The organism is Pantoea osteomyelitidis (assembly GCF_044342975.1).
In the GTDB taxonomy this organism is placed as follows: domain Bacteria; phylum Pseudomonadota; class Gammaproteobacteria; order Enterobacterales; family Enterobacteriaceae; genus Pantoea; species Pantoea osteomyelitidis.
Window position 1 is genome coordinate 56,560 of the sequence record NZ_JBGFSN010000011.1, and the last position, 57,671, is coordinate 114,230.

Here is a 57,671-nt window from a genome sequence, read left to right on the forward strand (position 1 = left end):
TTTGGTCGGCTCCTGCGGTTTCGGCTCAATCAGCAAAGTACCCTGAAAGCCGATGCGGTGCTTATGCTCCACCACCATCTGCATAAAACGGCCAATCTGCTCGCGTTCCTGACGCAGATCGGTGTTAAGCAGCGTTTCATAGCCTTCGCGTCCGCCCCAGAGCACATAGTTCTCGCCGCCCAGCTTGCGCGTCGCCTCCATCGCTGTGGTGACCTGAGTCGCAGCCCAGGCGAAAACCTCAGGATCGGGGCTGGTGGCGGCGCCAGCGCCGTAGCGCGGATGGGTAAAGCAGTTAGCGGTACCCCACAGCAGCTTCACGCCGCTCTCCTGCTGTTTGGCCAGCAGCACATCGCTCATGATGGCAAAGTTTTCCCGGTACGCCTGTAATGTCGCGCCCTCCGGCGAGACATCGATATCGTGAAAACAGTAGTAGGGCACGTTCAGCTTATGAAAAAACTCAAACGCCACGTCAGCCTTGAGTCTGGCTCGCTCCAGCGCCTCGCCAGGCTGCTGCCAGGGACGCTTGAACGCCCCCACGCCAAACATATCGGAGCCGTTCCAGCAGAAGCTATGCCAGTAGCAGGCGGCGAAACGCAGGTGCTGCGCCATGGTTTTCCCCAGCAGAACCTCGTCCGGGTTGTAGTGGCGAAAGGCCAACGGATTGCGGCTTTGCGGCCCTTCGTAACGAACGCGTTCCAGCTCGGTGAAATAAGCGTGCATGTCTGACTCCTTAAGAAAGCAATGTTTTTGCAAATGGTGCTGGCATTCTGGAAGCAGGAAAAGCGCGGCTCAATTACGATATTTCACAGCACGGTTAACAGAATTATTAAATGTGGCGGCGATCGCAAAATAGCCGTGAAAAATTTACGCACTTTCTCGTAACCTTTTGAAAAGCGGCCAGGCGATTTCGAAAAAATATCGATCGCCATCATAGTTTCGACAATAAACAAAAAATCGTAATCGCAAGAACAAAATCGATAATTGATGTTTGCCCTGGCTGAGGACAACAATTCATCGGCCTGACATCGTGCTTAAAGCAATTACCTCAACCTACAGGGCATCAATATGAAAAAGAGCTTCACACTTCTGGCCGCCTGCGCGGCGGTCGCGATGGCGCTGTTCAGTCACGGCGCAGCGGCCAAAGAGGTCAAAATCGGCATGGCGATTGACGATCTGCGCCTGGAGCGCTGGCAGAAAGACCGCGACATTTTTGTGAAAAAAGCGGAATCCATGGGGGCATCCGTATTTGTTCAGTCGGCGAACGGAAATGAAGAGACCCAGATGTCGCAGATTGAAAATATGATCAACCGCGGCGTTGATGTGCTGGTGATTATTCCCTACAACGGCCAGGTATTAAGTAACGTTATTAAAGAGGCGAAGCAGGAAGGAATAAAAGTGCTGGCCTATGACCGCATGATAAATAACGCCGATATTGATTTTTACGTCTCCTTCGATAATGAAAAAGTGGGCGAGTTGCAGGCCGCCAGCCTGGTTAAGCAGGTGCCTCAGGGTAATTACTTTTTAATGGGCGGATCGCCGGTAGACAATAATGCCCGTCTGTTCCGCGCCGGGCAGATGAAGGTGCTGAAGCCTTACATCGACGACGGTAAGATCAAGGTGGTAGGCGACCAATGGGTCGATGCCTGGCTGCCGGAAAATGCGCTGAAAATCATGGAAAATGCGCTAACGGCCAATAAAAACAACATCAATGCGGTGGTCGCCTCCAACGATGCTACGGCTGGCGGCGCGATTCAGGCGCTTTCGGCGCAGGGACTGGCGGGCAAAGTGGCGATTTCCGGCCAGGATGCCGATCTCGCCGCCATCAAGCGCCTGATGAACGGCACGCAAACCATGACGGTCTATAAACCGATCAGCAAGCTGGCCGATGAAGCCGCGAAAATTGCCGTCGAGCTGGGAAATGACCAACAGCCTGCCTCCAACGCCAAATTGAACAATGGCCTGAAAGAGGTGCCCGCCTGGCTGTTAAATCCCATCGCGGTAGATAAGTCCAACATTGACAGCACCATTATCGCCGACGGCTTCCACAAGAAAAGCGAACTCTGATGATGACGCCGCCCTGCCAGCAGGCAAGGCGGTTAATGTGATTCACCGTGGAGGTCAGGATGGCGGCACTGTTGGAAATGCACCAGATCACCAAACACTTCGGCGCGGTAAAAGCGCTGGATGGCGTCAGCCTGCAGCTTGAGGCGGGCGAAGTCATGTCGCTGTGCGGCGAGAACGGCTCGGGAAAGTCGACGCTGATGAAAATTCTGTGCGGGCTTTATCCCACAGGCGACTATCAGGGCGAAATTCGTTTCGCGGGCGAACCGCTGCGCCCGGTTACGCTGCGTGATACCGAGCGCAAGGGCATTGTGATTATCCATCAGGAACTGGCGCTGGTGCGCCAGCTGACGGTCATGCAGAACATTTTTCTCGGCGGCGAAATCACCCGCTACGGCGCGGTGGATGATGAAGCGATGGCGCTTCGCTGCCAGACGCTGCTGGCGCAGGTGAAGTTGAACATCTCGCCGGATACGCGCGTCAGCGAGCTGGGCCTGGGCCAGCAGCAGCTGGTGGAGATCGCACGCGCGCTGAACAAGCAGGTACGACTGTTGATTCTGGATGAACCCACCTCGTCCCTTACCGGGCAGGAGACCGAGACCCTGCTGGGGATTATTCGCAATCTGCGCGAGCACGGCATCGCCTGCATCTACATCTCACATAAGCTGAACGAGGTAAAGGCGATTTCCGACAGCGTCTGCGTTATCCGCGACGGCAGGCACATCGCCACGCGTTCTGCCGCTCAGCTGCGGGAAGAGGAGATCATCACCCTGATGGTGGGCCGCGAGCTGGCGGCGCTCTATCCGCGGGAACCGCACCCGATCGGTGATGAGGTGCTGCGCGTGGAACACCTGACGGCATGGCATCCGGTGAAGCGCGACCTGCAACGGGTAAAAGATGTCTCCTTCTCGCTGCGTCGGGGAGAAATATTGGGTATCGCTGGCCTGGTCGGCGCCGGACGCACAGAAATGGTGGAGTGCCTGGCGGGCGTCTGGCAAGGACGCTGGCAGGGCAGCATTTTTATCAGCGGTCAGCCGGTGCGACTGCGCGACTGCCGGGAAGCGATCGCGCACGGCATCGCCATGGTGCCGGAGGATCGCAAAAAAGATGGCATCGTGCCGCTAATGGGCGTGGGTAAAAATATCACGCTCGCCGCGCTGGCGGATTTCAGCGGCCGCGCCTCGGTGCTGGATGAAGCGGCGGAGCAAAAAGCAATTCTCGACGCGATTGTCCGCTTACGGGTAAAAACCGCTTCGCCCGAGTTGGCCATTGGTCGCCTGAGCGGAGGCAATCAGCAAAAAGCCATTCTGGCGAAATGCCTGCTGCTTAATCCGCAAATTCTTATCCTCGACGAACCGACGCGCGGCATTGATATCGGCGCGCGCTTTGAAATTTATAAGCTTATCAACCAGCTGGTGCGGCAGGGTATCGCGGTGATCGTTATCTCCTCTGAACTGCCGGAAGTGCTGGGGTTGAGCGATCGCGTACTGGTGATGCATGAAGGACGCATTAAAGCCAACTTGCCTAATAACCAACTGACTCAGGAACAGGTTATGGAAGCCGCCCTGCGGAGCGAACATTATGCTTGAATCTCAATCCACTGAACCCACGCCATTACGCGCCAGCGGCGGCGGCGCGCCCGGCAAGCTGCGCCTGATGAACCTTCAGGTACTGGTGATGCTGGCGGCGATCGCCCTGATTCTGCTGTTTTTTACCTGGATGACCGACGGCGCCTATCTCAGCGCCCGTAACGTCTCTAACCTGCTGCGCCAGACCGCCATTACCGGCATTCTCGCTGTCGGCATGGTGTTTGTGATTATCTCCGCCGAGATCGATCTCTCCGTTGGCTCCATGATGGGGCTGCTGGGAGGCGCGGCGGCGATCTTTGATGTCTGGCTCGGCTGGCCGCTGCCGCTCACCATCGTGGTAACGCTGCTGCTGGGTTTGCTGCTGGGCGCGTGGAACGGCTGGTGGGTGGCCTATCGCAAGGTACCCTCGTTTATCGTGACGCTCGCCGGAATGCTCGCCTTTCGCGGCATTCTGATTGGCATCACTGATGGCACCACGGTCGCGCCGACCAGCGCGGCGATGTCGCAAATTGGTCAGAGCTATCTGCCCGACGGCATCGGTTTCGGCTTTGGTTTTGTCGGACTCTGTCTGTTTGTGGCCTGGCAGTGGCGCATCCGGCTGCGTCGCCAGCGCCTCGGCCTGCCCCAGACGGCGGCGAGCGGCGCCGCAGGACGTCAGGCACTCACTGCCGTGCTGGTGCTGGGCGCCATCTGGCTGTTGAATGATTATCGCGGCGTGCCGACGCCGGTTCTGCTGCTGGCTCTGCTGCTGCTGGCGGGCATATTTATGGCGACGCGCACGGCGTTTGGCCGCCGCATCTACGCCATCGGCGGAAACCTGGACGCCGCACGCCTTTCCGGCATCAATGTGGCGCGCACCAAACTGGCGGTTTTCGCCATTAATGGCCTGATGGTGGCAGTGGCCGGGCTGATCCTGAGTTCACGTCTCGGCGCGGGTTCCCCTTCAGCAGGCAACATCGCCGAGCTGGACGCTATTGCCGCCTGCGTCATTGGCGGCACCAGCCTGGCAGGCGGCGTGGGCAGCGTGGCGGGGGCGGTAATGGGCGCCTTTATTATGGCCTCGCTGGACAACGGGATGAGCATGATGGATGTGCCCACTTTCTGGCAGTACATCGTAAAAGGCGCCATTTTGCTGCTCGCCGTCTGGATGGATTCCGCAACGCGTCGGCGAGCGTAACGTCGACGTGATCACAAGGCGTAGCAATGGATTTTTGTCCACTGAATCATTGTGCTATCAGTGGACATCTTGCCTTTCAGGATAAGCGATCATGTTGCAGAAACGGTTTCGTATCACGTTATTGTTTAATGCCAACAAGGTGTATGACCGCCAGGTAGTTGAAGGCGTGGGCGAGTATTTGCAGGCCTCGCAAACGGACTGGGATATTTTTATCGAAGAGGATTTTCGTTGCCGTATCGATAATATTCGCGAGTGGCTCGGGGATGGCGTTATCGCTGACTATGACGATTTGGCGATTGAGGATTTACTGAACAAAGTCAATGTGCCGATCGTCGGCGTCGGCGGTTCTTATCACCACGAAGCGGATTATCCCGGCGTGCATTACATCGCCACCGATAACTTTGCGCTGGTAGAGAGCGCTTTTCTTCATCTGAAAGAGAAAGGACTACAGCGCTTCGCCTTCTACGGCTTGCCGGTATCCAGTGGTAAACGCTGGGCGCAGGAGCGTGAACATGCCTTTCGTCAACTGGTTGCGCAGGAGCGTTATCAGGGCGTGGTGTATCAGGGAGTGGAAACCGCGCCGGAAAACTGGCAGCACGCGCAAAACCGTCTGGCCGACTGGCTGCAAACCCTGCCGCAGAACACCGGTATTATCGCCGTTACCGATGCGCGTGCGCGTCACCTGCTACAGGTGTGTGAGCATCTGAAAATTCCGGTGCCGGAGAAGCTATGCGTTATTGGTATTGATAATGAAGAGCTGACGCGTTATCTGTCACGTACCGCGCTCTCTTCCGTTGCTCAGGGTACGCGCCAGATGGGGTATCAGGCGGCGAAGCTGCTGCATCGTCTGCTGGGTAATGAACCCATGGCATTGCAGCGCATTCTGGTGCCGCCGGTAAAGGTGATCGCGCGCCGCTCCACCGATTACCGTTCTCTGCGTGACCCGGCGGTGATTCAGGCGATGCATTTTATCCGTTTTCACGCCTGCAAGGGCATCAAAGTAGAACAGGTGCTGGATGCGGTCGGCATGTCACGCTCCAATCTGGAAAAACGCTTCAAGGATGAGACGGGCGAAACCATTCACGCCATGATTCACAGCGAAAAGCTGGAACGGGCGCGCGGCCTGCTGGTTTCTACTTCGCTTGCCATCAACGAAATCTCCCAAATGTGCGGCTATCCGTCGCTACAGTATTTCTATTCGGTGTTTCGACGTAGCTACGGCAGCACGCCAAAAAGCTATCGTGATCGATTCGGCGAAGTAATGGTTTAAGGCCGTGGCGGCAGGGATAAAGGTCGCTTCTGAAAGCAATTGCGACCTTTTAGTCCAGCCCAATATGAAAATAAATTTTCATATTTTATTGATGACTGATATCCATGGTCTTTCCTTCGTAATCTTCGCACCAAACAACCTTCCGACATCAAGCTGATATTTCTGGAAATTACCCTCACATCGTTTTCCCTTCTGCCTCCGCAGCGCGAAATCTTTTTTTTAACCCGCTCACGTTTTTGAAAGAAATAATCCAATTAATCCTGTTTAGAAAATATATTTCAATTCATGCACACATCTGTCATCAGAAGAAAAGGTTAACTGTCGACCATCACAACTTCTCTTTCTGCGCGGGGCTCCACGCAGGCAGTAGAGATAAGAGGCCAGAAAAATGAAAAACGGGCAAAAGCGCTATAACATGTTGTATGTCATGCTTTGTTGCACGGTCGCCGCGTTTGGCGGCCTGCTAATGGGCTACGACTCTTCCATTATTTCCGGCGCTATTGAGCCGCTCAGCGAATACTTCCAGCTCTCTCCTGCCGAAACGGGTTGGGCAGTATCCAATATCCTGCTGGGCAGCCTGGTCGGCTGCTTTATCGCGCCGAAGCTCAGCGACAAGCTGGGACGCAAAAAATCTCTCGCCATTACCGCCCTGCTGTTTACCGCCTCGGTAATCGGCACCGCGATTGCGCACAATTTCACGGTTTTCGTGCTGTTTCGTATCCTCGGCGGACTGGCGATCGGCCTGGCTTCGGTCATTTCACCCATTTATCTGGCGGAGCTGTCACCCTCCAAATATCGCGGGCGCACCAGCGCGCTGTACGCGGTCTGCTGCGTTGGGGGCCAGTCGGTGGTGCTGCTCACCAACTACTTCATCAATAAATCGATGCTGCCGGAAGCGATGATCGATATGGGCTGGCGCTATATTCTCGCCACCGCCTTGATACCTTGCGCCCTGTTTATCTTTTGTATCGCTTTTATTCCGGAGTCGCCGCGCTGGAATTTGCTGAAAGGCAGGGATAAAGAAGCGCTGGATACGCTGAGTAAAATTTCGAATCGCACTCACGCCGAAACCGTTTATCAGGAAATCAAAAGCTCTTTTACCCGCGAGGCAGCGTTGCAGCACAAGGCAAAGCTTTCACTTAATAAAACCACGGTGCCGCTGCTGGTGATTGGCATCGGCCTGGCGGTGGGCAACCAGATCAGCGGCATTAACGTGATTCAATATTTCGGCCCGTCGCTGTTGAAAAACGTCTCGTCAAGCGTGGATTCCGCTCTGCTGCAAACCTTCTGGCTATCGGTCTGCCAGTTTATCGGGGTACTGATTGGTATGTCGGTAAGCGACAAATTTGGCCGTCGTAAACTGCTGCTGATGGGCGCCATTACCTCCAGCCTGTTTCTCGCCTACTCCTTTATCGCCTTTTATTACCATCTGCCAGGCGTACTGTCGGTGGTAGGTCTGTTCGCCTATATGATTTTCTTTGGTATCAGCTGGGGTCAGATTGTCTGGACGGTACTGGGCGAGCTTTTCCCGACCGAGATCCGTTCGGTCTGCATGGGTATCTCTATCTGCGCGATGTCGATGGCCAACTTTATTATCAGCACCACTTTCCCCATTCTGAACAGCAATGCGTTTCTGGTGGAGATGTTCCACGGCGGTTTCCCGCTGCTGCTGTTCGCGATTTTCTCATTGGGCATGTATTTCTTTACCTTCCGCTACCTGCCGGAAACCGCTGGCGTACCGCTGGAAAAAATTCATGCGCTGGTGCTGGAGAAATTTAATGTTGCGGCTGAACCTGACGCGTATCCGGTTGAACAAAGGGAACAGCTGAAAAGCTAACGCGTGGAAGCCCACTATCACATCAAGCAGGGCCTCGGCCCTGCTTTTTTATGTGATGCGCTGTTCATATTGCTCAATCACCGCCAGCGCCAGGCCGTTCGCCGGATCGATGCGCTCCTGCAAAAAGTAAATGCCGGTACGCTCTGAAATAAAGCTCAGCATGTCCGCCTCCGCCGTATCGCGTGTGGCTGCGCAAAAGGTCGGATGCAGATTCCACGGACAATCAATGATGATGCTCGCCGGGTTAAGCAGCAGCATAATCTGGCTGATCGCCTTACCAAGAAATGCGCCCGCCTGCGCCATCACTTCCTCAACGATATCCGGCTCGCTGTCGCGCTGTTGCCAGTTCAGGCCCGCTTTGCGCTGCGCCAGCTGTTGCTCCAGCGCCGGCTGGCTGATCAATGCTTCCAGACAGCCTTGACGTCTGCAACCGCAGTGTGGTCCGTACGGCTGTACGGTAAGATGCCCCACTTCGCCTGCCATCCAGCTGTTGCCGGTAAAGACCTCTCCGTGCTGAACCAGCGCGCCGCCGACCCCTTCCGCAACACGCAGATAAAAATGGCTTTTTTCCGTCGGCAAATTCAGATGCTGCACCGAAAGCAGCGCCGCGGCCTTCACGTTATTCATCACGCGCAGCGGCAGAGCAAGATTGTGGCGCAGCGGCGTTAACAGATCGACATCCTGCCAGCCAAGGTGGAAAGAGAGGTGCATCCAGCCGCGCAGCGGATCGACAATACCGGGAAAACCCAGCGCGATGCCGATCAGTTCGGGATGTTTTTCCACCATTTCGCCGCAGCAGCGGCCAATCTCTTCTAAAACCACTGTCGCTTGCGTCGCCTCGGTATGCCAGGCGCTTTCTGTTATGACGCGGGAAAAATAGTCGCAGACGCACCAGTGGATGACCTGAGGTTCAACCATAATACCGGCGCTTTTGAGTCTGTCGGGCCGCAGGCTGATCTCGATTTTAGGCCGTCCGGCAGCGCTGACGCTGACCGGTCCCAGCTCATCGATCAGCCCGTGCTCCAGCATCTCGTCAATAATGAGGGAAACCGTGTTTTTACTGAGCAACAGCGCCTGCGCAATATCCTGACGCGATGTGACGCGTAATTTGCGCAGCAGCGTAAGAACCCGCTTCTGGTTGTTCAGTCGTAATAACTTTGGTCCTTTGCCCGTCGCTTTCATACACACCTGGCTGGCAGAGTGGAAGATTTACCGCCCCGAAAGGCGGCGCCGTTCAGTCACATCCGCTTGTGTGTATTCATCTTAACGCCGCAATCGATACGATGCGGAAAGCCCTGCGAGCAGGCTGCTATTAATATTCGTCGCCGCGTACGCGGCTGCGGTAGCTTTCCCAGTCAAAGCGTATCCACATGCTGTTGCCCAGCCGCATGCGGTCCATTACGCGTTCGCCCAACAGGGCATTCATCCCGGTGGGATCAAGATTGGAGAGCATCCCGGTCGGACGCTTGGAGGAGGAACGGCGATCGACAATCTGATTAATAATCACTTTTTCGTAGCGTGATTCGCTCTGCATGCCGATTTCATCGATCACCAACAGGTCAACGCTGCTGAGGTCATGCAGCAGTCGCTCTTCCGTGATGTCGCTGGTGCCGCTGAAGGTGCCTTTCATGTTGGACATTAAATCAGCCACGGTGACGATCAGCACGCTTTTGCCGCGCAGGATCAAGTCGTTACCGATAGCCGCCGCCAGATGATTTTTGCCGGTGCCGGGGCGGCCGGAAAAGACGAAGCTGGCAATGCTGCCTTCAAAATCTTCCGCATATTTGCGCGCCGCCGCCAACGCTTTACGCTGTCCTTCGTTCTCAACGCGATAGTTATCAAACGAGCAGTTCATGTGCAGTTCGCGAATGCCGGAACGCCCCATAATACGCTGCATTTTCATCGCCCGGTTTTCCCGCACGATCGACTCAGAGCGTAAGCGCCCCTGCTCCTGATTCCAGGCGAGCAGATCTTCTCCACGGGTAAACTTTGGTCTCACGTTTTCCGGCATCATTTTTTTTAAACGGCTGAAAAGATCGTTCGGCGTTTTCATTATTCACCTCGGAAACCATCGGGAATATCGTAATCGGTACTGGCGACCTGCGTCAGATCGCGTTTTGGCTGTCCACCGTTGCTGGCGCGGTTCATCTGGACGCTGCGCGCCAGCTTCTGCTGCCATTGCACATGATGAAACAGGCGGCCTTCCGCCTGCCAGTAAGCGACAAACGCCGCCAGTTCAGCAGCGGTTACCGGCTCGCTCAGCGCCACGCCCCAGATCGCCGCCTGACGCTGGAAATCGGCATCGGGCTGCCAGCCGGCATACATCGCAAATTTCCCCACCGGCGTATGGATCGCTTGCGGCTGCTCATCATAGAAACTGTCGTCCAGCGCGACGTCGCTGGGTTGCTGCAATGCCGCTTCCATCGCCAACAGCTGCGCCAGCCGCTCCTGCGTAATGGCGTACATCACGGGCGCATTGTTGTTGAATATCGCCAGCGTTCCCTTCTCCGCATGGTGCAGAGCAGCGAGCGGATCCTGACGAAAGGCATCCAGGCCTATAATAGTTGACGTTAAGATTTTGACGGACATGAAGAAACCTGACGTTGACCTGCATTTTGCGCCAGGCATTGTTACCCGCCCGACGCAGTAGCCTTTATTGTACCTTTTTTAGCGCGCAGGATCGCCAAAAATGGTGTGGCGGCGTTTAGCGCATCTGGGGATTAAAAGCTGGCGCTGACGCCCAAACTGTAAATAAATTGCTCGCCGGTGCTCAGCGCGCCCGTTTGCGAAAACGTAGCGAAGGCCGCCATATTATCGTTGATAGGCATATGCGCACCGACGCTGACGTCCAGCCAGTTATCCTCACGTTGAGCACCCGGCTCTGCGAATCGCGTGCTCTGCTCCGTTGCACTGCTGTTATCGCCGAGTTGATGGCTGTAACTCAGCTGCGCCCAGGGCCTCACCCAGCCGAGGCGGGAATCGATGCGCCAGCCGAGGCTGGCAATATGATCGTGCGACAGCCTATCGCTGAAGTCGCACTGCTGACAGTTCAGCGCATCCTGATTTACCGCGTACTGAGCAACCGGGCCGGTGGAAAAGGAGCCGCTGAGCGGCATATCCCACCCCGCCGAGAAACGGGTGCCGAGCGGCTGGCTTCCCACGCTGCCCGGTTCGGTACGCAGCGAGAGCGCGCTTTCCTGCCGGGAACTCAGCGCGGCGGCCATCAATGAACTTTCTTTATCCTCAAAAACCAGCCGATCGCGGGCAATTTTTCCGGCAAGAATGTCGTTATAACGGGGATGCGCAACCTGGCCCGAATTATCCGGCAGCCGATCGGCGTTATCCCAGCCGTAAGCGGGCCGGGTAGCGCACAGGCAAAAAAGAAACACACTGATTAAGGCCCCGGCAAGGTATTGCTGGCCTGCACACTCGCTTTTCTGCAACATGATTAACTCCAGACGATGCTGAAGAGAGAAATTGGCGTCTATGTTTAACAGCGTGTTAGCGCGCCTGTTGTATAACTATTAACCGATTGACCCTAACGTCAAGGGACGCGGGAAAAATTCGTCCTTATCCTGTGAGGAAAAGAAAAAATGCAACGTTGTGGCTGGGTAACGCAAGATCCACTCTATCTTGCTTACCACGATCGGGAATGGGGTATTCCGCAAACCGACGCACGAGCGCTGTTCGAGATGCTCTGTCTGGAAGGGCAACAGGCGGGCCTGTCGTGGCTGACGGTACTGAAAAAGCGCGACAACTACCGCCGCGCCTTTCATCAGTTTGATCCCCACGCTATCGCCCTGATGGACGAGCAGGATGTTGATCAATTGATGCAGGATAGCGGCATTATCCGCCACAGGCCGAAGATCGTCGCCATTATCGCGAATGCGCGCGCTTATTTGGCGATGAAGGAAAAAGGCGAAGATTTTGCGCATTTCGTCTGGCAATTCGTCGATAACGCGCCGATTGTTCATTATCACGATGATTACAAACAGGCCCCTACCACCTCAGAGCGCTCAGATGCGCTCTCCAAAGCGCTTAAGCAGCGTGGTTTTAAATTCATCGGCACTACAATCTGCTATTCGTTCATGCAGGCCTGCGGGCTGATTAGCGATCATCAAACCTGTTGTTTCTGCCATCCGATGAATCTTTCTCACTGAAACTTTACAATTTCAGACTTAGCCTCACGATTTCCCTTCTCATCAGGCGGCATAATCGTGCCGCTTCAGGGTGCAGATGGCGCCCTGGTTGATGTTTTGAGGGAGTTATAAATGAGAACCAGATCACTTGCTTTTACCTTGTTACTGAGCGGCGCGCTGGCGCTTTCCGGCTGTACCACCAATCCCTATAGCGGCGAATCGCAGGCAGGGAAATCGGGCATCGGCGCCGGACTCGGCGCGCTGGTGGGTGCTGGCGTCGGCGTACTGTCGTCATCGAAAAAAGATCGCGGCAAAGGGGCGCTGATTGGGGCGGCATCCGGCGCGGCGCTGGGCGGCGGCGTGGGCTATTACATGGATGTGCAGGAAGCCAAACTGCGCGATAAGATGCGCGGCACCGGCGTCAGCGTAACGCGTCAGGGCGACAATATTGTGCTGAATATGCCCAATAACGTCACCTTCGATTCCAGCAGCAGCACGCTGAAACCGGACGGCGCTAATACCCTGACCGGCGTGGCGATGGTGCTGAAAGAGTACGAAAAAACCGCCGTGAACGTGGTGGGTTATACCGACAGCACCGGGACGCGCGATCTCAATATGCGTCTGTCGCAACAGCGCGCCGAGAGCGTAGCCAGCGCGCTGGTTGTGCAGGGCGTCGCGGCTAACCGCCTGCGTACTCAGGGCATGGGACCGGATAACCCCATCGCCAGCAACAGCAGCGAGGCGGGCAAGGCGCAGAACCGCCGCGTCGAAATTACGCTGAGTCCACTCTCTTAATCACCGTTTTGCCATCCCTCAGGGAAGAGGGAAAGTTTTCTCCCGCTGCGTCAGTTTTTACGCTATTTTTGGCGCTTAAGGCGTCAAAAAAACAAACGGGGCGCATAGAGCGCCGCCACGCTTTATGCTAGCGTGATCAAAATTTGATCAACAGGTAGCGCATCATGTCTCTTAAAGCCATTGCCGCAGCGCTGGGCCTTTCCGTGACCACCGTGAGTCGGGCATTGAACGGTTATGATGATGTTGCCGAGGAGACGCGTAAACGCATTGAAGAGGAAGCCCAGCGTCGCAGCTACCGGCCTAACGCAGCGGCGCGGCATCTGAAAACCGGCCGCGCTAATGCGATTGGTCTGGTTTTCCCCATCAGCACTACGCCCTTAAACGACAGCCCCTTCAGCAAAACCTTATTGTCGCTCGACCAGTATCTGGCGCGGGAAGAGATCGATCTGCTGCTGCTGGCGGATAAGCCGCAGGATAGTCAGCGCGCTTTGCTACGCATGCTGCGCAGCCGCGCGTTAGATGCGGTGATCGTCACCCGCCCCAAACCGCAGGATCATCGTCTGCTGCGTTTACAGCAAAAAGGCTTTCGCTTTCTCACCCTGGGTCGCAGCGATCTGCCAAAGCCTTATGCCTGGTTCGATTTCGATAATCACGCCGGTCCGATGCTGGCGGTAAATCATTGCGTTGAAAAGGGCATGACAGACATCGCCTGGCTGGGCAGTAACGAAGCCTGCACCTTTGTCCGCGACCGCCGCCAGGGCTTTCTGGATGCCATGACGCAGCAGCAGATAAGCATTGCGCCTTCTCACCTTGTTGAGACCGAAGCCTCGCGCCGCGCCGGTTACCAGCAAACCTGCGCCTGGCTCGCCAGCCAGACGCCGCCACAGGCGATTATTACCGACTGTAGCCCGCTCGGCGAAGGGGCCGCCATCGCCCTGCAACAGGCCGCACGCCTGCGTGGCAAAAAGGCGATTACGCTTATCGTTTATGACGGGCTTCCTGCTGATTCGATTATCGATGGTCCGTTGCCGGCGATTACGCAGCCAATGCAGTACGATGCTGGCGAAAAGGTGGCGCAGCTGATTCTGGCGCTGGTGAAAGGTACGCCGCCAGAGCAGTTGCAGGTGCTGTGGCAGCCGCAGCTGCGGCTGCCGGGCCAGGCATAGCTGAGTTTTTACGCACGGCTTCGCCTGTGTTAGTCTCTGCCTGTTTCTTCTGACCCAGGTATGCCCATGAAAAACAGGCCGGCCCGCGCGACCATCAGTGATGTCGCCAACGCAGCAAAAACCGGTAAAACCAGCGTCTCCCGCTATCTCAACGGCGAGCAGCATCTTCTTTCTCCGGATCTGAAAACGCGTATCGAACAGGCGATTGCAGAACTTCATTATCAGCCAAGCCAGATGGCGCGCGGTCTGAAGCGTGGCCGGACGCGACTGATTGGCCTGATTATCGCCGATATCACCAATCCCTATTCCGTGGACGTGATGTGCGGGATTGAGGCCGCCTGCCGCGCGCGCGGTTTTACGCTGCTGATGTGCAATACCAATAACGAAGTGGACCTGGAGCAGCACTACCTGCAATTGTTGAGCAGCTACCAGGTTGAGGGCGTGGTGGTCAATGCGGTCGGCATGCGGGAAGAGGCGTTGAACCGCCTGCAACAGTCGCTGCTGCCGATGGTGCTGATCGACCGCAAAATCCCCGACTTCGCCTGCGATGTGGTGGGTCTGAATAATCCGGAAGCGGCGGATATCGCCACCCGTCACCTGGTGGATAATGGCTATGAAGCGTTGCTGTTTCTCAGTGAACCCATTGGCAGCGTGAATACCCGTCGCGAGCGTCTGCAGGCGTTCCGCCAGACGTTAAGCGCTTTCCCTGAAATTGCCTATGAAAACAGCGAGCTGCCGCTGAATCAGCCCACGCAACTGGAAGCCGCGCTGCGCGATTTCCACCAGCGGCACAGCGGCAAACGTTGCGCGGTGATGGCCGCCAACGGCGCGCTGACGTTGCAGGTGGCGCGCGCCATGCAGCGCGTCGGCCTGCGCTGGGGTGAGAATATCGGCCTGCTGGGCTTCGACGAGCTGGAGTGGGCGGCGCTGGCAGGTCCAGGCATCACCACGCTGCAACAGCCAACCTGGCAGATTGGCTACGCGGCGCTTGAGCGTGTGCTTGAGCGCATCGAAGGAAGCGAGCTGCCCGTTACCGAGCAAGTCTTTTCCGGTAAGCTGATCGTACGTGGCTCAAGCCAACGTCTTAGCCTGCTTTAAGAACATTCTCTCCCCTTTTTGCTTACTTCGTGAGCGTGATCATAATTTCAGGTTTTCCTTCTTTGCATTGGAACCGGTTCCATTTAACGTTTTTATAACGACGAAAAAGTGGGTGAGCCTGAAAGAGATGAATCCTGAAATTATTGTGGTCACTGCCGCCTACGGTCAGCAGCAGGTCACCGCCCTGGGCGGACAGCGCGCCCTGCTGCCTGTTATTCAACAGGCGGGCGCTGACGGCGTTGAAATTCGCCGTGAGCTGCTTGATGACGCTGCGCTGACCAGCCTGCCTGAACTCGGCAAGGCGATTGCCGCGCATCGTCTTCGCGCCTTCTATTCCGTGCCCGACGCGCTGTTTATGGCCGATGGCGCGCTGAATCCCCAGCTTGATCGCTATCTCAGCGAGGCGGAGCAGCTGAACGCCAGGCTGCTGAAATTCTCGCTGGGCCACTACGCCGGCGACTTCGACAGCAAGAAGCTGCGCCAGGCGCTGGCCCATCAGAGCGTAAAGCTGGTGGTGGAAAACGATCAAACCGCCTGCGGCAAGCTCGCGCCGCTGACGCGCTTTTTTGCCGAATTTGGCGATGCACATATGTCGCACGGCATGACCTTTGATATGGGCAACTGGCTCTGGACCGGTGAAAAAGCTGAAGATGCAGCACAACTGCTGGGACGCTACATCGGCTATATTCACGTAAAGGCCGCCGTGCCTCACCATGACAGCTTCCGGGCAATCGCTCTTGATGACGCCGATGACCAGTGGCGCACCCTGCTCAAACAGCTGCCGGCTTCGGTGCCGCGCGGTATCGAATTTCCGCTCGAAGGCGACGATCTGGTGGCCGTTACGCGCCGCTATGTTGACCTGCTGCGCAATTGTTAAGGAGCGATCATGACCATGCATGAAAACGGCACCCTGGATGTGGTGACCATCGGCGAAGCGATGGCGATGTTTGTCGCCAGCGAGCCCGGCGATTTAGCGTCAGCGGCATCCTTTGTAAAAAGAATTGCCGGTGCCGAGCTGAACGTGGCTATCGGCCTGGCGCGTCTCGGCCTGAAAGTGGGCTGGGTCAGCCGTGTGGGTAACGACTCTTTTGGTCGTTATACCTGTCAGCAGCTGGAACAGGAGAACGTCGATCACCGTCAGGTCACGGTGGACGATCGTTTTCCTACCGGTTTTCAGCTGAAGTCAAAGGTGGATGACGGTTCCGACCCGCTGGTGGAATATTTTCGCAAAGGCTCAGCGGCCAGCCATCTTTCCGTCGCGGATTTCAATCACGACTACTTTGGCGCAGCGCGCCATCTGCATCTGAGCGGCGTGGCGGCGGCAATCTCCGACAGCTCGCTGGAACTGTCGAAGTATGCGGCGAAAGAGATGCGCGCGCTGGGCAAAACCATTTCGTTTGATCCTAATCTGCGTCCGGTGCTGTGGCGTAGCGAAGAGGAGATGCGCACGCAGCTCAACCAGCTGGCGGAGTATGCCGACTGGGTGCTGCCCGGTGAAAAAGAGGGATGGATTCTTACCGGCTATCGCCAGCCGGAAGCGATTGCCGACTTCTACCTCGATAAAGGGGTAAAAGCGGTGGTGATCAAAACCGGTTGCGAAGGTGCCTGGTACAAAACCGCCGCAGGCGAAAAAGGCCAGGTCGAAGCGATTCGGGTGGAGAACGTGGTAGATACCGTCGGTGCCGGGGATGGCTTCGCCGTGGGTGTCGTCAGCGCGTTACTGGAAGGGAAAAGCCTGCCGCAGGCGATCCGTCGCGGCAACAAAATCGGTTCTCTGGCCATTCAGGTCATCGGCGACAGCGAAGGGTTACCGACGCGCGCCCAACTTGGCGACTATTAATTCTGAACGGCAGACCGGTAACAAAACCTGAGGCGCATCGATTACTGCACATCAGAATGCGCCCGCCACCTCAACAGAGGATACAACCATGAAAACGCAGACAATCGCGCCAAAACGCTGGTGGTTTATCATGCCCATCGTGTTTATCACCTACAGTCTGGCGTATCTGGACCGCGCGAACTTCAGTTTTGCGTCGGCAGCGGGCATCAACGACGATTTAGGCATTACCAAGGGCATGTCCTCGTTGCTGGGCGCCCTGTTCTTTCTCGGCTACTTCTTCTTTCAAATCCCCGGCGCGATTTACGCCGAGCGCCGCAGCGTGAAGAAACTGATTTTCTGGTGCCTGGTGTTATGGGGCGTCTGCGCTTCGCTGACCGGCGTAGTCAGCAATATTCCGATGCTGGCGGCCATTCGCTTTATTCTCGGCGTAGTGGAAGCAGCGGTGATGCCGGCGATGCTGATTTATATCAGTAACTGGTTTACCAAATCGGAACGTTCGCGCGCCAACACCTTTCTGATCCTCGGTAATCCGGTCACGGTGCTGTGGATGTCGGTGGTTTCCGGCTATCTGATCGAATCTTTCGGCTGGCGTGAAATGTTTATCTTCGAAGGGATTCCGGCGGTGATCTGGGCCGTGGCCTGGTGGTTCATGGTGCAGGATAAGCCAGCGCAGTCCAAATGGATGAGCGACGAAGAAAAAGCCGCCTTACAGGCGCAGCTGCAGAAAGAGCAGGAAAACATCAAGGCAGTGCGCAATTACAGTGAAGCCTTTAAAAACCGCAACGTGATTATCCTCTGCATGCAATATTTCGCCTGGAGTATTGGCGTGTACGGTTTCGTACTGTGGCTGCCGTCGATTCTGCGTAACGCCAATACCTCGATGGGCATGGTGGAAGCGGGCTGGCTGTCAGCGGTGCCTTACCTGGCCGCTACCGTGGCGATGATTGTCGTCTCCTGGGCGTCGGATAAGACGCAGAACCGCAAACTCTTTGTCTGGCCGCTGCTGCTGATTGGCGCGCTGGCGTTCCTCGGCTCTTATATGGTGGGTTCCAGCAACTTCTGGCTCTCCTATACGCTGCTGGTGATTGCGGGAGGCGCGATGTACGCCCCCTACGGCCCGTTCTTCGCTATCATTCCGGAGATGCTGCCGCGCAACGTGTCCGGCGGCGCCATGGCGTTGATCAACAGCATGGGCGCGCTGGGTTCATTTATCGGCTCCTGGATTGTCGGCTACCTTAACGGCGCCACCGGTAGCCCGTCCGCCTCCTATATTTTTATGGGCGCGGCGCTGCTGGTCTCCGTCTGGCTGACGCTGATTGTTAAGCCGGCCGAGAATAAGCAAACGCCTGTGCACGGCGCGAAACATGCCTGAAAGCGGCGCGACAAACCGTGATTTTCCGGGGGCATAGCAGCCCCCGCCATCTTTTACAGGGAGCCTTTGATGAAGCCTTCAGTGATCCTTTACAAAAAATTAGCGGACGATCTGCGCGCACGTCTCGATGAGCACTTCAGCGTGACGGAAATCAATGACCTGACGCCGGAGAACATCGAAGCCCATGCGCAGGCATTTCAGCAGGCGGAAGGATTGATTGGCTCCAGCAGCAAGGTGGATGCTGACCTGCTGACGAAAATGCCGAAACTGCGCGCCTGTTCGACGGTCTCGGTGGGCTACGACAATTTTGACGTTGAGGCGCTGAACCAGCGCGGCATTCTTTTGATGCATACCCCCACGGTGCTGACCGAAACTGTCGCGGACACCATCATGGCGCTGGTGCTCGCCAGCGCGCGCCGCGTCACGGAGCTGGACGCCTGGGTGAAAGCGGGACAGTGGAAAAAAAGCATCGGTCCGCAGCAGTTTGGCGTGGATGTGCATCATAAAACCATCGGCATTCTCGGCATGGGCCGCATCGGCATGGCGCTGGCGCAGCGCGCCCATTTCGGCTTCGGCATGTCGGTGCTCTATAACGCGCGCAAGCCGCATCAGGAAGCGGAATCACGCTTCTCCGCCCGCGGCTGCGATCTGGATACTTTGCTGAAAGAGAGCGATTTTGTCTGCATCAGCCTGCCGCTGACCGAGCAGACGCACCATATGATTGGCGAGCAGCAGCTCAAATTAATGAAGCAGAGTGCCATTTTAATCAATGCGGGTCGCGGCCCGGTGGTAGACGAGCAGGCGCTGATCGCCGCATTAAAAACGGGCGTCATTCATGCCGCCGGACTGGACGTGTTTGAACAGGAGCCGGTTCCCGCCGATTCAGAACTGTTGACGCTGCCGAACGTGGTCGCGCTTCCCCATATCGGTTCGGCAACGCATGAAACTCGTTACGGCATGATGCAGGACGCCGTGGAGAACCTGATTGCCGCCCTGAGCGGAAAGGTGGACAAAAACTGCGTTAACCCGCAGGTAGTGAAGTAACATCCGGCCCGCTTTCCTCTGTTGCCATTGCGCCCGCGTCAGGCGGGCGTTATGGTGGATCCCCCATCCATTCATCACAAACTGTTTACACGCTATGAGTTTTTCCCAGTTCGGCGACAAATTTACTCAGCACTCCGGCATCTCGCGCCTGATGGAAGATATGGGCGAAGGTCTGCGCACGCCAGGCACCATCATGCTGGGCGGCGGCAACCCGGCGCAAATCCCGGCGATGAGCGACTATTTTCATCAGCTGCTACAGCAGATGCACACCGAGGGCAAGCTGACCGACGCGCTCTGCAACTACGACGGGCCGCGCGGCAAAACGGTGCTGCTGGAGGAGCTGGCAACGCTGCTGCGCACCACATTGGGCTGGCAGATCTCTGCGCAGAATATCGCGCTGACCAACGGCAGCCAGAGCGCCTTTTTCTATCTGTTTAATCTGTTTGCCGGTCGTCGCGCAGACGGCAGCAAAAAGCGCGTGCTGTTTCCGCTGGCACCGGAATATCTGGGCTACGCCGATGCCGGGCTGGATGAAGGACTGTTTGTTTCAGCAAAACCCAATATCGAACTGCTGCCGGAAGGCCAGTTTAAATATCACGTCGATTTTGATCATCTGCCAATGACCGAAGATGTGGGCCTGATCTGCGTCTCGCGTCCCACCAATCCCACCGGCAATGTGATCACCGACGCTGAGCTTATTCAGCTGGATGCGCTGGCGCAGCAGCATGAGGTGCCGCTGCTGATCGATAACGCCTACGGCGTTCCTTTCCCCGGCATTATTTTCAGCGAGGCGCGCCCGCTGTGGAATCCGAACATTATTCTGTGCATGAGCCTGTCGAAGCTCGGCCTGCCGGGTTCACGCTGTGGCATTATTATTGCCGATGAGAAAACCATCGGCGCCATCAGCAATATGAACGGCATCATCAGCCTGGCGCCCGGTAGCATCGGCCCGGCTATCGCCTGCGAAATGATTCAGCGCGGCGATCTGCTGCGTCTGTCGGAGGAGGTGATCAAGCCTTTCTATCAGGAAAAAGTTACCCGCACGATCGAGATTATTCGCCGCTATCTGCCGGAAGATCGCTGCCTGATCCACAAACCGGAAGGGGCGATTTTTCTCTGGCTCTGGTTCCGCGATCTGCCGATCTCCACCGAGGCGCTTTATCATCGGCTGAAGGCGCGCGGCGTGCTGATGGTGCCCGGCCACTTCTTCTTTCCCGGCCTGGAGCAGGCCTGGCCGCACACGCACCAGTGCATGCGCATGAACTACGTGCCGGACGCCGATAAAATCGAACGTGCGGTACAGATTCTGGCGGAAGAGATTGAAGAGGCGTGGCGCGCGTAATCGCGGGATTACGCCTGCCCCGGCACCACCTCGGTTAACGACAGCTGACACCACTGCGCCAGCTGTCGTATCGCCTGCTCCACCTCATCATTCCAGCCAAAACCGGCGTTCAGCCGGAAGCAGTGGTCATAGCGCTCGTCGGTAGCGAAGATATGACCGGGCGCAATGCCAATCCCGGCATTGCGCGCTTTCAAAAACAGCGCACGCACGTTGAGCGCGCCACGTGGCATTTCCACCCACAGCACATAGCCCCCTTCGGGATCGGTCACGCGCGTGCCGGCCGGGAAATAGCGCAGCACCGCCTGACGCATCTGATGAATCTGGCGCGCCAGCTCGCGTCGCAGCTTGCGCAGATGAGCATCGTAACCGCCGTTGCGCAGTAGCTCGGCCACCGCCGCCTGCGACAGCACCGAGGTGCCCATCGTCGAGGTGTATTTCAGCGAGGCGATTTTGCGCATGTAGTTAACGCTGTGTACCCAGCCAATGCGGATGCCTGGCGCAACGGTTTTGGAAAAGCCGCTGCACAGAATGGCGTTCGGACTAAAGGCGCGCATCGGAAAAGGTCGGCGCTCGCCAAACGCGGTATCGCCAAAAATATCATCCTCGACGATAACCACATCGTTTTCATCTGCCTGACGGGCGATGTACGCCTTCTGTTCGTTGGGAATCGATTTTCCCAGCGGATTGTTGATGTTGCAGATGGTCAAAAACGCCTGCACTGCTTTGTGCCGAAACAGGCTGGTGAGCTTCTCGACATTCACATAGCCCTCCGGCCCCGATTCCACCTCAATCACACGCAGGTTCAGGTTACGCAGCATCTGCAACAGCACGAAATAGCAGGGCGACTCCACCGCCACGATATCGCCGGGATTGAGCGTGGCGCGCAGCGACAGTGAAATCGCCTCAATGCAGCCGTTGGTGATAAGAATATCATCCGGATTGATAGTACAGCCATAATCCACCGCGCGTCGGGCGATCTCCGCCTTCAGCGGCGCGTAGCCGGTGCCTTTGACCGTGTTGCCCAGCAGCGCCGGTTTGCTGTAGCCCATCTGCCGCATCAGCAGCCCGATTTTCCTCACCGGGTAAAGCGAACTGTCGCCGTTAGCCAGATCCAGCCGCACGCGACAGTCGGAGCCGACCATCGCCAGATGCAGCTCCGTCTGTTCATCCAGCGGCGCAACCGCCCGCGCCTGCGCTATCAGCGCTGGCGTCCCGGTTTTGCCGGGCTGGCGCGGCGCAACAAAGAAGCCGGACTTGGGGCGCGCCACGGCATAGCGCTCATCCTCCAGCGTGCGTAATGTTTTTAAGGCGGTGGTCAGACTGACATGGTATTGCGTCGCCAGCGTGCGTACCGAGGGCAAACGACTCTCTGGCGGCAGGGTGCCGGCATCAATGGCTCGCTTGATCTGCTCTGCTATCTGGCGGTAACGACTGCTTTGACTCTCCTGATCTCCCGCTTCCCCGCTCATCTGTTCCACCCCATATCGTGCTGATCTGTGCGTATTCAACAGAGTACATTCAAAGTAGTTTAAGCTGCATCTCTTAATTATTAGCCAGTGCTTTTGTGCCCTGTCGGCTCGCTTAGCGGCACGTAATGATAAACAAGACCGAGACATTCATTCCGTAACACCTTTGTGGCCTGTTTACATTGGAATCAGCCCGTCATTTCGTTCATGCGATTTTTTAGCCAAAGGAAAAGTAAAAAATGAATAATCTGTCCGCGATGATGGGAGAAATTGAAGACTACCTCTCCACAGCAATTATCGATTCCGCTAAACATTGTTCACAGCGGCTGCTTGCCGCCCTGCCGGACCCGCACCAGCTCGATAATAACCGCGTTCTGCTCGCCTATGGCGGCGGCAAAGACAGCAGCTATATGGTGGCTTACGTCCGCTATATTCAGGGATTGTTATGGCAGCAGTATGGCAATACCTTTCGTTTACGCATCAGCACCAATCGTCACGCGGCGATGAACCACAGCGTGATGGAAAACATCGATCGCGTTTATCAGGCGCTGCGCATTCATGACGATGCTTATACCGAATGCCTGATCACCGACGGTCTGTTAATCCGTGCTTTTGCGCGCGACCTGTCGATGCCCGACGCGGTACGACAGCAGAACCGCAGCGACGTGTTGATGAATGGCCATCGCTTTCGCGCCGATGCCCGCTCCACCTTTTGCAACGCCTGTAACCTGAGTATGGTGAATTCGTTCGGTCTGGCGGCGCACTATCAGGGGGGTGTGGATATCATCATTACCGGCGATTCGCCGCAGGAGCAGACGGCTTACCTCGCCTGGGCGCGCCATCTCTCGCGTGTGTTTGACGCGCCGCTACCGGACAAAAGCCGTGGCTTCAGCGGCTTTCTGCAAACGCTGGATGGCGTGGCGCAGCGCTACTTTGCTGATATCTATGGCGAAGACCAGGTTACTCCTGCGCACCGCATTATGCATCAGCTGGATCGCGATCCGCTGTTCTTCAATATCTACCAGGACACCGCTTACGAGGCGGGCGCTCACTGGGCGCTGCTCACTGAATTTATGCGCTTCCGCTTTGACGAGCTGATGTTCAGCTTCTCCGAATCGGACTGCGGCAACCCCACGTTAATGGCACATATTCGCGGCCTACGCGCCGAAACGCTGCTCCAGCGCAGCTATGCCGAAGGCATTCGCGAATATGTGCGCTTTGCGCTGGGGCTGATGAAGCAGAAAGATTTCCCTCCGTCGCTGATTGATGAGATGGCGGCGCGCTATCAGGACGATGAGGCGATCGCACGTCAGCGCGAACGTGCCGCTAACTTTGCCCAGCAGGCATTTAACCTGACCGAAAAGCAGCTGATTTGCATGATCTACGCGCCCTTTAACCAGGGCGGCGAACAGCTGGCGATCTGGCTGGAACAGCAGCAGATACCACTGGAAGAACAGGCCATTCACGACCTGATGAACGATCGCAGCGGGGATTTGCGGCTGGCAACGCAGCTCTCTGCGCTCTCCGGCCTGACGGTTACGCAAATGCGCCAGTGCTGGCAGAGCAGCCAGGTGAGTTCGCTGCTGGAGGGCAAAAGCCAGGATCCGCTGTCGCGCGTGCTGCGCTTCGATCCGCACAAGGCAGTGATTCAGGTTAACAATGGTTATCTGCGGGATACCGTGACAGAAGTGATTTCCGGGCGCTGACCCGGTAAGGCGATGCGATGAAAAAGATTTTCCTGCAGATTGGCGCCACGCGCGACGGGCAGAATCCTTACTGCGCAGTGGCGAAACGGGAAGGCTATTTTACCGTGCTGGCGGAAATGAGCGACTTTATTGATTACCAGTCACTGAGCCTGGAACTGCCGTTTGATCTGATTGTGCGGCTCGATCGGCCGGAAAATCCCTGGGAGGTGATGCAGGCTTATCTGCGCGCCGGGCTGCTGGAGCATCCGCAGGTGGTGCTGGCAGGTTTCGAGGCCTATAACGCCAGCGCGGGCCGGGTGCGGGAAATGCTGGCTGGCCCGGATGCCGGGCGCTGCTTTATTCCGCTGGACAAATATGCCCAGCGGATGGCGCTGAATAAAAGCTGCGCCGGGGTTCCCCAACCGGAGTTTCGCTTTTTCGCCTCCCCGCTCAGCATCCTCGCCGCGCGCGACGCGCTGCTTTATCCCTGCGTGATCAAGCCGGTAGATGGCGGCGGCGGGCTGGGCATCTGGCTGGTCGCCACTCCCCAACAGCTCGATCAGGTGGTCGAGAAGCTGGTGAATACCATGAACTATGGCGGCCGCAGCTTTTCCGGCTTCATCGTCGAGTGCTGGCTGGCTGGCGATGAATATTCATTGCAGGGCGTGGTGCATAACGGTAAAGCGCTGGCGCTCACCTGCTGCCAGAAGGTCATCGAGCAGAACTGCGACAGCGACGGCTGTATCAGCTTTTATGAATCGGGCCATGTGGCGATCGCCGCCGAGGGTTTGCCCGCCGCCTTTACCAGGCTGATGAACCTTTGCTGCGAAACCTTTCATTATCGTCAGGGCGCATTTCATATCGACTTTATTGTGGTGAATGGCGTGCCCCATTTTCTTGAGATGGGCTTCCGTCTCTCTGGTATGGGGGTAGTAAACCTGGTGCAGGAGGTGACCGACATCGACTGGGCGGAAGTATCATTTTATATCGAAGCCGGGCTGGGCCTGCCGCCGCTGCGTTATGCCAGCGAGGTGCGCGCCGTGGGGCAGCTGCGGCTGCGTCAGCCCGCGCAGCTGGCGCTGGCGCAGGCCTGGATCGAACAACACCAGCATGGCAGCCTGTTGCCGCCGCTCAATCAGCCGTCGCTGCCGGTGACTGAGCGCTCCACGCTCTATGCCGATCTGACGCGCCACGCCGGTATTCTTTCAACTTTTCGCCTAGCCGCCGCCGCGCGCGATGAGGTGCTTATGGTGTTTCATCACATTATTCATTTGCAGCAGCCTGCTGCCCTGCGGAGAGACATGTTATGTGCAGAATGATTCTGGCGCATGGCCGTTTTGACGCCGCCGCGGTGCTGGAAGCGGCACGCGCCATGAGCTGCGGCGAAACCGCCTGCCATGACGGCCCGATCCGGGAGCATCCCAACGGCTGGGGCTGTCTCTGGCTGGAAAATGGCAATATCCGCACGCTGCACGGTACCGGCACCTTTGCCGACGCCCTGCCTGGGATTGACGTCGATGCCATTCGCACCCGCTTTCTGGCGGTACATGTGCGCCACGCGACGCTGAGCAAAAATCAGGGGCTGGAATTTTCCCATCCGCTCTGGCGCACCAGCGGCGCAACGCAGTGGTACATGATGCATAACGGCTTTCTGCCAACCCTCTATGCGCAGCTCGGCCTGACGGAATCCCGCTTCGATTCGGCGGAGTACCTGGAATATCTGGTAGACCAGGCCACGCCAGCCGACTTCACGCGCGACTACCTGCTAAACAAAATGGCGCAAATAGCGCCAGGCGGCAGCGCGGGTAATGCCATTTTTGTTACGCGCAACAAGGCCTGGGCCTGGCAATGGCATCCCGCTGACACCCCTTATCCTGCTTATTTCACCATGCACCTCTGCCAGCAGAACGGCAGCACATTTATTGCCTCTGAACAGATTCCAACACTGGGCGAGGCGTCATCCTGGCGCCGAATGCGTAATCATGAACTTCATGAAATCTCTTTTGGAGAGTGAATAACATGGCTATTTTCAATCAAATACGCGTGATCAATCCGAAGATGTTTATCGAAAAGACCTGGCTGGATGACATTGTTACCGCGCGCGTGCCGCTGCTGGTGCTGCGGGACTTTCTCGCCCCTGTGGTGCGCGAAGCCATGGTTGAGGATCTCCGCCACTGTCGCGAGAAGATTCGCGTTTCTCACTACCCCAACGGGGCGCTCACCACGCTCGGCCCCTATCTGGCGAAGCATACCGGCGCGCCGGAGAACTATTTTACCGAGCTGCGTGATATTCAACCTTCGCTGCCGCCATCGATGAACTGCCTGCGTGATCAGGTTTATAACTGGGTGAAACATGCGCTGAAGCTGGAGAGCCTGCAAACCGCCTGCGAGCCGCGCCTGGGCGATTATGCCGGTTCCATTGTGCGTTTTCATGCCGATGGCGTCGCCAATCCATTACATAACGACAATATCGTGCGCGATGCTGCCGGTACTGGTCTGCTGGTAAGCGAAATTCTGCATCAGCTCAGCTGCGTGGTTTGCTTACAGGAGTGCTCCGGCGGCGGCGCGCTGCGCATCTATAACAAAAAATGGACGCCGGAGGATGAGCGCTTCAAAACGCCGGGCGAGCTGGGCTATCAGAGCGCGGTCACGGCCGACAGCGAGACCTGTGAATTTTCGCCGCGCAGCGGGGATATCTACCTGTTTAATCCGGCCTTTTATCATGAGATCGACCGCGTTGAGGGCGATACGCGCATTACCATGGGCTTTTTCTTTGGCCTGACCGACAAAAAAATGAAGCACGCCATCGCCTGGAGCTGAAGGGCTTTATCATAAGAGGAGAACTGCATGACGACATTTGAACAACTCACCGAACTGCTGGATCGCCATCAGGCAGATTACCGGATGGTGACCCATGAGGCGGTAGGGCAAACCGATCTGATTAGCGAGATTCGCGGCAATGCGCTGCATCAGGCCGCCAAGGCGATGGTGCTGGAAGTGACGATGCCGGAGGGCGCCGGGACGCGCTATCTGCTGGCGATTGTGCCCGGCGACTGCAAAATTAACTTTAAGGCTGCGGCGCGCGCCATCGGCGGGAAAAAATCGAGCTTTGCTCCGCCAGAGATGGCGCAGACGTTAACCCGCTGCGTGATGGGCGCGGTGCCGCCGTTCAGTTTTGATGATCGGCTGGCGCTCTGTGTCGATGCGCGCCTGCGCGAAGCGGGCACGCTCTGGTTTAACGCCGGTGAGCTGGAAAAATCGATCGCGTTGAATGTCGTGGACTATTTTCGTGTTGTGGGCGACTGTTGTGCTGAGATCGCAACGCCAGTGACGGCGACCGCCTGAAGGGCGAAAGGAACAGAGTATGTCAGTAAAAGATATGATATTAGCGCTTTGCGTCGTGGTGGCCTGGGGCGTGAACTTTGTGGTGATTAAGCTGGGCTTGCAGGGGATGCCGCCCTTTTTGCTCGCCGGGCTGCGTTTTGCGCTGGTGGTTTTCCCGGCAATTCTCGTGGTGAAACGACCGCAGGTGCCGCTGCGCTGGTTATTAGCTTACGGTATGACTATCAGCTTCGGTCAATTCGCCCTGCTTTTTCTGGCAATTAAACTCGGCATGCCTGCCGGGCTGGCCTCGCTGGTATTACAGGCGCAAGCGTTTTTCACCATTCTGCTCGGCGCGCTGCTGCTGGCGGAAAAGCTGCGCTGGAATCACATAGCTGGCGTGTTGGTCGCCACCGTCGGCATGTTTATTCTGGCAACCGCCGGGATGGAAGGTCAGGCTACGGCCGGGATTACGCTGACCACCATGATGCTGACGCTGGCGGCGGCGCTCTCCTGGGGGCTGGGCAACATCAGCAACAAAGTGATTATGCGCAACCGCAGCGTACCGGTGCTGTCGCTGGTGGTCTGGAGCGCAATGGTGCCCGTCATCCCCTTCTTTATCTGCTCATGGTGGTTTGAGGGCGAACAGGCGATTATCAGCAGCCTGGTGCATATTTCGCTGCAAACGGTGCTGGCGCTGATTTATCTGGCTTTTATCGCCACTATTATTGGCTACGGAATCTGGGGCAACCTGCTCAGCCGCTATGAGACCTGGCGCGTGGCGCCGCTGTCGCTGCTGGTTCCGGTGGTTGGCATTCTCAGCGCCGCGATCGTGCTTGATGAGAGATTATCAGCCCAGCAGGTGATGGGCGCGGCGGTGGTGATCCTCGGGCTGCTGGTGAATATGTTTGGCGGTGTGCTGGGTCAGCGTCTGCGGGTTCGGCTGCAGCATTAACGCCATTGCGCGCAAAAAAAAACGCCGCTTCAGAGCGGCGTTCTTGTTTCTGTCAGGGGATCAGTTCAGGATTTCAATCCGACGCGGTTTCGCTTCTTCGGGGAGAATACGCTCCAAATCAATGCTCAACAGGCCATTCTCTAAACGCGCATCGCGTACGATGATGTGGTCAGCCAACTGAAATTTGCGCTCAAAGTTGCGCTCGGCGATACCCTGATACAGATATTTGCGCTCCGTCTGCTCTTCGGGATGCGCGCCACGCACAATCAGCACATTGTCGTGGGAAGTGATATCGAGTTCACTCTGCGCAAATCCTGCCACCGCAATGGTGATGCGGTAGTGGTTTTCATCCACCAGCTCAACATTGTACGGAGGATAGCCGCCATTAGTCTGGTTCTGATTCGCTTCAAGCAGGTTGAACAGACGATCAAAACCGATGGCAGAACGATAAAGCGGAGAGAGATCAAAATTACGCATAAAAAGACTCCTGATATTCAGCAAGTTTTGGCAACCTTCCACAATGGACAGGTTGTTCGATCGTTCAGCGCCCCTGTCGGCGGCAGCATTCATGACCGTGCTTTTAAAATGGGTGCATCCCCACCGCTTTCAAGTGATAAAGAGCAATTTTTTCAGCAAAACCGATGTAATGTCATACACTCAGGGGTAAGTTGACCTGGTAACGACGAAGATCACCACAGAGTGATGATGACGTCAGGCAAGCACACTCAGCCAGGCAACTGCCATGTCTGAAGGGATGATGAAAATGAATATGAAGAAACACTTTCCGCTGGCAGGGATGTTAGCTTTCTGCGCGTTAACGGCCACCGGCTGTTCCAGCGTAATGTCGCATACCGGCGCAAGCCAAGGTTATTATCCTGGCACGCGCGCCAGTGCTGAAATGCTGGTGGACAACAACACCAGCTGGGCGCTGCGGCCGCTGGCCCTGATCGATCTGCCTTTTTCGGCGGTGATGGATACCCTGCTTCTGCCATGGGATTACGCGCGCGCCGATAATGATAAAACTCTCGATTCGCCACGTGCCCGCGTACTGCAAAGCGAAAAGCTGGCGCGAACCGACGCTCATCTCGCTCAAGCCGCGCCAATGCCCGCTACGCTACAGTAACTGTAAACAGCTGGCGCCAGCCATCCACTTCGCGCATAAAGGCAATCTGCTGCCCATCCGGCGACCAAACCACGGCGTCGACGCCTGGCGACTGCGCGCTGCGCTCCGTCAGGCGCCTGCAGGCGTTGCTGCTGAGATGGTAAACCATCACGCTGTTATCACAGACAAAGGCGATGCTTCCGCCCTGCGGATGCCAGCTAAAAGCGGACTGAATGCTGCCCGGTAACTGCGTTCTCTGCTGTGGCGCGCCGCCGTTTGGCGACACCGTCCAGAGCTGAATAATTCCGTTATCGTCCGCCATGAGAAAAGCGATAGCGCTGCCGTCCGGCGCAGCGCGCAGCCAGTGGCGCGGTTGCAGAGCCAGCCCGCGGCTCCGGGTCAGCCGTTGTTGCCTGACGCCCGCCGGCGGCGCCGGCAGCCGCGTTTCGGTGCCTTCCAGCGGCGCGCTGCCTGCTTTGGCGTAGTCGGCCAGCGTTTCCGGCAGATCGACAATAAACACTTCCGGCACTTTTTCTCCCTGCGCGGATCGCGTATCGCCAATAAAAGCGATGGCCCAGCGCTGCCAGCTGCCGTCCGCTTTCTGATAGCCGCGATTGCCTACCCAACACTCTTCGTAAGCGCGATCGATCGCGTCGCTGCCAGGCTGCGGATCGCGTGTGGTTTCGCTCACCAGTACGCAGAAATGGCTGCCGTCATATTCCCGTGGGTGCTGCTTTGGCGGACAAACCGCATAGAGCGGCAGCGCCACGCCGACGTTACGCAGATCCTCGCGCGCGTCCCGTTCATGCATAACGTGGTCGTTATAGGTAAAGCTCAGGCGCGACCCGTCCGGGCTGAATACATGTACATGGGAGCCGCCGCGCAGCGCGCCCGGCGTGAAAGGTGGAGTGATATCGCAGGCGTCGAGGTTTTCCGCCACGCCATTCTGGATAATCACGCCACGGCGGTGATGAAAATCATAATGCCAGCGGGCGTCGGGATGTTCCGGTCCGTGAATGCAGACGTAGCGCGGCGGCAGGTCCGGGCTGACGGTAACCACGCCCACATGCGCGCCGTCACGCGCCTGGTAAAGCACCTCCAGCGCGCCGGTAGCGACATTGATCCGCTCAATGGTCAGGCCGGTAAATGACGCGCCGGAAGGACGTACGTCAAAGGCCAGCCACTGGCTGTCGGCGGTCCAGACGTTGATATTGGTGAGCTGATGATGGCGGTCGGCAAAGGTAAGTTGTTTTTCGCGCATGGGGCAACCCGATAAGAAAAGTTGCCCCACACGCTACGCCAAAGCGCCAAAAGATGCAGCCTTTTTACAGCACCAGTTCTTCAATGGCGTGCGCAACGCCATCTTCTATATTGGTTTTGGTAATAAACTGCGCGATCTTCTTCACCGAATCGATAGCGTTGCCCATTGCCACGCCAGTACCGGCATACTCAATCATTGCCAGGTCGTTTTCCTGATCGCCAATCGCCATTACCTCCTCCTGCTTCAGACCGAGCTTATCCGCCAGCATCTTCACGCCGTAGCCCTTGTTGACGCGCGGATCGAGAATTTCCAGATAGTAAGGCGCGCTTTTAAGAATGGTGTAGCTCTGCTGCGCTTTGGCAGGCAGACGCTGAATCGCCTTGTCCAGCAGCTCCGGCCTGTCAATCATCATCAGCTTGGGAAAACGCGTCGCGCGATCCATCTCTTCCACCGCGCGGTAACGTACCGGGATGCCGGTCAGGCTTGCTTCGTGGATGGTGTATTCGCTGATATCTTTGTTCGGCGTGTAGAGATGGGATTGGTCAAACGCCTGAAAGTGAACGCCCAGCTCGCGCGCCAGCTGCTCAATGTAGAGATAGTCGTCAAAACCGAGCGTGACTTCCGCCACGCAGTCACCGTTCTGCGCACGCTGCACCAGCGCGCCGTTATTGCTGATGCAGTACTGGCCCTCCTGCTGCAAATCCAGCTCCATCAGATAGCGCTCAACGCCGACGAATGGCCGACCGGTGGCCAGCACGATGGAAACGCCTTTATCGCGCGCGCGGTCAATTGCTGATTTTACCGCTGGTGTGATCAGATGCTGGGGATTCAGCAGCGTGCCGTCCATATCTATCGCAATCAGTTTTATCGCCATAACGTCCTCGTTAATTCAGGTTCGATTCAGGGTCTGCTTAAATGCTAGCGCGATTCAGCTCACATTGACCAGTTTATCGGCGATATCCGGACAATCGCCCGACGCGATTTGTAGGTAGTAACAGGGGGAAAATAACGCAGACAAAAAAAATCCCTTCCCGGTCGGGAAGGGATGATGACATCAGATATCGATATTTGCCGCTTTCAGGGCATTCTCTTCGATAAAGGCGCGGCGCGGTTCAACAGCATCGCCCATCAACGTGGTGAAGAGCTGATCCGCCGCGATAGCGTCTTTAATGGTAACGCGCAGCATACGGCGGCTGTCCGGATCCATAGTGGTTTCCCACAGCTGCTCCGGGTTCATCTCGCCCAGACCTTTGTAGCGCTGTACCGACAGGCCGCGACGCGACTCTTTCACCAGCCACTCAATCGCCTGCTCGAAGCTGGCGATCGGCTGACGGCGCTCGCCGCGCTCGATAAAGGCGTCCTCTTCGATCAGACCGCGCAGTTTTTCACCCAGGGTGCAGAGCTTACGGTACTCCGGCCCCTGAATGAATTCGCTGTCCAGCGGATAGTCGGTATCCACACCGTGCGTGCGTACGCGCAGAACCGGCTCAAACAGATGTTGTTCGCGGTTTTCGCGCACCTGCGCTACATAGGTGCTGCCGTGCGCTTCGCGCTCAGTCAGGTAAGCCACCAGCGTATCCAGCCAGGTTTTCACTGCGCTTTCGTCGCTGAGATCGCTTAGCGTCGGATGGTAAACCAGCGCGCGCAGCAGGGCGACAGGATAACGACGCTCCATACGCTTGATCATTTTCTGCGTGCTGTTGAATTCCGCCACCAGGTTTTCCAACGGTTCGCCGCCTAAGGCTGGCGCGCTGGCGTTAGCATGCAGCGTAGCGCCGTCGAGAGCGATAGCGATCTGATATTGATCCATCGCTTCATCATCTTTGATGTACTGCTCCTGCTTGCCTTTCTTCACTTTATACAGCGGCGGCTGGGCAATATAAACGTGGCCGCGCTCAATGATTTCCGGCATCTGGCGGTAGAAGAAGGTCAACAGCAGCGTACGGATGTGCGAGCCGTCGACATCCGCATCGGTCATGATAATGATGCTGTGGTAACGCAGTTTGTCCGGGTTGTACTCGTCGCGTCCGATGCCGCAGCCCAGCGCGGTAATCAGCGTAGCCACTTCCTGCGAAGAGAGCATCTTGTCGAAGCGCGCTTTCTCAACGTTCAGGATTTTGCCTTTCAGCGGCAGAATCGCCTGGTTTTTACGGTTACGACCCTGCTTGGCGGAACCGCCCGCAGAATCACCCTCCACCAGGTAGATTTCAGAATGCGCCGGATCGCGCTCCTGACAGTCGGCCAGCTTGCCCGGCAATCCCGCCAGGTCCAGCGCGCCTTTACGACGCGTCATTTCACGGGCGCGACGTGCCGCTTCACGCGCACGGGCGGCGTCGATGATTTTGCTTACCACAATTTTGGCGTCGTTCGGGTTTTCCAGCAGATATTCAACCAGACGTTCGTTCATCTGCGATTCCACTGCCGATTTCACCTCGGAAGAGACCAGCTTGTCTTTGGTCTGCGAGGAGAATTTCGGATCCGGCACTTTCACCGAGACCACGGCAATCAGACCTTCACGCGCATCGTCGCCGGTAGCGCTGATTTTGGCCTTTTTGCTGAAGCCTTCTTTGTCCATATAAGCGTTCAGGGTACGCGTCATCGCGGCACGGAAGCCTGCCAGGTGAGTACCGCCGTCGCGCTGCGGAATGTTATTGGTGAAGCAGTAGATGTTTTCCTGGAAACCGTCGTTCCACTGCAGCGCCACTTCCACACCGATGCCATCTTTTTCCGTAGTGAAATAAAACACGTTCGGGTGGATCGGGTTTTTGTTTTTGTTCAGGTATTCAACAAAGGCTTTGATGCCGCCTTCGTAGTGATAATGATCGCTCTTGTCATCGCGCTTGTCCTGAAGGCGAATAGAGACGCCGGAGTTCAGGAACGACAGCTCGCGCAGACGTTTGGCGAGGATTTCATATTCGAAGCTGGTAACGTTGGTAAAGGTCAGGTGGCTCGGCCAGAAACGCACGCGCGTGCCGGTCAGCTCGGTTTCGCCAACGATCGCCAGCGGCGCCTGCGGCACGCCGTGCACATAGGTCTGCTGATGCACGTTGCCTTCGCGGCGGATGGTCAGCTCCAGCTTTTCAGAGAGCGCGTTCACCACCGACACGCCAACGCCGTGCAGGCCGCCGGACACTTTATAGGAGTTATCGTCAAACTTACCGCCCGCGTGCAGCACGGTCATGATCACTTCCGCCGCCGAGATACCCTCTTCTTCATGGATACCGGTGGGAATACCACGACCATCATCCTGTACCGATACGGAGTTATCGGCATGGATGGTCACGACAATCTCTTTACAGTGACCCGCGAGCGCTTCGTCGATGGCGTTATCCACGACCTCGAATACCATGTGATGCAGACCGGTGCCGTCATCCGTATCGCCGATATACATACCCGGGCGTTTGCGTACCGCATCAAGCCCTTTCAGAACTTTGATACTTGAGGAGTCATAAGAATTCGACATCAACGTTTCTCGCTCATTTAATCTTCAGGTTGAACCACTATTTTACCCTGTTCCACGCGGAACATCTTGCCCTTTTCATCACTCATATCGATAACGTGTTCGGTTCCGATGGCACTGACGAAAACCTGCGCCTGCGTGGCTTTCAGACGATCTGCCAACAGGCGTCGGCGACGCTCATCCAGCTCGGAAGCGAAGTCATCGATCAGGTAAAGGCAGCGGCGTCCGCTATGGCGCGTCAGGTATTCTCCCTGCGCCAGGCGTAACGCGCACATCAACAGCTTGAGCTGTCCGCGTGAGAGTAAATCTTCCACCGGCGTGCCGTCGGCGCGGATGCGAAAATCCGCCTTATGCGGCCCGCTGGCGGTATAGGTGAGCGCGCGATCGCGCTCGAAATTGCGTTCCAGCAACGTAAAGTAATCGCTCTCTTTGTCCCAGCCGCGCTGGAACGAGAAGGCGAGTTGAAACTCAGGTAAAAACTGAGCGCAGGTGGCGGTAATGTCTGCCGCGATCGCCTCGCTGTATTCGGCGCGCCACTGGCTGATTTGTTCCGCCAGCGGCACCAACTCCTGATCCCATGCGCGGATCTGGCTGTAGCGCGTCACTTGACGCAGCGCGGCGTTACGCTGTTTCAGCAGCCGACGCAGATTGCTCCAGGCGTTGAAGAAACCAGGCGAGTTATGGAAGCAGCCCCAGTCGATGTAGGCTCTACGGTATTTGGGGCCGCCGTTGAGCAAAGTAAACCCCTCCGGGGTAATTAATTGCATCGGCAGCAGCTGGGCCAGTTCGGCGATCTTATGGCCGTCGCTGCCGTCGATACGCACCTTGCTGTCGCCGGCCCGGTTTTTACTCAGCCCCAGCGACATCTCGCGTTCGTTATTCTCAACGCGCCCGTGCAGCACAAACGCCTGCTGATCGTGGCGAATCACGCGCCCCGCCTGCAGGCTACGGAACGCACGACCATGACCGAGGGTATAAATCGCTTCCAGCACGCTGGTTTTGCCGCTGCCGTTGGCCCCAATCAGGAAATTAAATCCCGGCGCCAGCGCCAGATCGGCCTGTTCGATGTTGCGGAAATCTTTAATCAGAAGGCGGGTTAAAGCCATGAATCAATCCAACGCTGGAAGTGTGGCAAGTGGTGGCGCTTTGGGTTTTGACTTTTTTACCCAACCAGGCCGTCGGCGTCGCAGCCAGTCCGGTTACGGCCAGCGCGCAGGACACGGGAGCATACTAAAGTATGTGACCGTGGACGAGCACTGCCCGGGACCGGAATGGCAAGTAAGCCAGGCCGATATAGTCTACAAGCGCATAGGCATCACGACATAGGCCGCCGCCGGGCTCGCCACATCTTCAATCTGCACACTGGAAACGGAATCGGTCAGCAGCAAACGCACATTTTCGCACTTCAGCGCATTAAGCACATCCAGCACGTAGCTGACGTTAAAGCCGATCTCCAGATCGCTGCCGTTGTAGGAGACATCCAGCATCTCTTCCGCCTCTTCCTGTTCCGGGTTATTAGCGGTGATCTTCAGCTGATTTTCGGTGATATAGAGGCGAACGCCGCGGAACTTCTCATTCGACAAAATTGCCGCGCGGGCAAAAGCCTGTTTCAGCAGATCGCAGCCCGATTCCAGCGCTTTGTCGGGATTCTTCGGCAATACGCGGCGATAATCGGGGAAACGGCCATCAACCAGCTTGGACGTAAAGATAAAGTCGCCAACGTGCGCGCGAATGTTGCTGCTGCCGATTTGCACCTGTAACGGCGTATCGCCGCCGTCCAGCAGACGCACCAGCTCAACCACCCCTTTGCGCGGCACGATCACCGAATGGTTCGGCAAAGCCTGACCGACAGGCATCGAGCAGACCGCCAGACGGTGTCCGTCTGTGGCCACGGTGCGCAGCTCTTCGCCTTCGGTTTCAAACAGCATGCCGTTGAGGTAGTAGCGCACATCCTGATGCGCCATGGAGAACTGCGTCGCCTCAATCAGACGCTTCAGCGTCGCCTGCGGCAGGGTAAATTCCACCTCGCTCTGCCAGTCATCCAGATTCGGGAAGTCACTGGCTGGCAGGGTAGAGAGCGAAAAACGGCTGCGCCCCGAGCGCACCAGCATTCTGTCCCCTTCCAGCGTGATGTTGATCTCCGCGCCTTCCGGCAGACCGCGGCAGATATCGAGAAACTTACGCGCCGGCACGGTGGTCGCGCCTGGCTCGTGCGGCTGCGTCAGCGCGACGCGCGCCACCATTTCCATTTCCAGATCGGTGCCGGTCAGTAATAAAGTGCCGTCATTGACCTGCATCAACAGGTTGCCGAGGATCGGCAGCGTAGGACGTCCGCCCAACGGGCCGCTGACCTGTTGCAGGGGTTTAAGCAACTGCTCACGTTCAACAATAAATTTCATAGCGTCAGGAAGATAATGTTCTGATGAGATTAGAGAAATCTTCTTTGATATCGTGGCTCTCTTCACGCAGCTGCTCGATTTTACGGCAGGCGTGAAGCACCGTGGTGTGGTCGCGGCCACCGAATGCATCGCCGATTTCCGGCAGGCTGTGGTTCGTCAGCTCTTTCGCCATCGCCATCGCCATCTGGCGCGGACGGGCAACGGAACGCGAACGGCGTTTAGACAGCAGATCGGCCACTTTGATTTTGTAGTATTCGGCTACCGTTTTCTGGATGTTGTCGATGGTGACCAGTTTTTCCTGCAGCGCCAGCAAGTCGCGCAGGGCTTCACGCACAAAATCGATGGTAATGGCGCGGCCGGTAAAGTTGGCGTTGGCGATCACGCGATTCAGCGCTCCTTCCAGCTCACGCACATTAGAACGCAGGCGCTTGGCGATAAAGAACGCCACTTCGCCCGGCAGGCGGATGTCGTTCTCGTCCGCCTTCTTCATCAGGATCGCCACGCGCGTTTCCAGCTCCGGCGGTTCGATCGCCACCGTCAAACCCCAGCCGAAGCGGGATTTCAGGCGATCTTCCACGCCGTTAATCTCTTTAGGATAACGATCCGACGTCAGGATGATCTGCTGATTGCCTTCCAGCAGTGCGTTAAAGGTGTGGAAAAACTCTTCCTGCGAGCGCTCTTTATTAGCAAAGAACTGAATATCATCGATCAGCAGCGCATCGACCGAACGGTAGTAGCGCTTAAACTCTTCAATGGCGTTGTTCTGTAACGCCTTGACCATATCCTGCACGAAGCGCTCGGAATGCATGTAAACTACTTTCGCATTAGGCTTACGCGCGATGATGCCGTTACCCACCGCGTGCAGCAGGTGAGTTTTCCCCAGGCCGGTACCGCCATAGAGAAACAAGGGGTTATAGGCGCCGCCCGGATTGTCCGCGACCTGACGCGCCGCCGCGCGCGCCAGCTGGTTCGATTTACCTTCCACGAAGTTATCGAAGTTATGACGACTGTTTACATTAGAGCGGTAGGTGACGTCGGCCGGAGCGGGCACATTGTCCCAGCTTGGACGGAGATTTTGCACCGGCGCCGGACGCACTTCCGGACGTGTCGGCACGTTGACGCTGGCCATTACTGGCTGGCTGATCGCCGCCTGCGCCACCGGGCGCGTGCCCACTTCAAAGCGCAGCAACGGCACATCTCTGCCGCAAAATTCGTTCAGCAGCCCATTGATACTGTTGAGATATTTATCCCGAACCCAGTCGAGTACAAACCGATTTGGTGCATATAAGGCGAGCGTATTGTCGTTTAACTCAGCCTGAAGCGGACGGATCCACATGCTGAATTCGGTGGCAGGTAACTCATCCTGCAAACGGGCAAGACACTGTTGCCAAAGCGTAAGTGACACGGCGGACTCCACTCGTACAAAATCGATAAGATAGTAGGCGCTAATAAAGAAACGTTCATATTTGACACAGACGAAAGAAAGCGCCTGCGACCGCTATCAGCGGTTGTTCCGCACAGCGATCGCATCAGGATCATCATCGGAAGGGGCGGATCATAACGCAAAGCGAGGCAGAGATCTTCCCTTTCTACACAGTTTTGCTGCAATTTATCCACAGGATAGCAGCGAGCAGTTCAGTTTACGCCAGCCGGGTAAAAAGACATCAGGGATCGTGGCGAAACATGTAATTTTTCTGGTCAGCTCTCGTTTTCTTCGCAACCATCTTGCAAAGCGATCGAAAGAAGATCCTGAACGATCCTTGCGCTTTAAACAGGAGGCCGTATAATTCTCCCCCCGGCGTTGTACGTCTTTACCCGACTGCCGGCTTCAGCGGGCTGTATCGGGGCATCCAGGTACCGCGACCAGCGAAGTAAATTGACTCCGGACTGTACAATTATTACAATCCCGCCTCTTTATTAAAGACACACTGAGGCGTTGGTCCTTTTACTGGCCCAAAACGCGTCACCAAGTGAAAATTTTCAAGTTTAGGTAGAAATCGCCATGAAACGCACTTTTCAACCGTCCGTACTGAAGCGCAACCGTTCTCACGGCTTCCGTGCACGTATGGCTACAAAAAATGGTCGTCAGGTTCTGGCACGTCGTCGTGCTAAAGGCCGCGCTCGTCTGACCGTTTCTAAGTAATAAAAGCTAACCCTCGTGGTTAAGCTCGCATTTCCCAGGGAGTTACGTTTGTTAACTCCCACTCATTTCACTTTCGTCTTCCAGCAGCCACAAAGGGCTGGCACGCCGCAAATCACCATCCTCGGCCGCCTGAACTCGCTGGGGCATCCCCGCATCGGTCTTACCGTCGCCAAAAAACATGTGAAACGCGCCCACGAACGCAACCGGATCAAGCGATTGACCCGCGAAAGCTTTCGTCTGCGTCAGCATGAACTGCCAGCAATGGATTTTGTGGTCGTGGCGAAAAAAGGCGTTGCGGATCTCGATAACCGTGCGCTGGCGGAAGCGTTGGAGAAATTATGGCGTCGTCACTGTCGCCTGGCGCGCGGCTCCTGATCGTTCTGATACGCGTTTATCAACGCGCCATCAGTCCACTGCTGGGACCTCACTGTCGCTTTCAGCCAACCTGCTCGCAATACGGTATTGAGGCGTTGCGCAGGTTTGGCGTGATAAAAGGCAGTTGGTTGACGATAAAACGCGTATTAAAATGCCACCCTTTGAACCCGGGTGGCGACGATCCGGTGCCGCCAAAAACCGACAATAACAGAGAACATTAACGATGGATTCGCAACGCAATCTTTTTCTCATCGCTTTTCTGTTCGTGTCTTTTATGATCTGGCAAGCCTGGCAGACGGACCATGCTCCGCAGCCTCAGCAGACCCAGACCACGCAAAACACGAGCAGCACAGCGGGTGATGCCGCCAGTCAGGGCGTTCCAGCCAGCGGCCAGGGCAGAACGATCACCGTTAAGACCGACGTCCTGTCTATTAACATCAACACCCGTGGTGGCGATATTGAGCAGGCACAGCTGCTGACCTATCCGGATAAACTGGGTTCTGCGCAGCCGTTCCAGCTGCTGGAAACCACGCCGGCGTTCCTGTACCAGGCGCAAAGCGGCCTGACCGGTCGCAACGGTCCGGATAACCCGAACAACGGCGCGCGTCCGCTGTACAACAGTGACCAGGATCACTTTGAGATGGCGGATGGCCAGACCGAGCTGCGCGTGCCGCTGACCTGGACCGCTGAAAATGGCGTGGCGTATACCAAAACCTTCGTGTTTAAGCGTGGCGAATATGCCGTTAACGTCGACTATCACATCAACAACGCCACCCAGCAGCCGCTGGAAGTATCGATGTTTGGTCAGTTGAAGCAGACCATCGATCTGCCGAAGCATCGTGATACCGGCAACAACAACTTTGCTCTGCATACCTTCCGCGGCGCGGCTTACTCCACCAGCGACGAGAAGTATGAGAAATATAAGTTCGATAACATCGCTGACAATGAGAACCTGAACATCACCACCGCTAACGGCTGGGTGGCGATGCTGCAGCAATATTTTGCTACCGCATGGGTTCCGCGCACCCAGGGCACCAACACGCTTTACACCAGCAACCTGGGCAACGGCGTGGCGGCAGTGGGATATAAATCGGCGCCGGTGACGGTTGCCGCAGGCGCGCAGCAGGATCTCGGCGCGACCTTGTGGGTCGGCCCGGAAATTCAGGACAAGATGGCCGCCGTAGCGCCGCATCTTGATCTGACCGTGGATTATGGCTGGCTGTGGTTTATTTCTCAGCCGCTGTTCAAGCTGCTGAAGTTCCTGCACAGCTTTATCGGTAACTGGGGCTTCTCGATTATCGTTATCACCTTCATCGTGCGCGGCATCATGTACCCGCTGACCAAAGCGCAGTACACCTCGATGGCGAAGATGCGTATGCTGCAGCCGAAAATTCAGGCGATGCGTGAGCGTTTGGGCGACGACAAGCAGAAGATGAGCCAGGAGATGATGGCGCTCTACAAATCGGAGAAGGTTAACCCGCTGGGTGGCTGTCTGCCGTTAGTGATTCAGATGCCGATCTTCCTTGCGCTCTACTATATGCTGAGCGGCTCGATCGAGCTGCGTCACGCGCCGTTCGCGCTGTGGATTCATGACCTGTCCGCACAGGACCCTTACTACATCCTGCCGATCCTGATGGGCATTACCATGTTCTTCATCCAGAAGATGTCGCCGACCACGGTGACGGATCCGATGCAGCAGAAGATCATGACCTTTATGCCGGTAATTTTCACCGTGTTCTTCCTGTGGTTCCCGGCAGGTCTGGTGCTTTACTATATCGTGAGTAACCTGGTGACCATTATCCAGCAGCAGCTGATCTATCGCGGCCTGGAAAAACGCGGCCTGCACAGCCGCGACAAGAAGAAAGCGTAATCTCCTCACCTTTCAGCCAGCAGCCCGACGGTTGCAATTTGAGAGATGAAGGGTATAAAGGCGGTCAAAGCGACCGCCTTCTTTTTTTATGTAGTGAGAGAAAATTTATGAGCCACAGCGATACTATCGTCGCCCAGGCGACGCCACCCGGACGCGGCGGCGTCGGCATCCTGCGCATTTCCGGCACCAGAGCGGCCGAGGTGGCACAGCAGGTGCTGGGTAAACTTCCTAAGCCCCGCTACGCCGATTATCTGCCGTTTAAAGATGCGGATGGCGGCGTGCTGGATCAGGGCATCGCGCTGTGGTTTCCGGGTCCCAATTCCTTTACCGGTGAAGATGTGCTGGAGCTACAGGGTCATGGCGGACCGGTGATCCTCGATCTGCTTTTGAAGCGCATCGTGGCGCTGCCGGGGGTGCGTATCGCACAGCCGGGCGAGTTTTCCGAGCGCGCCTTTCTGAACGATAAGCTCGATCTGGCGCAGGCTGAAGCCATTGCCGACCTGATTGATGCCAGCTCGGAGCAGGCGGCGCGCTCCGCCGTAAACTCTCTGCAAGGGGTATTTTCCAGCCGGGTGAATAACCTGGTGGAAGCACTTACTCACCTGCGCATCTATGTGGAAGCGGCCATCGATTTCCCGGACGAGGAGATCGATTTCCTTTCCGACGGCAAAATTGAAGCCCAGCTAAACAATGTCATCGCCGATCTCGACGGCGTGCGTGCCGAAGCGCGCCAGGGCAGCCTGCTGCGGGAAGGGATGAAAGTGGTGATCGCCGGTCGCCCTAACGCCGGTAAATCGAGCCTGCTGAACGCGCTGGCGGGCCGCGAGGCGGCTATCGTGACGGATATCGCAGGCACCACGCGCGACGTGCTGCGCGAGCATATCCACATCGACGGCATGCCGCTGCATATCATCGATACCGCCGGGCTGCGCGAAGCCAGCGACGAGGTCGAACGCATCGGTATCGAGCGCGCCTGGCAGGAGATTGAGCAGGCGGATCGCGTGCTGTTTATGGTCGACGGCACGACCACGGACGCTACCGAAGCAGCGGTGATCTGGCCCGATTTTGTTTCGCGTCTTCCCGACGCCCTGCCGATTACGGTTGTGCGCAATAAGGCGGATGTTACTGGCGAAACCCTGGGCATAAGCGAAGTAAATGGTCACTCACTTATTCGTCTCTCGGCGCGTACCGGCGAAGGCATTGAGGTGCTGCGCGACCATCTCAAGCAGAGCATGGGTTTTGCCGGCAATATGGAAGGTGGCTTTCTGGCGCGTCGACGCCATCTGCAGGCGCTGGAGTTAGCGGCTATTCACTTACAACAGGGAAAAGCCCAATTGCTGGGTGCCCGGGCGGGCGAGCTGCTGGCGGAAGAGCTACGCCTGGCGCAGCAGGCGTTAAGCGAAATTACCGGTGAATTTACTTCCGATGATTTGCTGGGACGGATTTTCTCCAGCTTCTGTATCGGGAAGTGATGCGGCAAAGCGAATCATAAAAGATACAGCAGCGGCCATGGCCGCTGCTGTTATCGCTATTTTAAAATGATCTTATCGTTTTCCCGATCGTGTAGAAATTTTGCAGCCAAATCGATGGGATAAGGATTCCAATAAATTAACCCGTGGATTTCAAACTGCAACATACCATTTTTAAATGCCTTTTCCTGTTTATCCGGCAAAGTGACCCGCAGTGATTCAGGAATGACTCGTGGTTCGAATCGTAAAATCGCTTCACGGAAATTTTTTTCCGTTACCGTCCAGTCGTGCTGCGTAGGATGCGTCCCGGTTACCGGCCTGATCCCATAGTTGACCACCGACTCGGCCACATAATGATGGCGTTCTGCCTCAAGGCGATCTTCAATGTTGGTACTGTTCAGGATTGCCAGAACGTCTCGTAAAACAACGGAACGCATCTCGCTGGCATTAAAGAAAAACCGGTCGAAACGTTCCTGCTGCGCTTTAGGCTGATCGTCCAGCAAACGATCCAGCAGGGTCGGCAAAAATTGTTTTCTGAGTTCCATCACGGCGTACAGGTTCAGACAAAGTTAACGCGATCGATTTCAAACAGTGAAAATTCATTCTGATCGGTAATCAGAACTTTTCGACCCGCCCCTATTGCCAGAACGTCCGTCATTGAGCTCCATTCTGTCCGGTTGCCCAGTTTGACAGATGGGTCCATATCCTGTCCGACCGGATAGCGTGCGGGTATAAAGCCATAAAAGGTTTCGCCATTGACCACTAGCTGCGCCTGTGCCCAAATTAGCTCCAGCGTATCCTGCGGAACGCGCACGCTCATCGACTGAATCTCGCTAAAAGGAATCCAACGGTAGCCGCCAGCGCTAATAAATTCACAAACCGGCCCCAGTCGTGAATCACTGTCCACCAGCCAGCTAAAGGAACCGGTGTGCGGGCCTTCGCCGCCTTTTTCAGGTGTTTCACTGAAAGCATTGAGGCGCAGCTCGTCGGAGCGCTCAATATCACCGTCATGCCAGGCTTTATTCGCCTGCTGCAGTTTTTCCATCCAGGGCGGCGGGCATTTATCCAGCGTACCCGCGCTTTTTTGACCAGCCAGCACCTGCTCGCGCAGCATTTCGCTAAGTACCAGGTTCTTATAGAGTTCGATCTGTTTTTTGTCGCTGCTGTCCAGCATCAGCGTAGTCTCAAGTTGCAGCATGGCTTTTTCCCATGCGCCCTCGATGCAATACAGTTTAAACAGGACTTCCCGTAAGGTAATATCATCTGGCTTATTTTTTACCTGACGCAATATATCCTGCGTCATTTCGTCCAGAGATTTTTCGTTTAAAATTTCATTAAGCTTCAAATATTGCTGCATGGTTTACTCCCTGTGGGTTATATTTTGCTATCCAGGCCCGGCTGATAAAGATCGTGATAGACCAGGTTTGATACTCTCTTTTTGTTGCCAGGTAAAATACTTTCAGGCGCTAAAATCTTCAGCAAATCGTACTGCTCTTCCTCCGGCTGAAACTCCTCTGAATCAAAGTTATCATCCAGTTCGGCAAGAACCTTTTCAATTAACGCGGAGGTTTCAAAAATACACTCGGTTATGGTTTTCTCTTTCTGACCCTCTCGAATTTGCTCAAAAAGCGGATCAACGCCAGAGACAATATAGCTTTGTTCAGCCTCAGTGTAGTTTTCCCGACGCTGCTCATCGAGAATCAAATACTTCTTATATTCGAACTCCAGATTTTTTAGAATAGCTTCTTCGTTTATTTCGCCAATTTTTTCAATAAGCGAGCTTTCCATCGTAATAAGGTGATAGCCGCCCTGAGGTAAAATCTCTTCAACTTTCCCCATCCGTGCATGTTTTAACGGATTGATTAGCGGGTCATTGAAAAGTTCCGCGCTGAGATCGAAAGCCTCTGACGCGTTGGTCAGTAGCATAAATAACCCAGCCTGAATCATCATGCCTGACTGTAGAGGAATTCTTTTCTGATAAGCAAGAGGATGCTTATTAACAATGCACACATATTCTTCGCAGTGATTAACCATAACAGGTCCGGAGACGTTCCAGTAAAAATGGAGTGTTTCCCGATTAGCAGAAACTTTATCGGAAATAAATTCTCCGCTGTTGACGTCAAAACAGAGCGGTTTTTCAGCACAATAATTTTCGCTCAGGTAAAAAGCGTGTTGCTGTTCGGGCCAGGTTAATAACAGATTCATTATCACCAACTCTCTGTACAGACATAGCCTGAGCCTGTTACAGCAATCCCGCCATGACAGGTTACATCACCAATCCTGGCTACATTCGACATACTTCACCTCGCTAAATAGAGCGTTAATTTCACATTCAATAGCAGTAAACCCTTCTTTTACGTTTTACGGTAAAAGAAGGGGTGTGGATTAAATCAGGGGGCGACGGGGCCATAGCACAGGAATTATATCCTCTGGCGTATCCTCTGGCGGTTCCGGCTCAGTTCCCGGATCTGTCCCCGGGTCTGTTCCCGGGTCTGTTCCCGGGTCTGTTCCCGGGTCTGTTCCCGGGTCTGTTCCCGGGTCTGTTCCCGGGTCTGTTCCTGGATCTGTTCCTGGATCTGTCCCCGGGTCTGTTCCCGGGTCTGTTCCCGGGTCTGTTCCCGGGTCTGTTCCCGGGTCTGTTCCCGGGTCTGTTCCCGGGTCTGTTCCCGGGTCTGTTCCCGGGTCTGTTCCCGGATCTGTTCCTGGATCTGTCCCCGGGTCTGTTCCCGGATTTGTACCAGGATCTGGTATCGGTATCGGTATCGGTATCGGCAAAGGTGGTAAAGGCAGTAAACTACCGGGCGAGAAGCCAGGCAATCCGACAGCAGGTGCACTAAAGGGAACAGCGCTACCACCGCCACCTCCGCCACCCCCACCGCCGCCGCCGCCGCCGCCACAGCAGCTGCCGCAGCAGCAGCCATCACAACTCACTGGACCAGAAATAATGACCCCTTTCGTACCGGTGATACGTACGACAGTGCCTGTGATAGCAAGGTCACCTCCGGAGTTGATTGCCATTGCGCCACCCGTAACAAACGAAGATGCACCACCAACGTTAATAGCATAAGCTCCGCCAACGCTAACCGCACTGGCGCCCCCTACGTTAATCGCGCTGGCGCCGCCGACATTTAATGAGTGCGCGCCCGCAACAGAAGTTGCAAATGCGCCGCCACTGATACCGCAGGAAACACCTCCGGTGAAAGTTTGGGTTGCTGCGCCAACTATAGTTTGGGTAAGAGTACCACCGACTAATTTTGTGGTATTTCCAGCCACCTTCTGGACATAATTTGCGCCAATGGTATGCGTTTCATCATTCTTGGTCAGGCGCGTCATATTGCGCTCGGCCTGCTCCCAATACTGCTCCAGACCAGGTTTGTCTTCGAAACGCACACCGTTATAATTTTCTTTTCCGCCGTCAATGGTTCGACTAATTAATCCACTCTGTGTCGCATTAAGCGGTAATTGCCAGGGCGGCATCGTCACATTGTTATACAAGCTACCCAAAACCAATGGCCTGTCAGGATCGCCATTCAGGAAATCGACAATAACCTCTTGTCCGATACGAGGAATATAAATTCCACCAAAGTTATCGCCCGCCCAAGCCTGACTGACCCGGATCCAACATGAGTCAGTTTCCCGGTTCTGCCCATAGCGATCCCAAAGGAAGCGCACTTTGACCCTACCGTACTCATCGGTCCATATACGCTGGTGTTCCGGGCCAACGACAATAGCGGTCTGAGGCCCACGCGTTTTTGGCTTAATTGCCGTTTGTGGATGACGATAAATTTTTGTCGTAGGCTGAACGGTAAATTCACAGCTGAAATCCCAAATTTCAGGATTATCGTTCTCGTTAAAGTTGCTGACCTGTCCATCTTCTTTAATTAATAACTTACTACGCAGCACAAGATATTCCCGGTTTGCTTTTTTTACCGGATGATCTTGTAAAGTGAAGGTAGTGCCACAAACAATTGCCCTGACCTTGGCTTCACCTGAAGAGCGTGAACCTTTCGCGCCGCGCTCTTCCATGCGCACCCGGGCAAGCTGTTCACCGATAGTGGGATCATCGTAATCGCCTGGCCAGTTAAATATTTCCATCTGGTTATAACTGGTCTTTCGGGGCTTTAAATCAAGCGCCATAATATCAGCGCGAGATTTCGTGAAGTCATAATCGTTTGTCACCCATTTCCCGGAAGTAATACGCTCCTGAATCGCAAGCTGAGTAACATACTCTTTTTGGCTGTTATTATGCTCCGTATGATAACGGAGAATATGATAGTTAGGATTAGAGTAACGCTTATGCGCCCCGACATGATCGACAAGAATCAGACGATGTTTATGATCGGCGTGTTCATAAAACCAGTAAATCCCCCACTCTTCCATTAAGCGCTGAACAAAATTAAAATCTGTTTCGCCGTATTGTACCTGATAGTCAAGTAAGGGATAGGTTGATGAGAGTCTTTTTTCATAAGGAAAAGAATATTCCGACAAGACTTCATCGATAATATCTGTCACAGTTTTCTGCTGAAAAATTTTATAGTCTGCCGTCAGGTCAGTTAAATAAAGCCAGGGACGAACGACAAACTCATACCTTGCCCGATAACCATCACGCCCAATAAAACGCGCTCTCTCAACCAATCCGGAGATCTGGCGCGTATTGACTGGCATGCCACCTGCCGCTTCCTCAGCGCTGTCCAGGGCAATCTCTATAGTAACCTCTTTACCAATAAAATCTTTAAGGTTGAGATTAGAAGCGGTTTGCCATGGAATATCAGGGTTAGCTGGCGTTTTAGCTGTTAATGTATAAGTATAAAGCTCAGAAAGCGACTCTTCTCCTTCTAAATGTGAAAAGCTTAGCGCGGGTTCGCCCAGCAACAAAGGCATAGCCGGACTGCTAAAATTAACTATACGTGACATACTAGTACCTAATCCATAGTTAATGAGACCGAACGTAAATTCGCTCTGCCTGTTTCATTCATTGAAACGCTACTTTTTGACAATCAATAATTCTTGCCTGTCGATTTTGTCTCCATAACCATGACTCATTACTCTTCCGGATAACCTGAGGCCATGCTTTCCAGGGCATATTTTCAACCCCGGCGTCCGGCATGAGATCAAAGTCTGTTTTACAGCAGGGTGAAAGCAAAACACTCTTTTTATAATCGAAACAAAATTCAGGTTTGATTAAAAGTTTTTCCCGGAAAGGTGAGAGCGAACGTTGTAAGGATACCGTCCATTCACGCCACATCTTTTTATTTATTCCTGAATCTTCGTTATCCACTAACAGAGCCAGTATTCTCGCCTGCCAGAAGGCGAGATGATGCGCAGAAAGAAGATTTCTTCTGGCTTCATCGCTATTCAAAGATAAATAAGAAAGAAATACTGTTTTTTCATGCTTTTCGAAAAGCGTAGCAAGTGCGCCTAAAAAGATATTTTTTGAGTTTTCTTTCCGATCGGCCAGTAAAAAGCACCACGGATAGCATTCCGGGTACTGCTTCGACATGGGAGTCGAACCCGGTCCGGAAACAATGACGTGCTGCATGAAACGAACAATCTGAACGTCAATTTTAGGCAATTGAACAATTTTTTTCAATTCCCGTTCGCTGCTCAATATAACACGTTTAATTTTCGACATCCCTGTACCTCTTACTTTTCCTGCCTGCTACATTGCTACAGTTAACGGGTAAATCTGTAATGACAGCTTTCTACACCGATGCGTGATTTTATAAAATATTGCTATTCGGCAATCCTGTTGAAATCTTCCTGTCTGATGGACAGCGAAAACTTTTGATTAATCTATTAAGTAAAACGCCTTTACTGCTTAAACCTGCAACTTCAAACTGGACCTTTTCCTGTTCCGCTGATGAAAAGAAGGGAGACGAAAATAAGCGCGTTGAATGTGATGAAGCGTTATTTTTCTTATTAAGAGAGTAAGTCAAAAGCATATGCCCGTTTGCGGCCTGAGTCGCACTTTCCGCGCTGTCCAGCCAGCGCAACAGTGCCCACGGGCCGATGAACTTAGTGGTGCTTCCTGCTGGCTGCAAAGAGAGATCAATCAACGTCCCCGATAACGCCCCCGGCCAGTTAAAATTCTCCGGCATAACGGGGCCATGCTTGTAATGAAACTGTTGATCATCAAACTTTATCTTTGCTGCCGTTATTGATGGGTCCATAAAGGCTACGGAAATCGCAAAATTAACGTTAAATTTTTTCCCATCATCACTCTGGAAAAAGTGCCGTTGAATATCAGCCGCCAGCTCAAATGAAGACAGAACAGCCCGCCCGGAAACAGCACCCTGCGCCTCCTGCTTATAGCGCCAGGGCTTGATTGAGGTATCAACTTGATCGGCCAGATTATCAGCGAAATACTGATCCATTGTGCCGCCTTTGCCAAAAAACGATTCGAACTCATGTAAACCAATCTCCTGACCATTGCTGGTAAAAGGATACTTGCCGGCAATCACGGAACGACAAATTTCACCGATGCCCTGTTGGGCATGGCTGTTCATTTTCAGGACGATCTGGTTATTTACTTTTGTCGTGGTTTTATTCAGCAAAGGTAAAATAATATTACCTAAAGGCTCAGGCCACGTTAACGCTGCTGCACGAAGTTGCTGCGCTTTATCCCCTTCTGGCGGAGTATCGCCATTCTTAATCGCTTCTTTGGTCACAACCAGGATCATATAATGTTCGCGCAGCATAGAGAGAACAGCATCCAGCCCTTCACCGCCTTTTCTGCTGCTTTTTTCGTTTCCAGGCAAAACCGGCGGCTGATAACCCACCAGTTGGCGCAGCGGATTGAAATGGTTATCAACGTTTTCCCGCAAGAGTTTTTTCTCACGAAACTCGACGACATCCTTCATCTTCATCGCATTACCTAACAGATTGCTGCCCCGAAAGCTCACACTTCCTGCAATGTTGACCGACGGATCCACAAGCGTTATTTCTCTGACAATATTTACCAGTAAGTTTTTTAAGGGTGAATCGGGCGCGGTAATAATACGTAACGCGTAAATATCAAAAGTCAGATTATTATTCTTCGCCACATCGAGAGTATCGGTCTTCAGCGCGATGCTGCTGATAAAACGGTTCCATGTTCGGGCATATTCTTTAAGATAAAGCTTTAGTACAGCCTCCTGTAATGACTTTCCCTCACGCATACCCCCCTTCAGCATATCTACCGGCATTTGCGTATTGAGCATGGAGAGCTTTTCTTTTGTACCTATTATCCAGCTATCTTCACTCTGTAGCTGTTTAATAAATTCATTCAATCTGCCTTTGAAAAAATGGTGATACCCATCCCAGGTAAACAGGCCGGGTACGCCGCGTAGTGCCAGATCGGTGTCTGTCAGCGTTAATACCGATGTGTCCTGTTCCTCCATTAACTTACTCAAGGTAAGGTTATCAGGCACCTCATCCTGCGCGATTTTCTCTTTTAAACGTTCATATAATCTTGCCGCAGAGCTATTGTTTTGCAGAGGGGTTCTTGCCTGCGAAATCAGCTCATTATCAGGTTCACGGCCATATTTCCGCCAGTCGCTATGCGCCAGAAGCGTCTGAAAATGCATTTCCAGCGTTTCCCGATCCCCCCACATATCCGTCTTGCTCGCGGCCTGCCATTGATTAAACAGGCTGTTTGTCAGCCAGACCTCATCCATTTTTCCCTGGCCATAAACCAACAGGTAAGTTTTTAACTGCCGATAAATAGTATCCAGTTCACCGCTCTGAATGGCTTTTTCAAGCGCATAGGTCGCCTGATCTTCAATAGCCGGTAGCAATAACCGTTTAAGGAACCAGACATAAAGGCTTTCAGAAGCAGAGAGCATTTTGTAGCCAACGTACAGCCCATAACGATAATTTAAAGGCGGGCTCGCCACGTCAAACTGTTCGCTGTAAGGCAGTTCCTGAGAGAGTCTGAGCAATACCGGCAGCATGGCTTCCTGCGTTGATTTTGAAAACCGTTTCGTCTCGTTTTCAAGCGCAGTGACGCGGCTGACGATTTCATCCAGATATGAGGTGTTGTTGCGATAGCTATGGTAAAAACTATTCAGCAACCAAACCACTATTCCAATACATAGCGTATGGCCAACAATATTGCGGAAACGATAGCGCGATGTGGATGCGCTATTAAATCGCGCCAGGTGCGCATCCGGCACGATAACGTCGGAAAAGAGCCTTTTCAGGAAGTATTGCCGGCCATAAATCGCATCATTGACTAGCAGATCGCGGCTTTTACCGTCACTTTCCTCTTTTTCTGGCGCAGCGGAATTTCCTGTGATAAACGTTTTCCACTTCTGAATTAACGTTTTCTTATTAACAAGGAAAGTGTTGCCCTGCTGCATTGCGCTCAGAAAATAAACCCCACGCAGCTGCGCCTGGTTTTGCACATCGTCATATTTTGAAGAAAAGAAAATATGATGCACCACTTCTGATACGCCCGCCGCAAGCTCTCTGAAATCCTGCGGGAAAGCATAAATGCGTTTTCTGTCCGTGGCGTCATACTCGTCCTGCATACGTACAGTTAAGCCGCCCTCAATACGCTCCTCAAGCAAAGCCAGTTCGGTATTCAGGGTTGCTTTCAAATCGGGCATAAGCATTTTTTTATGCTGGTTATAAGGCAGCGTAAATCCCCAGATTTGTTCGCGCTCCTCCGGCGTCAAAGTACGAAAATATTCTGCAAAACCTGCCAGCTCATCCAGGCGGGTAATCAAAACGTAGACAGGAAAACAGACGCCCAGACTATTTTTCATCTCATCCAGCCGTGCACGTATGCGGGAGGCCAGCGTGAAAATCTCTTTTTTGTCCTGCCCCATAATGGCTTCGGCAGGCAGCGTCACGATGACGCCATTAATCGATTTCAGCGGACGATATTTTTTCAGCGCTTTAAGGATGCTTGTCCATTCAAAATCGGCGCTTTTATCCTCATTGATATATTTTCCTGCGGTATCAATAAATATCGCCTCGTTAGCGAACCAGCATTCGCAATTCAGTGTTGGCTGGCTTTCTTTACCAATACGAGTCAGTTGCTCAGGCACAGGGAAGCTCAGGCCGGAAGCGAGTACAGTGGAGGTTTTGCCTGCGCCTTCAGGTCCCAGCGTCATATACCAGGGCAATTTATCGAGATAATAATGCGCGCTGCGGGAGAACCGCCATTTCGCCAGTTTCTTCTGCGTGCCTTTAATATAGTTGGCTGCGTGCCTGATGATGCGCGTCACTTCACGCGCATACTGTTCTTCTGGCTGAAGCGCTTTATCTTTAAAAAATTTATCCAGCAGCGCCGGATCGAGGCGGACAGCCATCAGTAATCGCCAGGCGCCATAAAGCAATGCGATAAAAAGTAGCGCGATAATGAGAGTCGCACGAGGAACAACTTCAGCCAGAGGATAGCTTTCTCCCACCAGCAACCAGGGGCCGAAAACCCATACCATTACCGCAGAGGTGACCAGAAACAGCAGTATGAGCGGTACGCTGTACAGCAGTCCGATAAAACAGAGCACAGCCAATATAATAAAGATAACTCTGGGTTCTGTTGTAGCAAGAGGGCGCGTTTCGCCAAATCCTAAAAACGGCCCGAGAAACCAGATTGCCAGCGCAATCAGTAACAAGCTTAATAGCGCAATAATCCATTTTGTTAATCTGAGCGCTGAAGATCCATTAAAAAAAGCCATTGTTAAACTCGTTAATAAGTTACAAAAATTTCTACACGCCGATTCCGTTCCCGGCCCTGTGCGGTATCGTTGCTGCTGACAGGTTCTTTCTCACCCGCGCCCTTGATGCTGATTTTTTCAGGAGCAATGCCTTCGTGCGTGAACCAGGTTGACACATCTGTCGCACGTCTCTCCGAGAGCGCCTGATTGCTGGCATATTTTGCGGTGCGGATCGGGACAGAATCGGTGTGGCCGACAATGACCGTGCTGCCTTTCACGCGTTTAATTTCGCTCGCTACGCGTTGTAAAACCTCGCCCATTTCTGGTTTTACTTTTTCTGAACCAGAGTCAAACATTGAGTCGCCGGTAAAAATCACTTTTCCCTGGCCATCAGTTTCAAATACCTGCACCAGATTTTTGTCGATTTCAGGTCTAAGCAAAATCGACAGTCGCAGTTTCGCTACGCTGGGTTTGGCAGCGGGCACATAGGTAATGCGCTGCAGGGCCTCAAGCTGGCTGGAAAATGTGTAATAGCGCGTGGTAATCCAATATTGGTAGCTGAGAAAAGCGGAAAACAGCAGCAATATGCCGAGCCAGAAACTCACCCTTAAAGGTAAATAAAAGCTGAAGCGATTTTTTCTTTCATGCGGCATAACGGGATGGGGCGAAAGCGCCGCAGGTAATGAGTCTCTGCTGCTCTGGATAATATTTAGCAAACGCCGACGGATTTTAGTGAGTTGCCTGTCGCCATCCTGAATAATGCTGTAACGGCCTTCAAAACCCAGCCCCAGAATTTTTAACAAGATATCCAGTACATCCGCATACTCATCCGGACTCATCGAAAGCCGTCCGATTAGCAGAAAAAATTTATTTCCGCCGTCGTTGTCGCCTTCAAAATGGTTAAGCAAGTTGCTCTGCGACCAGGCAGCCAGCATTCCCCAAGGCTTGGCATGAGCGGATTCATCCAGAGCGGTGCACAGGCAATAGCGGACGATTGCCATTTTTTGCCAGCTAATTCCTGCCTCGTCGCAAACCACAGTAAAAATATTAATTTCGTTAATCAGGCTTTTTTTTAATATTTCGACGCTCTGATTAGATGTAATCTCTTCAGGCATATCGCTCAATGCTCGCAATAGCGGCTGCGCGGCTTCAAGCAGTTTGTTTGTCGCGCTTTTCACCAGGCTGACACGTTGTTGAACGCTTTCGCTGCGAAAAAGCTGCTCTTTTTTTATCTGGATAGTTGGGCCGGTACCCTTCTCAGGCGGCGTCTCATCAGTCTGTTCAAAATCCACAGACGAAACAGAATCATCCAGTAAGAACTTTCCCAGCGCCTGAGGGTTATCGGACCGCTTGTCAGGAACGCCATTAACAGGCTGCATTTCCGGGAAGTCGTAGTTTGCACTGTTCAACTTCTTATACCCCATAGTTCCATTTTCAGGCCAGGCAGATCTCCCGCGACATGCATCGCGATCGCGCCAGTGCTGGCGATGCTTTCCCAAAAAGTACCGCTTTTAGTCAGTTCGTAATAAACATAGCCGGAGTTATAAGGAATTTGCCGTGGCGGAACGGGCAGAGACTGGAGAGCCAATCCGGGCAGATGTGACCTGACTAACTCACGTAATTGCTGAGGCGCACTGATTTTTGTCTGTGCGACAAATTGATGCTGCAATACATCTCCCGGAAGCTGAGCATGTACAGCCAGCACGAGGTGAGTAAAGGAGCGTAGCTCTGCCGGCAATATCGTCGCCGACCAAATGCCATTTCCTTTATATTCGAGTGCAATAAGCTGACCGGCGCGAACAAGGATTTGATTAAGCAGATCGTGTATATCCCTTACCAACGGGTAAATAGAAGGATAGAGCTGAGCATGTTTATAGCCGGGCGCGCGTTGCGGGCGCCGGGTTTGTAAGCGGATAAACGTAGAAAGCTCACCCGAAAACTTCGCCAGCTCCTGATAAAGTGTAATCGGAGGCAGTTCGGGAATATCACGTAGATGATCCAGAATCGGTTCATATTTGTTAAAAATCTGCAGCAATAGATAATCGACGATTTCTGCACTGGCGCTGGCTTTACCGTTGCTAACCGACAGACGATTCGCCAGCATCTCAGCGCGTAATTTCACCAGACCGTTAAGGTGCGTCAACCATTCTGTTAATAAGGCGTTAGCGCCATAGGCAGTCACTGGCGGAATATAATCCTCAGTATGCAGCAGCACGCTACCGTCCGGCTGAAGGGCTTTCACTTTGGTTAACGCCAGGCCAATCCAGGATTCCGTCATCTCATTTTCTGCAACCAGCTTTAAACGAAGCTTTCCGAGCTGAACGGGTTTAGGCCCCTGACGAATCGCATTAGTATCGTGAAGGTCCGTTTCAAAGGCTTCGAAGCGCGCCAGCGAGCCATAATCTTCATTATCAAAAATCGTCTCTTCGCTGTTATCGAGGCGTAATGGCACGGCCAGATAGATAACCTTACCCAGCAGCTCCGGCGTGATAGTCAGCGGCTCCGGTAAATCCGCATGATCGGGAATATCAAACGGCGTGCCGTCCGGCATAACGCCTTTGCCCGAACGCAGCACCAGCTTGCCATAGCTCAACGCTTCTTTATCAATCTCATACTGAGCGAAGCCCCAAAAAAAAGGCGTGATGGTTGCTGCGCGTTTATGAGCGAAATATTCAAAATAACGCTCTTGTTGCTGAAAAAGTTGCGGACGCAGAAATAATCCTTCACTCCATACGACTTTATTAGTTTTCACCGCTTATTCCATTACTTTAGCTTCGATTGATAATTTTTTGATATGAATAATCACTTTACTTTCAGGGACTGAAAAGAATTTTTTATACCATGGTTGCAATTTGTCTTCAGGAAAAGCGATCTCTTGCTTCCATACTGCTTTATCAATTTCACGAAAAGCAGCGATAACGCCAAATGCAACTTCATCAGACTGACGGGGAAAGCGAACCTCGCGTTTCTCACCTGGCTTAATGGTTAACTCCTTCATTGCGATAACGTCCTGAGAAAATGACGTCACCCCACGCGCATCAGGCAAAAAGAAGAGTTCATCATCCTGCTCCTGAAAGTTTTCCAATGCCTTGAGCTGATAGATAAATAAACTTAATGGTGCAGCATGGTTATACTTATTTGGATTAATGTCTTTTCCAGCAAAAATCTTCATTACTCTTTCTCGTTCCGGAGGTGGCTGATTTTGCTTCGCACACCCTGCCACCAGTACAAAAAATAAAAATAATGAAAAAATTATCAATTTATTCATGGGAAATTCCCACAATATCCATTACATTAAATAATACTAATATAAATTTTAATCTGATGTGGGTCTGCCTAGCTGAGTGCTGGAATAGCTCCTTCTTATTCGATACGTTCACCACTTTTTCCGAGACCCTAACAGAAAATCAACATTAATCCTGTGCCTGGCTTAACTACATTTAAAAAACTTGCCATCTTCCGATGGCAAGTTTATGGCTATAGCAATCAGATACTATTGGTAACGTCTTGTGAATTACACAGGTTGCCCGTTTTAACGTTAGCAGGCTGAGTAATGTTTTCTTTATTAACCGGAATGTATTTGATCGCATACTTAGTGAATGCAAAGTCAACTTTCACTTTGTAGGTATCGCCACTGTTAAGCACACCTTTATCGATGTGCTCCAGGAAATCAACGTTAGTGATCATGGCGTCTTCAAATACCAGGGTCCAGTAATTAACATACTTCGGCTTATCACCAGACTTGCCCACGTTCTTACGGCAAACAAACTCGACTTTTTTAAGACTTTGTCCACTGGCGCAGAAGTCAAGAACTGTCGGTACTGAATTATCGATATAGTAAATAACGCTAAAGTTAGAGAATTCTGCTTTACCTGCAGTCAGACCTTTATCTTTAACTAAAGTAGGATGTTGCTTTACGCCCCAATCCCAATCTAATACGTTGATATGGTCTACAAATCCCTCTTCAGTAGACTCACCTTTAACATCAGTGATTGAAAGATACATATCTTGTGCCATGAATATTCTCCTTTTAGCACTTATTTAGTATTACAACAAATGTAATACGCTACACAGGAATTGAAGTGATTTTTCCATTAACCACTCTTCCCTTTCCTTAAGGGTTGTAGTAATAACTTCTGCAACAACCCAAAAAGCCTTCCGAACAAGTTCAGAATAAAAATTGGCTCTTAATTTTTTTAAGCGTTGCCTTTCGCCGAAGGTAATTTAGCAACCATTCTTAAAGACACGGTTAAACCTTCCAGCTGGAAGTGCGGTTTCAAAAAAAACTTTGCTTGATAATACCCCGGATTTCCTTCGATATCTTCAATAACAACTTCTGCTGCGGCAAGAGGGCGACGAGCTTTTATTGCCTGAGATGAGTTAACCGGATCGCCATCAACATAATTCACAATCCAGTCGTTCAGCCAGTTTTGCATACTTTCACGCGTTTGGAAAGAACCAATCTTATCACGCACTATGCATTTTAGATAATGCGCAAAACGGGAACAGGCAAACATATAAGGCAAACGCGCAGATAAATTTGCATTCGCTGTTGCATCAGGATCGTAATATTCAGCAGGTTTCTGCAATGACTGAGCGCCAATAAAAGCAGCATAGTCTGTATTTTTACGATGAATTAACGGCATGAACCCATTTTTAGCCAGTTCCGCCTCGCGACGATCGGAAATAGCAATTTCGGTCGGACATTTCATATCCACGCCGCCATCATCCGTCGGGAAAGTATGGCAGGGAAGATTTTCTACCGCGCCGCCGCTTTCCACGCCGCGAATAGTGGTACACCAGCCGTATTCTTTGAACGAGCGGTTGATATTGACCGCCATGGCATAGGCAGCATTTGACCAGACATATTTGCTATGGTCTGCACCCTCTGTGGTCTCTTCAAATTCGAAATGATCCACCGGATTAGTGTTGATGCCATAAGGCAGGCGTGCCAGGAAGCGAGGCATAGCCAGACCAATGTATCGGGAGTCCTCCGATTCACGCAGCGTATTCCAGGCGGTGTATTCCAGGTTCTGTGTAAAAATTTTGGTTAAATCGCGTGGGTTAGCCAGCTCTTGCCAGGATTCCATCTGCATCACTGAAGGAGATGCGCCGGCAATGAAAGGTGCATGGGCCGCAGCAGCAATTTTACTGATTGAAGAGAGCATATCCACATCAGGCGCAGTATGATCAAAATAGTAATCAGCGATCAGACAGCCGTAAGGCTCACCGCCAAGTTGGCCATACTCTTCTTCATAAATCTGTTTAAACAATGGGCTTTGATCCCAACCAACGCCCTTGTAGCGTTTTAAGTTGCGTCGCAGCTCATTTTTGGAGATGTCCATAAAGCGGATTTTAAGTTTTTCATCCGTCTCGGTATTGTTCACAAGATAATGCAAACCCCGCCAGGCGCTTTCAAGTTGCTGAAATTCAGAATGATGAAGAATAAGGTTAATCTGTTCTGAAAGCTTACGGTCAATTTCTGCGATGATTGATGCAATATATTTATAGGCATCTTCCGCCATCGTGACGGAGTTAGCCAGTGCCTGTTCAGCCAGTGTCTTAACTGCGCTTTCTACTGCTGCTTTCGCCTGGTCAGTTTTAGGTTTGAACTCTTTTTCAAGCAAAGAACTAAAGTCGTCATAAACGACAGCTGCGTTTTTTTCTAATGTGGTAGTTTGTACTGACATGATGATTACTCATTCCATTCATCTTGACGTGAAACATCTGATTCCATGGGTTTCTTCTTCGGCTCAGCAGCCAACGTATTCAGTAATGATTTATCTTTCAG

52 protein-coding genes (2 of these 52 only partly in view) are annotated in these 57,671 nt (G+C 53.9%); 27 read left to right on the forward strand and 25 right to left on the reverse strand.

The annotated features are described in order from the left end of the window. Nucleotides 1-720, reverse strand: partial view of a xylose isomerase gene (gene xylA, locus ABU178_RS18535; RefSeq protein ID WP_397217658.1) — the 5' portion only. It extends 603 nt beyond the left edge of the window; the window shows 720 of its 1,323 coding nt (coding positions 1-720); the start codon lies at nt 718-720; its stop codon lies off the left edge, out of view. Nucleotides 721-1,065: 345 nt separating this feature from the next. Here xylA and xylF point away from each other — a divergent pair, with 345 nt between their 5' ends. The 5 genes from xylF to ABU178_RS18560 all read left to right on the forward strand — a co-directional run bounded on the left by xylF (nt 1,066) and on the right by ABU178_RS18560 (nt 7,934). Continuing rightward, nucleotides 1,066-2,064: a D-xylose ABC transporter substrate-binding protein gene (gene xylF, locus ABU178_RS18540; RefSeq protein WP_397217660.1), complete on the forward strand. Its 999-nt coding sequence runs from the start codon at nt 1,066-1,068 to the stop codon at nt 2,062-2,064. 59 nt (nt 2,065-2,123) lie between these two features. Then, nucleotides 2,124-3,650 (forward strand): xylose ABC transporter ATP-binding protein, encoded by a 1,527-nt coding sequence (locus ABU178_RS18545; protein ID WP_397217662.1) that lies wholly within the window; start codon nt 2,124-2,126, stop codon nt 3,648-3,650. Next, nucleotides 3,643-4,827, forward strand: a complete 1,185-nt coding sequence (xylH, locus tag ABU178_RS18550; RefSeq protein ID WP_397217664.1) for a xylose ABC transporter permease XylH — start codon at nt 3,643-3,645, stop codon at nt 4,825-4,827. Before ABU178_RS18545 ends, xylH begins: the two co-directional genes overlap by 8 nt. A 91-nt stretch (nt 4,828-4,918) precedes the next feature. Then, the gene (xylR, locus tag ABU178_RS18555; protein WP_397217667.1) at nt 4,919-6,097 is read left to right on the forward strand and encodes a D-xylose utilization transcriptional activator XylR; all 1,179 of its coding nucleotides are present in this window, start codon (nt 4,919-4,921) and stop codon (nt 6,095-6,097) included. Nucleotides 6,098-6,485: 388 nt separating this feature from the next. After that, nucleotides 6,486-7,934 carry a sugar porter family MFS transporter gene (locus tag ABU178_RS18560; RefSeq protein WP_397217669.1) on the forward strand — a complete coding sequence of 483 codons (1,449 nt, stop codon included), beginning with the start codon at nt 6,486-6,488 and terminating at the stop codon, nt 7,932-7,934. A gap of 48 nt (nt 7,935-7,982) precedes the next feature. Here the strand turns inward: ABU178_RS18560 and ABU178_RS18565 are convergent, their stop codons facing one another. From ABU178_RS18565 to ABU178_RS18580, 4 genes are all read right to left on the reverse strand, one after another. Continuing rightward, the gene (locus ABU178_RS18565) at nt 7,983-9,116 is read right to left on the reverse strand and encodes an ROK family transcriptional regulator (protein WP_397217671.1); all 1,134 of its coding nucleotides are present in this window, start codon (nt 9,114-9,116) and stop codon (nt 7,983-7,985) included. Between the two features lie 130 nt (nt 9,117-9,246). Further along, entirely contained in the window at nt 9,247-9,987 is a 741-nt protein-coding gene (gene dnaC, locus ABU178_RS18570; RefSeq protein ID WP_397217673.1) for a DNA replication protein DnaC, read from the reverse strand. Then, entirely contained in the window at nt 9,987-10,523 is a 537-nt protein-coding gene (dnaT, locus tag ABU178_RS18575; RefSeq protein WP_397217675.1) for a primosomal protein DnaT, read from the reverse strand. Before dnaT ends, dnaC begins: the two co-directional genes overlap by 1 nt. Before the next feature lie 131 nt (nt 10,524-10,654). Beyond that, a complete protein-coding gene (locus ABU178_RS18580) occupies nt 10,655-11,380 on the reverse strand; it encodes an autotransporter domain-containing protein (RefSeq protein WP_397217677.1) in 726 nt (241 codons plus the stop codon). Nucleotides 11,381-11,527: 147 nt separating this feature from the next. On the opposite strand from ABU178_RS18580, the gene ABU178_RS18585 reads away from it, so the two are divergent. The 9 genes from ABU178_RS18585 to ABU178_RS18625 all read left to right on the forward strand — a co-directional run bounded on the left by ABU178_RS18585 (nt 11,528) and on the right by ABU178_RS18625 (nt 20,730). Continuing rightward, on the forward strand, nt 11,528-12,094 hold the full coding sequence (locus ABU178_RS18585) for a DNA-3-methyladenine glycosylase I (RefSeq protein ID WP_397217679.1): 567 nt from the start codon (nt 11,528-11,530) through the stop codon (nt 12,092-12,094). A 111-nt stretch (nt 12,095-12,205) separates the two neighbouring features. Continuing rightward, the gene (locus ABU178_RS18590) at nt 12,206-12,868 is read left to right on the forward strand and encodes an OmpA family lipoprotein (protein WP_397217681.1); all 663 of its coding nucleotides are present in this window, start codon (nt 12,206-12,208) and stop codon (nt 12,866-12,868) included. Nucleotides 12,869-13,032: 164 nt separating this feature from the next. Continuing rightward, a complete protein-coding gene (locus ABU178_RS18595) occupies nt 13,033-14,034 on the forward strand; it encodes a LacI family DNA-binding transcriptional regulator (RefSeq protein ID WP_397217683.1) in 1,002 nt (333 codons plus the stop codon). Between the two features lie 66 nt (nt 14,035-14,100). After that, the gene (locus ABU178_RS18600) at nt 14,101-15,132 is read left to right on the forward strand and encodes a LacI family DNA-binding transcriptional regulator (RefSeq protein ID WP_397217685.1); all 1,032 of its coding nucleotides are present in this window, start codon (nt 14,101-14,103) and stop codon (nt 15,130-15,132) included. A 127-nt stretch (nt 15,133-15,259) separates the two neighbouring features. Further along, nucleotides 15,260-16,009, forward strand: coding sequence for a sugar phosphate isomerase/epimerase family protein (locus tag ABU178_RS18605; protein ID WP_397217687.1), 750 nt, complete (start codon nt 15,260-15,262; stop codon nt 16,007-16,009). Nucleotides 16,010-16,018: 9 nt separating this feature from the next. Then, nucleotides 16,019-16,972, forward strand: coding sequence for a sugar kinase (locus tag ABU178_RS18610; protein ID WP_397217689.1), 954 nt, complete (start codon nt 16,019-16,021; stop codon nt 16,970-16,972). A gap of 88 nt (nt 16,973-17,060) precedes the next feature. Then, nucleotides 17,061-18,344, forward strand: coding sequence for an MFS transporter (locus ABU178_RS18615; RefSeq protein ID WP_397217691.1), 1,284 nt, complete (start codon nt 17,061-17,063; stop codon nt 18,342-18,344). Nucleotides 18,345-18,413: 69 nt separating this feature from the next. Next, complete coding sequence (ghrB, locus tag ABU178_RS18620; RefSeq protein WP_397217693.1) at nt 18,414-19,388, forward strand: glyoxylate/hydroxypyruvate reductase GhrB; 975 nt, start codon at nt 18,414-18,416, stop codon at nt 19,386-19,388. 94 nt (nt 19,389-19,482) lie between these two features. Next, entirely contained in the window at nt 19,483-20,730 is a 1,248-nt protein-coding gene (locus ABU178_RS18625) for a valine--pyruvate transaminase (RefSeq protein ID WP_397217695.1), read from the forward strand. A gap of 8 nt (nt 20,731-20,738) precedes the next feature. Here the strand turns inward: ABU178_RS18625 and ABU178_RS18630 are convergent, their stop codons facing one another. Continuing rightward, entirely contained in the window at nt 20,739-22,199 is a 1,461-nt protein-coding gene (locus tag ABU178_RS18630) for a PLP-dependent aminotransferase family protein (RefSeq protein ID WP_397217697.1), read from the reverse strand. Between the two features lie 236 nt (nt 22,200-22,435). On the opposite strand from ABU178_RS18630, the gene ABU178_RS18635 reads away from it, so the two are divergent. From ABU178_RS18635 to ABU178_RS18660, 6 genes are read left to right on the forward strand one after another with little or no spacing between them, the layout of a single operon-like run. Beyond that, a complete protein-coding gene (locus ABU178_RS18635; protein WP_397217699.1) occupies nt 22,436-23,902 on the forward strand; it encodes a hypothetical protein in 1,467 nt (488 codons plus the stop codon). 17 nt (nt 23,903-23,919) lie between these two features. Then, the gene (locus tag ABU178_RS18640) at nt 23,920-25,200 is read left to right on the forward strand and encodes an acetyl-CoA carboxylase biotin carboxylase subunit family protein (RefSeq protein ID WP_397217701.1); all 1,281 of its coding nucleotides are present in this window, start codon (nt 23,920-23,922) and stop codon (nt 25,198-25,200) included. Next, on the forward strand, nt 25,188-25,895 hold the full coding sequence (locus ABU178_RS18645) for a class II glutamine amidotransferase (RefSeq protein WP_397217703.1): 708 nt from the start codon (nt 25,188-25,190) through the stop codon (nt 25,893-25,895). The genes ABU178_RS18640 and ABU178_RS18645 overlap by 13 nt, the downstream gene beginning before the upstream one ends. A gap of 5 nt (nt 25,896-25,900) precedes the next feature. Beyond that, a complete protein-coding gene (locus tag ABU178_RS18650; RefSeq protein ID WP_397217705.1) occupies nt 25,901-26,701 on the forward strand; it encodes a 2OG-Fe(II)-dependent halogenase WelO5 family protein in 801 nt (266 codons plus the stop codon). A gap of 27 nt (nt 26,702-26,728) precedes the next feature. Further along, the gene (locus tag ABU178_RS18655; RefSeq protein ID WP_397217707.1) at nt 26,729-27,226 is read left to right on the forward strand and encodes a YbaK/EbsC family protein; all 498 of its coding nucleotides are present in this window, start codon (nt 26,729-26,731) and stop codon (nt 27,224-27,226) included. 19 nt (nt 27,227-27,245) lie between these two features. Beyond that, nucleotides 27,246-28,157 (forward strand): EamA family transporter, encoded by a 912-nt coding sequence (locus ABU178_RS18660; RefSeq protein WP_397217710.1) that lies wholly within the window; start codon nt 27,246-27,248, stop codon nt 28,155-28,157. A 60-nt stretch (nt 28,158-28,217) separates the two neighbouring features. Here ABU178_RS18660 and ibpA read toward each other — a convergent pair whose 3' ends face one another. Then, nucleotides 28,218-28,634, reverse strand: coding sequence for a small heat shock chaperone IbpA (gene ibpA, locus ABU178_RS18665; RefSeq protein ID WP_397217712.1), 417 nt, complete (start codon nt 28,632-28,634; stop codon nt 28,218-28,220). A 286-nt stretch (nt 28,635-28,920) separates the two neighbouring features. Between ibpA and ABU178_RS18670 the strand changes: the two genes are divergently transcribed. After that, complete coding sequence (locus tag ABU178_RS18670) at nt 28,921-29,280, forward strand: YceK/YidQ family lipoprotein (RefSeq protein ID WP_397217714.1); 360 nt, start codon at nt 28,921-28,923, stop codon at nt 29,278-29,280. Here ABU178_RS18670 and ABU178_RS18675 read toward each other — a convergent pair. The 6 genes from ABU178_RS18675 to dnaA form a co-directional block, all read right to left on the reverse strand. After that, nucleotides 29,267-30,520, reverse strand: a complete 1,254-nt coding sequence (locus ABU178_RS18675) for a DUF3748 domain-containing protein (protein ID WP_397217717.1) — start codon at nt 30,518-30,520, stop codon at nt 29,267-29,269. The genes ABU178_RS18670 and ABU178_RS18675 overlap by 14 nt on opposite strands. A 64-nt stretch (nt 30,521-30,584) precedes the next feature. Beyond that, the gene (gene yidA, locus ABU178_RS18680) at nt 30,585-31,394 is read right to left on the reverse strand and encodes a sugar-phosphatase (RefSeq protein ID WP_397217719.1); all 810 of its coding nucleotides are present in this window, start codon (nt 31,392-31,394) and stop codon (nt 30,585-30,587) included. Nucleotides 31,395-31,574: 180 nt separating this feature from the next. After that, the gene (gene gyrB, locus ABU178_RS18685; protein ID WP_397217721.1) at nt 31,575-33,983 is read right to left on the reverse strand and encodes a DNA topoisomerase (ATP-hydrolyzing) subunit B; all 2,409 of its coding nucleotides are present in this window, start codon (nt 33,981-33,983) and stop codon (nt 31,575-31,577) included. Between the two features lie 17 nt (nt 33,984-34,000). After that, complete coding sequence (gene recF, locus ABU178_RS18690; protein WP_397217723.1) at nt 34,001-35,086, reverse strand: DNA replication/repair protein RecF; 1,086 nt, start codon at nt 35,084-35,086, stop codon at nt 34,001-34,003. A gap of 192 nt (nt 35,087-35,278) precedes the next feature. Then, complete coding sequence (gene dnaN, locus ABU178_RS18695; RefSeq protein ID WP_397217725.1) at nt 35,279-36,379, reverse strand: DNA polymerase III subunit beta; 1,101 nt, start codon at nt 36,377-36,379, stop codon at nt 35,279-35,281. A 4-nt stretch (nt 36,380-36,383) separates the two neighbouring features. Beyond that, nucleotides 36,384-37,784: a chromosomal replication initiator protein DnaA gene (gene dnaA, locus ABU178_RS18700; RefSeq protein WP_397217727.1), complete on the reverse strand. Its 1,401-nt coding sequence runs from the start codon at nt 37,782-37,784 to the stop codon at nt 36,384-36,386. A 61-nt stretch (nt 37,785-37,845) separates the two neighbouring features. Between dnaA and ABU178_RS18705 the strand changes: the two genes are divergently transcribed. The 6 genes from ABU178_RS18705 (at nt 37,846) to mnmE (ending at nt 42,239) form a co-directional block, all read left to right on the forward strand. After that, entirely contained in the window at nt 37,846-38,166 is a 321-nt protein-coding gene (locus tag ABU178_RS18705) for a hypothetical protein (protein ID WP_397217729.1), read from the forward strand. A 215-nt stretch (nt 38,167-38,381) separates the two neighbouring features. Further along, on the forward strand, nt 38,382-38,522 hold the full coding sequence (rpmH, locus tag ABU178_RS18710; protein WP_000831330.1) for a 50S ribosomal protein L34: 141 nt from the start codon (nt 38,382-38,384) through the stop codon (nt 38,520-38,522). Between the two features lie 15 nt (nt 38,523-38,537). Next, nucleotides 38,538-38,897, forward strand: coding sequence for a ribonuclease P protein component (rnpA, locus tag ABU178_RS18715; RefSeq protein ID WP_036625704.1), 360 nt, complete (start codon nt 38,538-38,540; stop codon nt 38,895-38,897). Beyond that, on the forward strand, nt 38,861-39,118 hold the full coding sequence (gene yidD / locus ABU178_RS18720; RefSeq protein WP_397217747.1) for a membrane protein insertion efficiency factor YidD: 258 nt from the start codon (nt 38,861-38,863) through the stop codon (nt 39,116-39,118). The genes rnpA and yidD overlap by 37 nt, the downstream gene beginning before the upstream one ends. Before the next feature lie 2 nt (nt 39,119-39,120). Next, complete coding sequence (gene yidC, locus ABU178_RS18725; protein WP_397217749.1) at nt 39,121-40,767, forward strand: membrane protein insertase YidC; 1,647 nt, start codon at nt 39,121-39,123, stop codon at nt 40,765-40,767. Between the two features lie 107 nt (nt 40,768-40,874). Continuing rightward, on the forward strand, nt 40,875-42,239 hold the full coding sequence (gene mnmE, locus ABU178_RS18730; protein ID WP_397217751.1) for a tRNA uridine-5-carboxymethylaminomethyl(34) synthesis GTPase MnmE: 1,365 nt from the start codon (nt 40,875-40,877) through the stop codon (nt 42,237-42,239). 56 nt (nt 42,240-42,295) lie between these two features. On the opposite strand, the gene ABU178_RS18735 is transcribed toward mnmE, so the two are convergent. The 12 genes from ABU178_RS18735 to tssB form a co-directional block, all read right to left on the reverse strand. Continuing rightward, nucleotides 42,296-42,781, reverse strand: a complete 486-nt coding sequence (locus ABU178_RS18735) for a type VI secretion system baseplate subunit TssE (RefSeq protein WP_397217754.1) — start codon at nt 42,779-42,781, stop codon at nt 42,296-42,298. Nucleotides 42,782-42,795: 14 nt separating this feature from the next. Further along, on the reverse strand, nt 42,796-43,593 hold the full coding sequence (locus ABU178_RS18740) for a type VI secretion system accessory protein TagJ (protein WP_397217756.1): 798 nt from the start codon (nt 43,591-43,593) through the stop codon (nt 42,796-42,798). A gap of 17 nt (nt 43,594-43,610) precedes the next feature. Then, on the reverse strand, nt 43,611-44,441 hold the full coding sequence (locus tag ABU178_RS18745) for a TagK domain-containing protein (protein WP_397217759.1): 831 nt from the start codon (nt 44,439-44,441) through the stop codon (nt 43,611-43,613). A gap of 180 nt (nt 44,442-44,621) precedes the next feature. Continuing rightward, on the reverse strand, nt 44,622-47,150 hold the full coding sequence (gene tssI / locus ABU178_RS18750; RefSeq protein WP_397217761.1) for a type VI secretion system tip protein TssI/VgrG: 2,529 nt from the start codon (nt 47,148-47,150) through the stop codon (nt 44,622-44,624). Nucleotides 47,151-47,208: 58 nt separating this feature from the next. Continuing rightward, nucleotides 47,209-47,868 carry a hypothetical protein gene (locus ABU178_RS18755; protein WP_397217763.1) on the reverse strand — a complete coding sequence of 220 codons (660 nt, stop codon included), beginning with the start codon at nt 47,866-47,868 and terminating at the stop codon, nt 47,209-47,211. Between the two features lie 88 nt (nt 47,869-47,956). Next, on the reverse strand, nt 47,957-51,901 hold the full coding sequence (gene tssM, locus ABU178_RS18760; RefSeq protein WP_397217765.1) for a type VI secretion system membrane subunit TssM: 3,945 nt from the start codon (nt 51,899-51,901) through the stop codon (nt 47,957-47,959). 11 nt (nt 51,902-51,912) lie between these two features. Further along, a complete protein-coding gene (gene tssL / locus ABU178_RS18765; RefSeq protein WP_397217889.1) occupies nt 51,913-53,259 on the reverse strand; it encodes a type VI secretion system protein TssL, long form in 1,347 nt (448 codons plus the stop codon). Nucleotides 53,260-53,285: 26 nt separating this feature from the next. Further along, entirely contained in the window at nt 53,286-54,632 is a 1,347-nt protein-coding gene (gene tssK / locus ABU178_RS18770) for a type VI secretion system baseplate subunit TssK (RefSeq protein WP_397217767.1), read from the reverse strand. Nucleotides 54,633-54,635: 3 nt separating this feature from the next. Continuing rightward, nucleotides 54,636-55,148, reverse strand: coding sequence for a type VI secretion system lipoprotein TssJ (gene tssJ, locus ABU178_RS18775; RefSeq protein ID WP_397217769.1), 513 nt, complete (start codon nt 55,146-55,148; stop codon nt 54,636-54,638). A 218-nt stretch (nt 55,149-55,366) separates the two neighbouring features. After that, entirely contained in the window at nt 55,367-55,897 is a 531-nt protein-coding gene (locus tag ABU178_RS18780) for an Hcp family type VI secretion system effector (RefSeq protein WP_397217771.1), read from the reverse strand. Between the two features lie 179 nt (nt 55,898-56,076). Then, nucleotides 56,077-57,570, reverse strand: coding sequence for a type VI secretion system contractile sheath large subunit (tssC, locus tag ABU178_RS18785; protein WP_397217774.1), 1,494 nt, complete (start codon nt 57,568-57,570; stop codon nt 56,077-56,079). A gap of 5 nt (nt 57,571-57,575) precedes the next feature. Then, on the reverse strand, nt 57,576-57,671 hold the final stretch of the coding sequence (gene tssB, locus ABU178_RS18790; RefSeq protein ID WP_397217776.1) for a type VI secretion system contractile sheath small subunit. 450 nt of this gene lie beyond the right edge of the window; 96 of the gene's 546 nt are visible here — the last part of the coding sequence; its start codon lies off the right edge, out of view; the stop codon is at nt 57,576-57,578.

What these genes read in the sequence shown, in the direction of transcription:
- xylF (WP_397217660.1), top strand. Translation starts at nt 1,066, where the DNA reads ATGAAAAAGAGCTTCACACTTCTGGCCGCCTGCGCGGCGGTCGCGATG.
- ABU178_RS18545 (WP_397217662.1), top strand. Translation starts at nt 2,124, where the DNA reads ATGGCGGCACTGTTGGAAATGCACCAGATCACCAAACACTTCGGCGCG.
- xylH (WP_397217664.1), top strand. Translation starts at nt 3,643, where the DNA reads ATGCTTGAATCTCAATCCACTGAACCCACGCCATTACGCGCCAGCGGC.
- xylR (WP_397217667.1), top strand. Translation starts at nt 4,919, where the DNA reads ATGTTGCAGAAACGGTTTCGTATCACGTTATTGTTTAATGCCAACAAG.
- ABU178_RS18560 (WP_397217669.1), top strand. Translation starts at nt 6,486, where the DNA reads ATGAAAAACGGGCAAAAGCGCTATAACATGTTGTATGTCATGCTTTGT.
- ABU178_RS18565 (WP_397217671.1), bottom strand. Translation starts at nt 9,116, where the DNA reads ATGAAAGCGACGGGCAAAGGACCAAAGTTATTACGACTGAACAACCAG.
- dnaC (WP_397217673.1), bottom strand. Translation starts at nt 9,987, where the DNA reads ATGAAAACGCCGAACGATCTTTTCAGCCGTTTAAAAAAAATGATGCCG.
- dnaT (WP_397217675.1), bottom strand. Translation starts at nt 10,523, where the DNA reads ATGTCCGTCAAAATCTTAACGTCAACTATTATAGGCCTGGATGCCTTT.
- ABU178_RS18580 (WP_397217677.1), bottom strand. Translation starts at nt 11,380, where the DNA reads ATGTTGCAGAAAAGCGAGTGTGCAGGCCAGCAATACCTTGCCGGGGCC.
- ABU178_RS18585 (WP_397217679.1), top strand. Translation starts at nt 11,528, where the DNA reads ATGCAACGTTGTGGCTGGGTAACGCAAGATCCACTCTATCTTGCTTAC.
- ABU178_RS18590 (WP_397217681.1), top strand. Translation starts at nt 12,206, where the DNA reads ATGAGAACCAGATCACTTGCTTTTACCTTGTTACTGAGCGGCGCGCTG.
- ABU178_RS18595 (WP_397217683.1), top strand. Translation starts at nt 13,033, where the DNA reads ATGTCTCTTAAAGCCATTGCCGCAGCGCTGGGCCTTTCCGTGACCACC.
- ABU178_RS18600 (WP_397217685.1), top strand. Translation starts at nt 14,101, where the DNA reads ATGAAAAACAGGCCGGCCCGCGCGACCATCAGTGATGTCGCCAACGCA.
- ABU178_RS18605 (WP_397217687.1), top strand. Translation starts at nt 15,260, where the DNA reads ATGAATCCTGAAATTATTGTGGTCACTGCCGCCTACGGTCAGCAGCAG.
- ABU178_RS18610 (WP_397217689.1), top strand. Translation starts at nt 16,019, where the DNA reads ATGACCATGCATGAAAACGGCACCCTGGATGTGGTGACCATCGGCGAA.
- ABU178_RS18615 (WP_397217691.1), top strand. Translation starts at nt 17,061, where the DNA reads ATGAAAACGCAGACAATCGCGCCAAAACGCTGGTGGTTTATCATGCCC.
- ghrB (WP_397217693.1), top strand. Translation starts at nt 18,414, where the DNA reads ATGAAGCCTTCAGTGATCCTTTACAAAAAATTAGCGGACGATCTGCGC.
- ABU178_RS18625 (WP_397217695.1), top strand. Translation starts at nt 19,483, where the DNA reads ATGAGTTTTTCCCAGTTCGGCGACAAATTTACTCAGCACTCCGGCATC.
- ABU178_RS18630 (WP_397217697.1), bottom strand. Translation starts at nt 22,199, where the DNA reads ATGAGCGGGGAAGCGGGAGATCAGGAGAGTCAAAGCAGTCGTTACCGC.
- ABU178_RS18635 (WP_397217699.1), top strand. Translation starts at nt 22,436, where the DNA reads ATGAATAATCTGTCCGCGATGATGGGAGAAATTGAAGACTACCTCTCC.
- ABU178_RS18640 (WP_397217701.1), top strand. Translation starts at nt 23,920, where the DNA reads ATGAAAAAGATTTTCCTGCAGATTGGCGCCACGCGCGACGGGCAGAAT.
- ABU178_RS18645 (WP_397217703.1), top strand. Translation starts at nt 25,188, where the DNA reads ATGTGCAGAATGATTCTGGCGCATGGCCGTTTTGACGCCGCCGCGGTG.
- ABU178_RS18650 (WP_397217705.1), top strand. Translation starts at nt 25,901, where the DNA reads ATGGCTATTTTCAATCAAATACGCGTGATCAATCCGAAGATGTTTATC.
- ABU178_RS18655 (WP_397217707.1), top strand. Translation starts at nt 26,729, where the DNA reads ATGACGACATTTGAACAACTCACCGAACTGCTGGATCGCCATCAGGCA.
- ABU178_RS18660 (WP_397217710.1), top strand. Translation starts at nt 27,246, where the DNA reads ATGTCAGTAAAAGATATGATATTAGCGCTTTGCGTCGTGGTGGCCTGG.
- ibpA (WP_397217712.1), bottom strand. Translation starts at nt 28,634, where the DNA reads ATGCGTAATTTTGATCTCTCTCCGCTTTATCGTTCTGCCATCGGTTTT.
- ABU178_RS18670 (WP_397217714.1), top strand. Translation starts at nt 28,921, where the DNA reads ATGAATATGAAGAAACACTTTCCGCTGGCAGGGATGTTAGCTTTCTGC.
- ABU178_RS18675 (WP_397217717.1), bottom strand. Translation starts at nt 30,520, where the DNA reads ATGCGCGAAAAACAACTTACCTTTGCCGACCGCCATCATCAGCTCACC.
- yidA (WP_397217719.1), bottom strand. Translation starts at nt 31,394, where the DNA reads ATGGCGATAAAACTGATTGCGATAGATATGGACGGCACGCTGCTGAAT.
- gyrB (WP_397217721.1), bottom strand. Translation starts at nt 33,983, where the DNA reads ATGTCGAATTCTTATGACTCCTCAAGTATCAAAGTTCTGAAAGGGCTT.
- recF (WP_397217723.1), bottom strand. Translation starts at nt 35,086, where the DNA reads ATGGCTTTAACCCGCCTTCTGATTAAAGATTTCCGCAACATCGAACAG.
- dnaN (WP_397217725.1), bottom strand. Translation starts at nt 36,379, where the DNA reads ATGAAATTTATTGTTGAACGTGAGCAGTTGCTTAAACCCCTGCAACAG.
- rpmH (WP_000831330.1), top strand. Translation starts at nt 38,382, where the DNA reads ATGAAACGCACTTTTCAACCGTCCGTACTGAAGCGCAACCGTTCTCAC.
- yidD (WP_397217747.1), top strand. Translation starts at nt 38,861, where the DNA reads ATGGCGTCGTCACTGTCGCCTGGCGCGCGGCTCCTGATCGTTCTGATA.
- yidC (WP_397217749.1), top strand. Translation starts at nt 39,121, where the DNA reads ATGGATTCGCAACGCAATCTTTTTCTCATCGCTTTTCTGTTCGTGTCT.
- mnmE (WP_397217751.1), top strand. Translation starts at nt 40,875, where the DNA reads ATGAGCCACAGCGATACTATCGTCGCCCAGGCGACGCCACCCGGACGC.
- ABU178_RS18735 (WP_397217754.1), bottom strand. Translation starts at nt 42,781, where the DNA reads ATGGAACTCAGAAAACAATTTTTGCCGACCCTGCTGGATCGTTTGCTG.
- ABU178_RS18740 (WP_397217756.1), bottom strand. Translation starts at nt 43,593, where the DNA reads ATGCAGCAATATTTGAAGCTTAATGAAATTTTAAACGAAAAATCTCTG.
- ABU178_RS18745 (WP_397217759.1), bottom strand. Translation starts at nt 44,441, where the DNA reads ATGAATCTGTTATTAACCTGGCCCGAACAGCAACACGCTTTTTACCTG.
- tssI (WP_397217761.1), bottom strand. Translation starts at nt 47,150, where the DNA reads ATGTCACGTATAGTTAATTTTAGCAGTCCGGCTATGCCTTTGTTGCTG.
- ABU178_RS18755 (WP_397217763.1), bottom strand. Translation starts at nt 47,868, where the DNA reads ATGTCGAAAATTAAACGTGTTATATTGAGCAGCGAACGGGAATTGAAA.
- tssM (WP_397217765.1), bottom strand. Translation starts at nt 51,901, where the DNA reads ATGGCTTTTTTTAATGGATCTTCAGCGCTCAGATTAACAAAATGGATT.
- tssL (WP_397217889.1), bottom strand. Translation starts at nt 53,259, where the DNA reads ATGCAGCCTGTTAATGGCGTTCCTGACAAGCGGTCCGATAACCCTCAG.
- tssJ (WP_397217769.1), bottom strand. Translation starts at nt 55,148, where the DNA reads ATGAATAAATTGATAATTTTTTCATTATTTTTATTTTTTGTACTGGTG.
- ABU178_RS18780 (WP_397217771.1), bottom strand. Translation starts at nt 55,897, where the DNA reads ATGGCACAAGATATGTATCTTTCAATCACTGATGTTAAAGGTGAGTCT.
- tssC (WP_397217774.1), bottom strand. Translation starts at nt 57,570, where the DNA reads ATGTCAGTACAAACTACCACATTAGAAAAAAACGCAGCTGTCGTTTAT.